Below are 56,282 nucleotides of genomic sequence, written 5' to 3'. Positions count from 1 at the left end.
ATGCTCTAGTTATGTCTCGCGATATGTTAACTCTGGAATATCAGGCGAACAGGCAAGATTGGTTGGTGTGCCCTAAGCAAGAGCAAGAAGGAAACTTATGGTTTTTATCCCAAGATAAATTATTTGATTTACTAGAAAGGCAAATAGGTATAGCCGAAGAACTGAATATTGATTATGCGGAAAATTTTGAACGGCTGACGCAAAATGTATGGTTATCAGATATCGCGGGGATTGGAATGTTTTGGAAAGGGAGCGTATCGTTTGAGGGAAAATTGCTACAAGGAGTAAACCACCCCTTATTAGGGCGGCTACCGGTGGGGTGGTATATAGAAGTAAAAGCGCACCGCCGCAATAAAACGATTATGAAAAGTTTTGCCGACAAATCGTTTGTAGAGTAAGTTATGCCTAAAACGCAATATATACAACAAAAAGAGAATTTCCAGCGCTTGTTTATGAAGCGCGGGGATATTTTATCGGAATTTTTTGAAATATCCGATAAAGCCCGCGATGGTGGTATGGGGGATGTATTTTTCTGCCGTGACAAACGAGATAACAAGTTTTATGTGTTGAAGACATTTAGGAAAATTCAAGAAAGCAAAGATAATTGCAATTTGAAAAATTTTGATAAAGAGGCCCTGGCCTCCTTGCAAATGCCTCGTTTGCCTTATGTGGTATATACAAAAACGCTTATTGCGGATGGGCTGAGACAATATTTAGTAATGGATTTTATCGGGGAACCACCCCGTAATTTGAATGAAATAGTTCAAGGAAAAACGCTTTCGCGGGTTTTAGAAAGTACTAAAATAGAGTATAAACAATCATTGATTTGGGCTATTGAGTTTTGCCGTGGTATGCACAATTTGCATAAGTATGGCATTGCTGTACATAAGGATATTAAGTTGGATAACATTTTGTTAGCATCTGATAATAGTATTCGTATTACAGATTTTGGCCTTGCCGTGTTGGATAAAAAAGGGGGGACAAAAGGATATCTGCCACCTGAATATCGTGAATCTTCTGAATTAACAGAGCAAAGTGATATTTATTCTTTCGGAATAGTGTTATATCAATTGTTTTTTAATACTTGTTCGGTTAAAATAGACAAAGAACGAGTAGAAAAAAATCGTCTGTTACAAAAATGCCTGAAGACTAATCCGAGAGAACGTTATCAACATTTTTCTGATTTAGAAAAAGACCTACAAAAAGAATTAAAACAAAAATTTCCCCAGTACAAATTTGCTGCTATGCCTGATTTAACCACAACAGCAGATGATTACTTTTTTAAAGGCCTAGGTTTATATATTTTAGGCTTCCGGCAAGATAAGGAACCTCAAATCCTACAAACCGCAGAAAAATTATTAAGTAAATCTATAAGATTAAATGTTCATAATGCAGCGGCGCATTATTATCGTTCTTGCGTTATATCAGCGTTGTATCCTGTGGCGGCGTATACTATTACCCATCTGAATAGCGGTTTTATCCTTGGCAAAGAGGAGTCTAAAGCACTTGGCAGAATAAAACGCGATGAAAAATATGCCCAACAATATAGTGCCTTTTATGCTAATCTTATAGAATTAGAGCGTTACCGTACGCAAAATCCAACAATACCTTTTGTTTCTTTTTTACGGAGATTCAAACGACATTTCGCTCAATTTCCTAGTGACCCGTATTTAACTAATAATTTAGGTTTTTTTGAAACAAAACAAGGAAATTATAAAAAAGCCATTGAACTGTTTACAAAGGCCATTCAATTGCAACCCAATTATATGGTGGCATACGCAAACCGGGCAACTATATATTTATTATTAAATCAAGAAGAAAAAGCCTTAAAAGATTGTGCAAAATATACACAATTACAGCAAAGTACAAAATTTTTTATTCCAGAAACGTTATTTTATGGAATTTATGTGGAAATTTTTAGGTGGTATTGTTGGAAAAAAGAATATAAAAAGGCATATGCTTGGTATGAAAAACACTTGGATTTGTTTCCAAATATCACGACAGAACAAAGTTGCAGAATGCTCAGCCAAGTTCGTTTGTATATCCTTCATCATCGTTTAACTCATTTATCATCTAACTATGATAAAAAGGAAGTCCTTAAAGAATATCGGACTTTTTGGCAATTGTATAAGCAAACCCAACAAGAGAAAATTGATGTTAATTTAGAGGATTGGTTTAGTTCGGAAGAAACACAAAGTTTACAACTTAGCAATAAGGGTTTTCGTTCTAAAATATTGGCAAGACCTGTCATTTTTAATCGTATCTGTATAACGCATTCGACTGCTTCCGTTTTTAATGAAATGGGATATGATATCGCAGGGTGGAAGCATAATGTGCAATGTGTTAGACCGCATCCTTTACAGCAGGCTCTTTCGTATTTTGAGAAGGCTATTGCTGCGGACAAAACCTATGCCCCCGCCTATTATAACCTAGCCCGTGGGTATCAAGAAAGTAAAAAATATGCAAAAGCCATATCGGCCTACACCCAAGCTCTTGAATTAGCACCTGAGCAGGCCTATTCCTATCAACCCCGATGTGCCAGATATATGCAATCAATATATGAAATAGTATTTGCAGGGGTTAACTGGAAAGTTTTGGCTAGTCGGAGGGGAATAGGTGATTTAATACCATTACCTAAAAATGAAAAAATTCAATATTCTAGCCACTATATTGGGGGGCATTTAATAGTTGATACAAAATATAAATGGGATTCTAAGTATAAAAATCCGATATATTTTACTGTGCTTGGAAAGGCCAGCGTGTATTTTCGACTTGGTAAGTATAATAAAGCGTTATATTATTTCAAAAAAACAGAGCAATTAGAAGCACCGGCTCTTTATTCACTAAAAGGTGCCTGTTTTTATAAATTGAACCAGTATCAAGAAGCCTTAAATTGTTTTCTTAATGGGTTGAAAAATACGCGAGAACATGCCTGTTCTAATGCGAATATTGCTTTATGTTATGATAAGTTAGGAAATTCAAAAAAAGCGAAAACATATAAAGCCAAAGCTAAAGCCGAAACCGAAGCCAAAGAATCTTATATTTTGAAAATTCTTCCCGGTTATTTTGAATCTCGCTATAAGTACTGTTTAGAAAATGGCGCATTGTTTAGTTTGGCGGACCTTCCTGTAGAGGCTGCGGATGGGACTCTTTTTGTTGATAATGCCTATTATCAGCGCGCTGAATGCTACTTTGCGCTCCGAAATTATAAAGCAGCTCTACAAGATTACGCAAAAGTTTTGCATTCAAGTAATAGTTTTCCTGCTGCCGTTATTCCAAAATTTATTTTGCAAGTTGAAAAAAAGATAACTGCTTGTGAAGAAGAATTAAAACTTACATCTAAAAAGTAATCTTAATTTATTTGTAAATTTCCTATACAACTGTCAAAAAATGCCAGAAAGCCCCTATTAATGAGGGGCTTTCGTATTTTATTGATACCTCACAGAATTCCACGAGGTCTACAATTAGGGCGTTTTATATGAAAAAAATAGGTTTTGTATAAACAAATTGTCAAAAAATGCCAGATTTATTTATTAAATAGTAAACCAATGAAAGGAGAAAACGTATGTTTATAGAGGCGTTAAATCATTTTTTTGATTGGGAGGGTCGTATTTGCAGAAGGCAATTTTTGTTTTTATTTATCTTATCCATTGTTGCAGGGTGCGTACTTATGAGTATGTGGGGGAATGGCAGTTATGGGGTAATACTGGTGGGAATTTCTCTACTTTTAATTCCCAATTATGTGAAACGTTTGCATGATATCGGGTGGTCTGGTTGGCTTATTGTCTTGTCATTTATTCCGCTTGCTGGGATGATTCTGTTTTTATTGATGTTGATATTAGGCGGCACAGATGGGCCCAATGAATATGGCCCAGATCCCCGGGAACCTAAAAAATATACAGTTCCTCCTGTGGCGCGCAAAACAGTCGGGCAGAAACAGACTTCTTCAGCAGAAGAATTTCAAATGTTGGGAGACGGTTTGGCAGAATTTATTTTATTGGTTACCGATAAAGATGTTCTTGTGAAAAGTTGGCAAGAGAAATTAGAGATGCGCTATTTGCTGTTAATGGAAACGGACCGGTTACTCTTTTTGAATTTTGGAAAAGGCCGCGAGCCAATTATGGCAGAGGTATTGAAACGAGTTCTTTTAAAAAGCAGTACAAACGAAAAGACATTTAAAAAAGTAATTGATGAATATCATAAACGTATTCCTGTCTATATGGCATGCAGGGAACTGATTGGTGAAAACGGCTGTCAAACGGGAACCCGTGTATTTGCATTAAGTCATTTTCTGCAGAAGGCTCGTGGCAAAACGACAGGAAAGGATATGACGAGTGTGATAATTGGAAAAAGAAAATTAAAGGCCGAAGATACACCAGAATTTTTGGATTTTTTTGAGGCAATTCCGTTAGCAGTGGGTGTGTCACAAAGTGTAATCAGCATTAAAAATATTATTGATAAATTCAAAGGAAAATGAGGAACCTGCTATGTTTTTATTGTTAGTAATACCCGTTTTAATCGTTATATGGTTTGTTTATATAGTTAGACTCTCATATTGCAATATGAAACTATTGGATTATGCTGCTATGGGGGAGGTATATTGTGTGCGTGACTTCTTGCGCACTCGGGCAGATATAAATGCACATGATCCCAATGGCAAAACCCCTTTAATACTGGCTTCTCAAAATGGGCATATTGATATTGTGAAATTATTGCTGGAGGCGGGAGCGAATCCTCATTTAACGGATAATATGGGTTTAGATGCGAAATATTATGCACTACAGAGTTTCCGCCCAGATATTGCGGCTTTAATTGAGGAGTATATGTGATTTAAAACGCAGTGGACAGCGAAAGAAAGGGCTTTGGCTGAATATGCGTCTTCACATATTACTAGGCAACGGATGCTCCAAGGTTTATTGCACCAGGAACGGTCCGATACAGAAGGGCGACTGGAAAATAGCCTTGCTTGTTATCCCAGTATGGGTATTTATAGCTGTACGGTATTTTCATATTTAGTGTGTCAGAAACTGCCCCAAATGTGCAATTAATTTTCTGCAGGGGAAGGAAACCTTGAGTTTGTTAATTGCCCCTAAATTTCAATTAACAGCGGGTTTTACGGAAACTGTCGGATTTAAGTATGCAATTGGTTCAGTGGAAACCTGAAATTACTGGTTATATGCGTACAATTATAAAAAGCGACTCCTTCCGTAATAAGAGCCGTGAACTAGGCCAATAGAGGGTTCCGGTAGGGCGTCGGCCAAGCATATTTTATTCCACTGCTTGGTGCCTAGTAGCCAATTTTTATGAATACAATGTCATAAAATGCCAGTTTTGTGCTTATAGTGTAGGGGGCCACACCCGATAGGGAGTAATCCCATAGTTGGCATATCTTAGTATTACCCTTAACAAAAGGGGATAAATAAGGAGAACGCCATGACCAGTCTTATCATTGATGGTTCCAATGTGATTCGTTCAGTTTACAGCCCTCAAGGAACCCCTAATTTAGCCTTAGAAGCCGAATTATCAGACCAGTTGGTTAATTACCTTTCTGGTTTTAATGCGGATGATTCTCGTACGATTGAATGCTATTTTGATGGCTTCAAGCGTGCGATTGCAAGGCCGGATGGAATGAGCGTATTTTTTTCAGCACGCCACAAAGCCGATAAACTCATTGTAAATTCCATTTACGAACATACGCAACAATATGCGCACCAAGTTTGTGTAATAACGGCAGATAATGAAATTATTAAAGCCGCTCGCTCTTGTGGCGCACAGGTGCAATATACTTATGCCTTTTTAAAAGGTTTTTGGTCTTATATTAACTTCTAAGGAGAACTTTATGACAAAACAAATTCTTTCTACTAAATTGCAAATGACTGACGAAATTAAACAAGCCATTTATCACATTAACCACGGGGATAATGTATTTATTCATGGCCGCCCAGGAACAGGGAAATCTACCTTTTTAAGGGGGTTACGCAATTTCTTAAGTGTAAAAAGTAAAAATGCTATGTTTGTAGCACCAACAGGCATAGCCGCCTTGAATATTCAGGGGCAGACGATTCATTCTTTTTTTCATCTCAATCCCAGTGAAATCCATGCACCGTTGGATTATGCTAACCGTAATACCTTGCGTACGGCATGGAAAAATTTAGATATTTTAGTTATTGATGAAATTTCTATGGTTCGGGCAGATATTTTTGATAAAATGAACGAACGCTTGCAGGAAGTATTAGAAGATGACCGGCCTTTTGCACATAAACAAGTAATAGTCGTGGGGGATTTGAACCAATTGGCCCCTATACTAAATGAGAAGTCCAATTTGTTGCAAGATAAATTATGCAAAGAGGAATATAATACGGCGTATGTGTTTGAGGCGAAATGTTGGAAGGATATGGCTTTTAAACATATATTCTTCACCAAGATTTTCCGTCAAACTGACCAAGAATTTATAACCCATTTAGCGGCGTTGGAATCGCCGTATGGTGAAAATTTTACCAACGCTCTTGCGTATTTCAATAAACGTGTGACGGATAAGCGCCCGAAAGATGCGGTTTGTTTGTGCGCGCGTAAGATAGATGCAGAAAAAATTAACAAATCTGAACTAGATAAACTTCCGCAACCCATTTATAAAATCCCGGCCTTTCAGAGTAGCCGCTACGATAATGATTGGAAGGAAGCAAATTGTCCGGCCCCAAAGGTGTTGTATTTGAAAATTGGTGCGAAAGTGATGTTTGTGCGCAATGACGAAAATAAACGCTTTGTAAATGGCACAATCGGCTATGTTAAAAGTATTAATCTCCTAAAAGAGCATACCATAAAAAGTATCACTGTGCAAATTAACAAAGACGTAGAAGCCGAAATACATGGTTACATTTGGTACAAAATGATATTGAATAAAAAGACGGGACGGCAGGAAAAGGATTTGGGTAATTTCTTTTGTCAATTCCCCATTCAACTAGCATGGGCCACTACTATCCATAAAGCACAGGGAATGACGTTTGATTCTGTTTATGTGGATTTAGGAGAAAAAGGTGCTTTTAGTACAGGGCAAACCTATGTGGCTTTAAGTCGGGTTCGTTCATTGGATGGCTTATGGCTTAAAAATCCACTTCAGGCAACAGATATTTTATCTAATCCGGCCGTAGAAAAATTTTACAAAGACATAAAAGGAGAAAAATTATGGAATTAGTGGGTGGAATCGGCGTATTTATCTTGCTGATTGTGGGCGGACTACATAGTATGCTGCCTCAACATCACAAATTTCGCATGGGCATTTGCATTGGTTTAGCAGTTGGCCTTTGCTTTACCGGAACAATTCATGGCGTTTTGTTAGCCATTGGATTAATATTTGCGGAACTGATTGTGAATAAAGTTATTTCCTGTTGGAAAAATATATCATTATAAAGAGGGCAATCCCTATGAAAAGAACATTTTTTCTTGTTTGGATGAGTAGTTTATTTATTGTTGCGTGTGGAAAAACATTACCGACAATAGATAGTCGCACGCCGGAAACATATAAGACATCACTAGAGCAAGTGAGTCAGTCCGTGCCACCAGAAAAAAAATATAATTTTAGTTTCTCTATCAGTGTATTGGCCTTAAAATCTCTTAAAGAACAGGTTGTTAATGGCGTTATACCAACGGATAGAGCGCAAGAGGAGCAGAATGAGAGAGCGTTCCAAAAATCCTTACACGGCCTTAATTATCAACAAATTCTGGCACGGGCCAATCAACTTATGAAATCTGCCGTGGAAAGAGCCGAAGAACAATATGCGGAAGCCTTGGAACAAGCTATTTATGATATTGTAGCCGCGAAAAAAACTAAAACGGAATTGGCTAAAATCATCATAAGTGAAAAGTCCATAGATAGTAAAAATTTATCTATGAATTTAGAAAATAAAACAAATTCTTCGCTAAAGAAACTTTTATTGGTTGGGATGGTTTCTCCTGCGGAGAATTCCTTGCCAGATACACGGGTTGTATTTATTGATTTTGAAAAACCGCTTGCTCCAAAAGAAATTAGAACCGTTATAATTCCATTAAAAAATGAGAATGGCTGGGAGCCGACGGATTACTTGGCGATTCCTAGAATTACTTTAGATATTATCTGTGCTGAAGATATAAAGAAAAAAGTTGTAATTAATAAAAAATTGGCCGACGCCTTTGGAGAATATGTGAAACTCAAGAGGAATTACCAAGAGTTACAACCATTATTGCAAAGACAGGACGACTGGGTGTCTGTTTTTACGGTAGACAATATTTCCAAAGGATTTTTTCCACTTCAATAATATTGTTTGACTTCCTTGGCATTATAAGCGGTAATGTGTATAGGAGAGAATATGCCGAACTATACACATTTAACCGCCCGGGAATTAGAGTTTAAATGGCTGGAGTTAATAGGCCGTCCTGTACCGTCAATCGGACGAGGTTTAGTTATTAAATACTTGTTATGGTATGAACAAGCCAAGCGTGAGAAGATTTCTCCGCTTGGCTTGTTTCGTGAAGTGGCCCGAGCCGTTAAGGGAACAGACAAACACCCCAAATCTACCTTAGAAATAGGCTCAAAACTAATCCGTTCCTACCAAGGACTCAAATACGAAGTAGAAATCGTCCCACAAGGGTATCTGTATGAGAACACACTCTATAAAAGCCTATCCGGGGTCGCCAAAGCCATTACAGGTAAGAGTTGGAACGGAAATGTATTCTTTGGAGCGAAGAAATGAGAGACAAGAAAATACATTGTGCCATCTATACGCGCAAATCAACGGAAGAAGGATTAAAACAAGAGTTTAATAGTTTACAAGCCCAGCGGGAAGCGTGTGAATCCTACATTAAGAGCCAAAAGCACGAGAATTGGCAATTATTGCCTAATGAGTATGATGATGGCGGGTATTCAGGCGGCAATATGGAAAGGCCGGCCCTAAAACGACTACTCCAAGATGTTCAAAACGGTCTTGTTGATATTATCGTTGTTTACAAAATAGACCGATTAACCCGCAGTTTAATGGATTTTAGCAAGATAGTAGAGGTATTAGATAAGCACAATGCCTCGTTTGTATCTATTACCCAACATTTTAACACCACTACCAGTATGGGGCGACTTACGCTCAATATGCTTTTATCCTTTGCCCAATTTGAGCGGGAAGTAACAGGGGAACGCATAAGGGATAAGATTAGCGCAAGTAAGAAAAAAGGTATGTGGATGGGCGGCAAACCGCCGCTGGGGTATTACCGTAAGGATAAAAAGATATATCCTGATGAAGGAAAAGCAAAACTTGTTACCGATATATTCCAAAAATATGTAGAACTCAAAAGTACCACACTCCTAAAAAACTGGCTCCAACAGCAAGGACATAATATATCCGTAGGGAACTTAACCTGTATTTTGCGCAATAAAGCCTATATTGGTTTAGTAGGCCATAAAGGGACATGATATCAGGGGGAGCACCAAGACATAATCCCCATAGAACTATTTGAACAGGTCCAAGCAGTAATGGCGGACAACCGTATTAATCGTCAGCATTATGACCCAAAGAAAAGCCTTTTGTCCGGCAAACTATATGATGATAAAGGCAACGCTATGAGCCCCAGTTGGAGTACAGGTAGTAGCGGTAAAAAGTACCGCTATTACATAAGCCAAGCCATTATCCGCAAAGAGCCAAATAAACTAGGCAAAATCGGGAAAGTCTCTTTGCCACTACTGGAAAACTTTATAGATAGTTGGTTTGAGCGTTTCTTGCGTGAAAAGTCTAAAATACATTTGTATATCCAACATTTTGAAGTTGCTAAGCAGAAAAAAATATTAAAACTTTTATCTTCCTATACCATAACCCGGAGCATAGAAAAAGCATTGATTAAGCGCGTTCAATTAAGCCCACACAAAGTAGAGATAACCTTGCATACAGAGCAAGTAGTAGAACTATTTAATGCTATCTATGAAAACCGGGAAATGCGCTTGTTCAAACCAGAAGAATTAAAACAGGAAAGTTCCTATACAGAGATGTATCACATTGGCACGATAGATAACGGGGCTAAAATAATTATAGGGCAATTTACAAAGCCAGATAAACAGCAAACAAAAAATCTTACCAAAATACTAGCGCAATCATTTAAGTGGCATCAAGATATATTAAATGGTGCTAGTGCACAACAAATCGCTAAACAAGAAAAAGTATCGTATCAATATATCATTCGGCTACTTAATTTGAGTTTCCTCTCTCCGCGAATTATCCGTGCTATCCTAAACGGTACCCAATCGGCTGATTGTACCCTTAAAAAATTACTCTCAATAAAAACCTTAAATTGGCAAGAACAAGAGGAAATTCTCTCCAAAAGTGTTGTCAGCATAAAATCCAATAAATTTGTATAAAACCCAAAATAGGTTCTGAAATACTATGCTATCGGTTGTTTATAAAAAAATCCCCGTCGGGAGTTAAGCCTAACGGGGATAAATGCTAATTATTGACAACTACAATACGGAGAGGGAGGGATTCGCCCTGCATAAATTTCCTGACGGAAATTTTGCCCGGGCCCGCCCTCATTGTGTTCGCCTTTCGGCCAATGGCCTCAAACTCACACCACATTGCGGGCTTCAAATCCCTGTGGCATAAAGTCATTTATGCCGCACCTCATATTTTCATAGAAATCAAAAATCCTGCTCCCGCAGGGTTTTCAATTTCTACGGAGTGTGTAGTTTGCTCAGCAATATGCTGTTAGTTTTTTGTGCCAAATTCCCTGATATGCAGGGAAAATACAGGGAAAATGTTAATTTTTAGGGTTTTTTGAGCCATTTTTTGCCCTGTTTCCCCTATACAACTTGTATAAATTCCCTAAAAACAAAACAGGGAATTAATAGAAAATTTAGCCAAAAATTCTTAATTCCAACTCTGTTTTCAGGAATTTATAATTGTTGTAATTTAAATGCCTTGAATAAGAGGTAAAATCTTTCAATTTTGCTTTGGAAGAATTAAAGCCAATGTGGACTAGAAAAATGCCAAGACTCCTTGTGAGGTTTGCTAGTACATTCGCTTGCTGTAGGCAATAGTAAAAGGGATTAGATTAATTTCTAGCCCCTATTTATATAGGCATCTAGTGCTTCCAGTAATCCACATGTGCTACAGATTTCCGTCTTGTTATCCTTCCGGCTTATAGCAGGGTAACCTACCATGTATCGGCCACAGTTTGGGCATTTTCGGCGTGTCTTGGGCATATTTAACCTCGGTTGGTATGTAGATAGGTCATTACCGCGTAAACATTTTTTATGCGCTCTGCGGTGCAATCCAATCCATACAAGCTCCCCATTATCAGGTTTTGGTCCGGATGTGGCAATACCGTCCTTGGCGTCCTTTACTCTTTCGTTTAGGTCCTTTACCAACCCCTGCAATACTTCATAGGAATGTTTGATTACTTCTAATTTCTCTTTTTCGGTCATATTACGCTGTTCTCCGTTTATTTTTTTTATTACCAAACACATTTAATAATTGTTCTTGTGCTGTGGTATTTGGCTCGCAGGTTTCAAAGTTGCTAAAAAACTCCCACGCGCCATCATTTTTCCGAATGTAGGTGCTTGCCTTTGTAGGAGTATCAAAACGGACTATATGTCTGAGGTCTAGGCTATTCCCAATCTTATCTTCTGCGTGTACGGTATATGTCCAACTAACGCATTTTAATCCGTTTATCTTCCGGCATGTATCCTCTCCTAGTACCACTCCCAATTTACTTCCATTATCCCAGTCCACCATAATGGTCCCGATATCGTCCACTCCGGTTACAGTGCCTTGTGTCCCTATGGGCGGGGCCTGTATATCGTCCATTTGAACAAGCACCACGCGCGAGCCTTTGGGATATGCGGCGCGGAGTATTTTTACTAATTCTGCGAGGGGTTTTTCTTGGCGGTCCATTTTGCTATCTCCTTGTAGAAAAATACATAACCCGATATGGGGTACTCCGTAATGGCTATGGCAAGTCCGGAAAGGGATTTATAGCACTTCCCTTCCCAATACAAACCGTCTGATTTTACCTCTATCATTAGGTCCTTGCCCTTAAACTTTTTAATGAATGTGGTTCCAATGGCGGGTAATCTGGGGTTATTTGGCTTTTTAAGTATGGTGGGGTTAGCAATTACGCTTTCTAGAGTGGCCTTAATGGGCGTTACTCTTGCGGCACAGGTGATGGATTGCGTTTTAGTCTTTGAGCTTTTACTACAAGCAGGCTTTTTCTTTGGCATTTTCGTTCTCCTATAAGTTTGCATTTCTATTCGGAGATTTCGTCCCGTACTACATATACGCTCTTATAGGGGAGAGAAGTCAAGTGATATAAGATAAAGGAATTTTTTCTAAATTCAATATGGATTTGATACAATAAAAATATGGCTGAGATAAATTTAACCCAACAAGAAGCTGACAAGTTAATCGGTATGGATAAATTTTTGACCGACACGACTAATATTACGTTGCCCATTGCTGGAGAGAAACTCACATTAGGTTGCTTTTCTCTTAATAAACGAGAGGAATTCGTATTAGACTGTTTCAGAGGAACTATTAAATTAAGCAAAGTTACGCATCAAATGAGAGCACGAAAAGTTGTTCCACTAGTCCGTTTAGATATAGATGCAGCGCCTCATCAAAATCCAGATGGAACGGAAGTAGGAAACACATACCTACACATTTATAGTGCAGATTATGCCGATAAATATGCGGTTGCCGTCCCAAACACATTTACGAATCTAGCAGATATAGCTCAAACTTTAATAGATTTCATGAAATACTGCAATATAAAAAATACTCCTCAGATAAATGGAGGATTGTTTTAATGGATTCAGCAAAAAAATTAATAGAAAAGTACTACTTCTGGTTGCAAGACAAAACCTTTTTAAAAGATTTTGGGGAATGGACCGAAATTACTACTCCATTTTTAGATCGCCACAATGATTATATTCAGATCTATCTTAAAAAAGAAGGGGATGAATATATTTTGTCTGATGATGGATATACAATTAATGATTTAATCAGCTCTGGATGTGTTTTGGACTCTCCCAAGAGACGTAAACTTATAGATCTAACCTTAAACGGATTCGCAATAAAGAAAGATGATAAAAATTGTTTATTTGTCAGATCGAATTTTGACACTTTGCATATTAAAAAGCATTGCTTAATACAGTCGATACTAGCAATCAATGATTTATTCTACTTGGCAAAAGCACATGTTTCCAGTTTGTTTTTTGAGGATGTAAAAAATTGGTTGGACATGTCTGATATTCGAAGTACCGAAAATGTTATTTTCAAAGGGAAATCTGGATTCGATAGAAAATTCGATTTTGTTATTCCTAAATCAAAGAATGCTAACGAAAGAATTTTGAAAGTAGTTAATAACTTTAATAAAAACTCAGCAGACCTATTTATCGTAGAATGGTTAGATACAAAAGATATTAGACCAAATAAAGCAAATGCTTATATACTAGCAAATGATAATGAAGAAGAATTGTCCCCTCAAGTAATTGATGCACTTCGAAATTACGAAATAAATACGATCCCTTGGTCAAAAAGAGATTCGCATGTTGAAATGTTACGTGTGTAGCAAGATATATTCTTTCATAAAGGTTTGCATTTCCTAACAAGCTGATAAATTCCTACTAATCACATATAGATTTGATACAATTTTGGATATCTATATTTGGGGGCTTTTTATGGCTAATCCTTTCAAACCTGGTTCGACGCAATATCAAGATTTTGAGACAATGAAAGATTTAAAGTGGCATTGTACGAAATGCGAACTTAAATCAGGGCAAGCTAAAACTTGGCAAGTATGGCGTCAAGAGCGTGGTATTCAATTAGATACCAATGAGCAGGGCGAGTTTTACAAAAAAATTCACTGTCCCCACTGTAATGCTGTGACTATACATCGTAAATTAAAATCTTTGGAAATTTTGCCCATTACAAAGCAACGCTCTGGTATTCCATCTTCAGTCGCAAAACGCGTAAAACAACTATATAACTTTGAAGAAGCTGTGTTCTTGCGTAAATTAAGCGAACGTGAGCTAGAAGTAGATCACAAATTTCCTCAAATTCGCTGGGCGCAAGATGAGGTCGATAATTCTACATTATCAGATGCAGAGTTGAAAGGTAAATTCATTCTATTGACCCGTTCCAATAATCTGCTTAAATCACGCTTTTGTGAACGGTGTGTGAAGGAAGGAATTAGAGGGCATTTCCCTGGTATTGAATTTTGGTTTGAGGGTAATAAAAAGTGGGCTGGAACATCCAAAACAGACGAAAATGGATGTAAAGGATGTTTTTGGAACGATCCATACGCTTGGAGAGATGCTGTATTGAAAATTTTGAATAAAGGTAAATAACTATGCCTACTTTTAATGATTTGGACCTTAAAAAATGGAAAGAATTGGACGATATAGAAACCGACTCTTTGTGGTTGTTTGACAAAAGGGATAATTCTGGTAAACATAGCGGCTTTTACCACGGAAATTTTATCCCTCAAGTTCCACGTCAACTCATTAAAAGATACACCAAGAAAGGTGATTTTGTTTTAGACCCATTTTTAGGGAGTGGTACAACTGCTTTTGAGTGTGAAACTCTACAAAGAGGGTGTATCGGCATTGAACTTAATCCGGAACTGGTGGATTATGTGAAAGGGAAGGCATCCTCTTCCAAAAACATTCATTGTCTCTGCGGTGACTCTACCGATCCGAAAGTTTTCCAAAAAATTAGTAAACTACTACCTAAAAAGCAAGTAGGGCTTGTTATTTTACATCCACCATACTTTGATATCGTAAAATTCAGCAACAAAAAAACCGATTTATCTAATCAAAAGACTTATCAAGACTTTTTTAGATTGCTCTGCAAGGTTATTGATAATTCATTGACGTTATTACCACCGAAACGCTACTTAGCTATCGTAATTGGAGACAAATATACCAAAGGGGAGTGGATGCCATTAGGTTTTTACTCAATTTTGGCCGCCCAAGGAAGGAAACTAAAACTCAAGAGTATTATCGTCAAGAATATGGAAGGCAATCGCGGAAAGCGGGCCCAGCACACCATTTGGCGTTATCGGGCTCTTGCTAGTGATTACTATATTTTTAAACACGAATATATTTTAATCTTCCAAAAAGAAAAGTAAAATACAAGTACACTTTCATCCGCTAAAATGTTAAAATCTAGGAAGAAGGATACCGCGGATTATGAACTATATTGGAAGCAAATTATCACTCCTAAAATTTATCGACGAGTCCATAGCCAAAGTTGTGGATCCGGACTGTCATACTTTTTGTGATTTGTTTGCTGGTACAGGAGCCGTGGGCCGTTATTTCAAGAAAAAGGGCTATTCTGTTATCGCTAATGATATGCAGTATTATAGTTTTGTTTTAAACAAACAATATATTGCTAACCACCGTCCGCTGACTTTTTCAAAATTATGTGCCAGTTTGCCTACTTTAAAGAAAGTTAAAGTCGGCGACCGTGCCCAAGCAGTATGTGATTTTCTAACTAATCTTCCTGGTAAAAAAGGATTTATTTATAAAAACTATTCCGAAGAAGGGACCGCCAAAAAATCCTTTATAAGGAACTATTTTTCAGCAGAAAATGCCCAAAAATGCGATGCTGTTCGTCAACAAATTGAAACTTGGCGAAATAAAGGCCTAATTACTGAAAATGAGTATTATTTCTTGCTCGCATCCCTTATTGAGTCCGCAGACAAATCAGCGAATACAGCTTCGGTTTATGGGGCTTTCTTGAAAAAGCTTAAACAATCCGCTTTAAAACCTTTGGCTTTACGCCCTGCTAACTTGTTTGTTAATAGCCAAGAACACCAAGTTTTCCAACAGGACGCCAATAAACTAATCAAAACGATTCATCCGGACATTCTGTACTTGGACCCACCGTACAATACGAGGCAGTATGCGAGTAATTATCATCTATTAGAAACTATTGCCAAGTACGATAATCCAAAAATTTATGGTAAAACGGGTTTGCGGGATTATAAAGCCCAAAAATCGTCCTACTGTTCCAAGGCAACGGTTAAAGCGGCCTTTGCAGATCTGATTAAGAATGCCCAAACAAAGTACATTTTCCTTAGCTACAACAACGAGGGGCTCTTATCTCTTGCAGACATTAAGGAAATCTTTGAGAAAAAGGGCACTTACGGATACTTTACCCAAACCTACAATCGTTTCAAAGCCGACAAAAACCGCGATTACAAGGCCTCTAACACTACGGAGTATATGCATTACTGCGTTTGTAAAAACTAGAGTCGCACATCGTTCCCCTGAAATTAAATATCCGTTAAACGAAATCCGCTTTTACGCGGGGTGAAGTGAATTATTTTTATCGGAGATACTTTAATACTGGGACTATTATAGCAACTCCAATCATAAGATTTTATTTTCCCTTCTACCATTGAGAGTTTTTCTTTTGTTTTGGGGAGGGCTTTCGAAATTCCATCGGAAACTATTATAGGCCAAATGTTGGCTTTATACCCCTTTCGCAAATAAATAGGTAACATATACTCTATGATCCAACGAAGATAGCCCTTTAATTGTTCAGTAACTGTTTTGTCTACTTGTTCATCTTTCAATTCGATTAAAGAGATATTTATTTCTTTTTTCTGTTCTTGGAGCGCAATTATGTCAATGCGACGTTTTCCAAAGCTACACATTACTTCATTCCCTATCCAAGAAACAGGACTTGAACTAGGTAATATTTGATTGAATTGTTTGCTTTTTAAGATTCGTATTATCCAAAATTCAAGATAATGCTCAAATGCTTTTTTATTTTGATACTTATAGAGCATATTAGATTCCAATTGAACATCTATATTAAGAGGTTTTTTCTTATACATCACACGGTGAGTACTGGGAATAATTTTTTTCTTCGAATCGTCATAAGTATATTTTTTCGACTGTAATAATTGGTTGTTTTTTTGTAGTTTTTTAAATAAGATAGCATATTCCTGATCGGTAATCATTGTGCACCCTCGATTTCCATCAAGTTTTCGATAAATTAGTGACCAACAGATTTCGTCAGGATATTTTACCCCTTGTAATGAATCCAATGCATCAAATTCAGACAATCCTTTTTCATAAACCTTATAGGGTTTAATTAACAATCGATAGGTTAAAATTTTTCCAAGTTTTTGACCTAAATAATTCTTGTGATCATTGGGATCTAAGAAGAAATCACTTGCAGCTTCGAAAACCCCATAAAATTTGGAAATACCAGTAACAAAAAATATAATTTTATCTCCTTTGCGAATTCTCAAAACATCTGCCATCATTAACACCGACCTTTTCTCATTTTGAGTGTTTATCTTAATCGAATTGTCAAAAATAAAATCAGTTGATATATCAGAAGCGCCTGTCCCTGCAAATTGATATTCCAAATGCAGTTTAAATGTTTGTTCATTTACAATAAACACATGTGCCATATTTCTCTCCTTTGGCTTTTGTACAAAAGATTAGATTAACGAAGCTATCTCTAAGTAGTTAGTTGCTTCTCTCTGCAGAGATTCTTCAAATGCTCCATCTCTATCTTGACGTAATAGTTTATCTAAATACGCCGTTAAAGGTTCTGTTAAAAAATCATTTTGTTTTGACTCGAGAATTCGCAATATTGCCCCTATATCGAGACGTTGTTCAGCAATAAATCTTCGAAATTTTTCATCACTAGAAACAACGGATTTCAACAAAAATGACTCGGACATCTTATGTTTTTTAAATGTAAGAAAAGATTTCTGATCAAATAGGTAAAGTGCTACCAACCATATTGCTAATTCCGGAATAAATATATTGGTTTTAATATCAAGAGACGATATGAATACTCGAAGACGTAAAATTAATTGCTCTTGAGTTCTTAAAGAAAACTGAAAATATTGTGAAAAGATTATCAAAAGATAAAGCATATATCTCATAATTTGTTGATATATTGGACTTCCTTCTCGAAGTTTCAAATTGGTATGCAACGGTACACTAAAAGATGTTGGAGACACTTGACAAAAGGGAAGCACAAGATCAGCAATGTGGATGGTCATCAACATGTTAATAAATTTTTCTGGTGTTGGTTGCGGCAAATAAAAGTCGTAATCAATAAATTTTCGTAAATACTCAGCGGAATGATTTTCTATCTTTTCTCCGTAAAGAACACTAATGGCGCTTTCAATCTGTTCTCTATCTATAGCCAAAACGAATACCATATTGGGAATATTAAAAAAATGTTTTATAGCTTCTAACGTACGAACCGCATAATCGGGTCGACAACGATCTAGTTCATCAATGATAATTACCAATGGTTTTTCAAGTTGAGATGTAAACTTTACTAGCGCCCTCCTTAAATTCTCCTTGGCTTGCTTGATTGCTTGATATTGCGTTGCCGCTGCTGGAGTATTGCGTTTGTTCTTCCTCTCCAGCGCTTTTTCCGTTACAGTAACAATGATTGATGCTCCAGGAATACATTGTTTAGCGAGCTCCTTTCCTAAACTTATAAAAGCTGGGTGAATAAATTTCCAGGCTTCTTTGGCGGTCTTTGTTATTAATGAATTTTTAGATTTTAAGAGATGATTTATTTCTTCCGTAATCTCTTCCAATATGGCTACGAAAGGATCATTTGCCCAGTCCGTTTCCCAAGAATTATATAGCACAGATGTGCATTTTTCTTGCTCTAACAACACCTTTAATCGAGTTAAGAAAAAAGTTTTACCCGTACCATACGGAGAATTAATATTAAATACAAATGGCGATTTAATATTTTTAATAATTTGTACTAGGTGATTTGCTAATTCTTTGCGCTCTAACAAATCATCTTCAAATGAGTGGGCTTGATTCTTAATTTCTTCGAAAGTTTTCTCGTGATGCTTCTGAATAGTAATTTCCATACCTTTGTTACTCCTGCTATTATTAAGTATATGATACTAGTTTTATTGTATTGATGAAAACGATATAAATTCTTTCTGTCAAAAGAATCCGACTAACTCTATCAAGTCATTCGAAATTCATACTCAAAATCGGGTTTTTCAGCTAGTGTGTACCATAAGGGTCCACTAAGAATATACACTTTTTTGCTTTTGCAGACACCGACGAGGAAGTATAAGAAAAAAAACCGCTCTCGACGGAGAACGGGTATATTTTGAAAAGTGCGCCCAACAGGAATCGAACTATTAAATTAATTGACTTGACTTCTCTCCCGATAGTAAGCAGTAATGTGTTACGGGCAATAACCCGTACATCACAAATACAGAGAAGTCAAAATGAAAAAACAAACCAAAAAATCTGTTGTAAAGAAACAACCTAAACCCGTCCAAAGAAAACCCGTCAAGACATTACAAGTTTCCAGCCCAGCAGTAACCAAAGAATTCGCTCTAGTTCTTCAGAGTGAACAACCTACTGCCGGCAAAGCTACCCGTCAAGGACATTTACCCTTCCACCCTGGAGAGCTACTTACAAGACACTTTAAAGGGGCCGATATTGAGGTCAAGGTATTAGAGGATGGGTTTTTATATGCCGGCAAGGAGTATAAGAGTTTAACGGCAGTGGCTGTATGTATTACCGGTTATCCGGTAAGTGGCCCGGCATTCTTTAAGGTGAAATAGGTTATGGCTTGTCATCTTGAAACATCTATAACAGGCGCATGGGATAGGTATGTAAAATTGCCTATTCCAACTATACGCAAGGTTTTACTTAACAAGTATATTGCTTGGTATAAGCAAACCCGAGAAAGTGGTATATCTCCCAAATATGTGTTAAAGCGCATAGAACAGGCTCAAAAGGGTTTTAATCAGCCCCACCGAAAACTCTATTTCAAAGTAGGTACAAAACTCATACGTTCCTATAAAGGGACAAAATATGAGGTTTTAGTAGTTGATGCGGGGTTCCTTTACAAAGGGGATATATACAAGAGTCTTTCGGCTATAGCCCAACTAATTACCGGAGCTCATTGGAACGGTAAAGTGTTCTTTGAAGGCAGTAAATATGTCCGAGGCACATAAGATATTGCGTTGTGCGATCTATACCCGCAAATCCACAGAAGAGGGCTTAGAGTTGCAATTTAACAGTTTACAGGCCCAAAGGGAGGCCTGTGAGGCATATATAAAAAGTCAAAAGCATGAAGGTTGGAAATTGGTACCAACTGAATATGATGATGGGGGTTACTCTGGTGGGAATTTAAATCGGCCGGCTTTACAACGTTTACTTAAAGATATAGCAGATGGGCTGATAGATATCATTGTGGTATATAAGATAGACAGATTGACCCGTAGTTTACATGATTTTAGCAAGATAGTAGATGTATTAGAGGAACGGAACGCATCTTTTGTGTCTATTACACAACATTTTAATACGAGTAGCAGTATGGGGCGGTTAACCCTAAATATGTTATTATCCTTTGCCCAATTTGAACGGGAGATAACAGGGGAACGATTAAGGGATAAGATAGCAGCGAGTAAGAAGAAGGGGATGTGGATGGGAGGGACCCCACCTATGGGTTATAAGCGCAAAGATAAGAAACTTTATCCGGATGAACCCCAGTCGGCTAAAATACAGCTTATATTTGATAAATACAACGAATTAAAAAGTGTACAACGGCTAAAAAAATACTTAGATAGCCAACATATCTACAGCCAGCATGATAGACCGCTTTCTGTAGGGAATTTATACCGCATTTTGCAAAATAGGGCTTATATAGGGGAAGTACCACACAAGGGGGTATGGTATAAGGGTGAACACAAAGGAATTATTGAAATAGGGGTATTTCATAAAGCGCAGGATACCCTACAGGAGCATAGAATTGATAGACAACGATATGAACCACAAAAGAGTTTATTATGCGGTAAACTGTATGATGATAAGGGGAATAGGATGAGCCCTTGTTGGAGTACTGGTAGTAAAGGCAAGAAGTACCGATATTACGTTAGCCAGGCAGTTATTAAGTGCAAGAGCGACAAAATAGGGAAAGTGAGTAAAATATCCCTACTGGAGATAGAAACCTTTATAGATAAGTGGTTTAACAAGCAATTTAAAGAGGATAAATCGGTGTTTGCTAATTTATTAAAAAGTTATAGTGTGAATGACACCAAGCAGATATTAAACAGCATACAAAACAAAACTATAGACCAAGAGACACAAAGGATATTACTAGGACGAGTGTATTTATTGCCCGAAGAAATTACACTTACCATCTATCAAGAGCAGTTATGCGAATATATCCGTTCACTCTACGAAAATAGACCTATTAAAGAACTGTTTAAGGAATCACTCAAAACATCTCTTGTGTTCCATGTTAAATACCATATAGCAGTCATAGACAACGGAGCCAAAGCCATTGTAGGCGAAAGGATAGAAAAGAACACCAATAAAACCTTGGTTCAATTACTCATCCAAGCATTCAATATTAGCCATGATATACTGCAGGGGAAACAAGTTAAAGATCTATGTGAGAAATATCAACTGACAGATAGGTATATGAGAAAGATTTTGACTCTTAGATTTTTACCTGCCAAGGTAATCCTTAGTATTTTAGATGGTACACAAGGACGAGAGATAACAGCTAAACAGTTATTTGAACAGGCCAGTCAACATAAATAGATACAGTATCAGCTCTAGGTAAAAGGCTACTGCCAACATGCGGTAGCCTTTAAGTTTCGGAACTGCGAAAATGAAATTTTGAGCATGGGCGGAAGAAATTCTTGAAATAAACGGGGAAACGGAAAACGAGCATTTAAGATTTAAGTAAAATAAAAAATCCACGACGAGAAAAAAGTTCATCGTGGATTATATCTAATTAATTTACACTAGAGCACGGAGAGGGAGGGATTCGAACCCTCGGTGGATTGCTCCACGCCAGTTTTCAAGACTAGTGCCTTAAACCGCTCGGCCACCTCTCCATTTCTTTTATTTTATTAATTTTCCGCGCCCCTTGCCTAGCCTGTTTTATGCCCGGCGGGCTCCCGGCCAAATTGGTATAATACCTATAAGAGGTATTATATGGAACAACAACCTACGCCTAAAATCGTGTACCGCTTTGGGGACGGCGTATATATCAACTTAACAAACCGCTGCCCCAACTTGTGCGCCTTTTGCATCAAAACCAAGTGGCATATGGATTTTCACGGCAACAATTTGAATTTATCATCCGGCGAGCCCACCGCTAACGAAGTGGTCTGCGCCTTGGAAAAGGAACTTAAAGCCGCCCCGTTTAAAGAGGTGGTCTTCTGCGGTTACGGCGAGCCGACAATGCGCTTAGATATACTTTTGTTTGTGGCGCAAACGCTCAAAGGCTGGATTGCCCAGGCCAAATTTCCGCCCTTTAAAATCCGTTTGAATACAAACGGATTGGGTAATTTAATTAACCATAAAAACATCGTGCCCGAATTGCGCCGCGTGGTGGATATCGTAAACGTCAGTTTGAATGCCGAAAACGAAACTGTCTGGCGCAAAATTGTCCGTCCGGCGCCCGGGTTTGAAGACGGCTATGAGGCCGTGCGCGAATTTATCCGCCTGTGCGCGGCGGCGCATTTTGACCGTTTGGTCGCCAGTTGCGTGGATAAAACCGGGGCGGATGCCCAAGCCGTTAAAAAGGTGGCCGAGGCCGACGGGGCCGTTTTTTATTTAAGGAGTTTTTTGGATGCCCAAGATTAAAAAGCCGGGTGCGCTTTTCGTGCTGTTTTTAATTTTGATAGCAATCGTGCTGACTTGGTTTTTTACCGTGTCGGAGGATTACTATGACTACGCCGCCGATACGATTGAAAGTTCCGCTTCGGTGGCGCCGCTTAATAAAGAAAGCCTGCTCGCAAGCGCAAAACCTGTGCGCCAGCCGTACGATACCGAGGTGAAATACCGCAAATTTTATTTGACGGCCCCCGGTGCGCAAAAGGTGGAACTGTTGGCGGATTTTAACCGCTGGGGCAAGGACCCTATCGTGTTAAAACCGTACCGTAAAGGCTATTTTGAAACCTCCGTCGCGTTGACGGGGGGAGAATATAAGTATGTGTTTTCGGTGGACGGGCAGGAAGTCTTGGACCCCGTAAACCTGGACCGCCGCGAAGTGGACGGCCGTGAAATTTGTATTAAGACGGTGAAATAATGAAAACAGCGGAAATTGCAACTCACTCCCGCGCGCAAACCTTGGCGCTTGCCGAGCGGTTTTCCTCTGCGCTTAAAGGCGGGGAAATTGTCTTTTTGCGCGGGCCTATCGGCGCGGGCAAAACGGTGTTTGTAAAGGGGGTGGCGGCGGCCTTGGGGCTTAAAAGTTCGCCGACCAGCGCCAGTTTCAGTTTGATGAAGGAATACAAAAATAAAAAACACCGCTTGTTCCATATTGATTTATTCCGCTTGGAAGAGGGCGAAGTGTTCAATCTCGGCTTTGAAGAAATGTTAGAGGACGAAAAAGCCATTATTTTGGCCGAGTGGCCGGACCCGATTCGCCATATGTTGCCGGCGGACAGATTAGAAATGGATTTTATTTTAAAAGAAGGCGACGAACGCGTGATTAAATTGCAGTCTTTCGGCCGCGTGTCGGACGCGTTGTTGGAGGCATTATGCAAAGCAGCGAAAAATTAACCTTGGGTATGGACACGTCCGGCTCCCCCTTGCTGCTGACGGCGCAAAAGGACGGTAAAATTTTTTCCGTGCGCAGAAAAGGCGTCAAGCAGGAAAAATTACTCTTCCCCGCGCTGGAAGCCTTGCTTCATAAGGCCGGGGCGCAAATGGAAGACATCGGCCGTATTTTTATCATCCGCGGTCCGGGGCGTTTTACCGGGATTCGCATTTCGCTTACGTTTGCTTCTATGATGCAATTTTTAAATAAAACGCAGGTGCGCGGCGCGACTATGTTTGAGGTGCTCCGCCGTCAGGCCGAAACGTCCCGCGCTTTTGCCGCTTGGCAAAAGGAAAACCCGCAGGGTGCGCTGGCGGTTGTATTGCACGCGTTTAGAGAGGAATATTTTTTACAGATTTTTGACGGCGAGCAAAAGGGCCCGGCTTGGTTGTCCCGCGAGGAATTATTAAGCCGTTTGTCCGGTTATGGCAAACCGCTTTTCTTGGCGGGAAGCGATAAAGACGGCCAGCCCCTTGCCGGACTGGTGGGCCCGCACTATACTTTTGCCGCGGAAAAGGACTGTTTTGTCCGCCCGGCCACCTTGCTGGAAATGGCGCAAGAGGACGCTTGGAGCCAAAACGCGCTGGAACCGCTTTATTTAAAGCCCGCCCGTTTTGAACTGGTGCAACCCAAATGAAGTTACGCCCTGCCGTAGCGTTAGACGCTCCCCGGTTGGCGCAGATAGAAGCGGCCCAGCCGATGAGTGCGCATTGGGGCGAAAAAGGCTTGGCGGGCGAAATCATCCACCCGTTTGCACAGGTGTGGTGCGCGGAGGAAAACGGCGAAATTGTAGGCTTTTTGGCTCTGCGGCTGGCGGCGGGATTTTGCGAGATTTTAAATTTGGCCGTATGGCCGCAATCTTGCCGGCGGGGGATAGGCTTTTTGCTTCTTTCCCGGGCACTTGCCGAGGTGCGCGCCAAGGGCGGGCAGACGGTTACGCTGGAAGTAAATGTACACAACCTCCCGGCCATTTCGCTCTACCAGAAGGCGGGGCTGAAAGAAACGGGCCGGCGGGAAAAATTTTATAACGATACCGATGATGCTCTCATTATGGGGACGGAATTATGAAGAAATTTTTAGTATTGCTTTTGTGCTTGTCGTTTTCGCCCGCGTTTGCGCTGCCGCTTACGGACGAAAGCCGCCAAGAGGTGCGCCAAATAAATGCCTTTTTAAAGGCCGTTTATGCCCAGCGGGCCAATGATTCCGCCACATTTGCTTTGTTGGAGCAAGCCCTAAAACTGTCGCCGGATTCCGCTTACATCAAGCGACTTTTAGTGGCGCAGGCGTTGGCCGACGGCAAGCCCGAACTGGCCAAGCCGTATGATGATTTCGTTCCGGCGGACACCACGGACCCCGAGGATTGGACGGTTTACGGGGCGTATCAGTGGAAATTGGGACAAGTGGACGAGGCCGAAAAAGCCTACGAGAGAGCCCTCGCCCTTGCGCCGGAAAATGCGCAGGTGTTGTACCAATACGCTTCGCTTTTATCTTCTTTGGGCAGTATGCAGGCGGCCAGCAAACTGTTGGAACTGGCTGAAAAATACCCGGCATTGGCGGCGGATATTTACACCACGGCCGGAAACATTTACGGGCGCAGTAAGCAGTACCAGCAGGCCTTGGCGTATTACGATAAGGCCCTTGCCGTGTCGCCCAAGGACCCGGCGGCAATGTTGGGCCGGGCGGAAGTGTACGAAAAAACCTCCCAATATTTTTTAATGCTGCACGAACTGGAAGAGTTGGAAAAAATCGGCTACGGTTCGGCGGCTACTTATTCCCGGATGGGCTCCGTCTTTTTGCTGGTAAAGGATTTGCCCAAGGCCGAAGCGTACTTTTTAAAGGCCAAGGCCGACGATAACGGGGACGTGCCCACCTCGTACTTTTTGGCGTTGCTTGCCGAGCAAAAGGGTGATTATGCCCGCGCTGCTTCGTATGTGCGGGATGCGGCGGACTATAACGAAAACGCTTCCAAATGGGTTCAGGTCAGTTTTTACTTGCAACGCTTGAACCAACCGCAGGAAAGTTTAAATACCTTGGCGCAGGCCTATCAAAAATTTCCGGGCAATGTAGAGGTCGGCTATTTTTACGGCGTGGCCTTAAACGATAATGCCCAATATAAAAAAGCCGCGCGTGTCTTGTCGCAGGTGCTGGATACCAATTCTTCGTACGCGGAAGCGCGTTTGCAATACGCCTACGCGTTGGACGGACTTAAAAAGTATAAGGCGTTGGAAGAACAGTTGGAAATGCTGATAGGGGAAAACCCGCAAAATGCGGCGGCGCTTAATTTGTATGCGTATTCGCTGGCCGAGCGCGGTGTGCGCTTGGATGAGGCGTCTGCCTATGCGGCGCGTGCGCTGGCGGTGAGCCCGCAGGATGCTTCGTTTATGGACACGATGGCTTGGATTTATTTTAAGCAAAATAAACTGGACCAAGCGCGTGATTTGCTGGTTTCTATTGATGAGGAAACAATGTCCGCTAATGCGGAAATTGCCTACCACTATGGGGCGGTTTTAGCCGCGCTGGGGCAGACGGACGAAGCAAAGAAATATTTGGAAATGGCCCGAAACGAAATAAAGGCCGCAGATAAGTTATACAAAAAAATAAAGTAAAAAACGCGCTCTTGTGAGCGCGTTTTTTAATCCTCTATGTAGAGTAGTAAAAAGCCTTTGTCAAAGGTGATTTCTATTTCCGGCTGTTTGGCCACATTGCTTAATGTTTGGCCCGTCCGTCCCAAAGATAAATTGGCGTGTTCTAAGGGGTAAGTAAGCCCTTTTAGGGTTACGTTTTGGCAGTCTGCGGCCGGAATAAGGCTCACGCGTGCCCCCGTGCGGACTGCCTTTTTAACGGAGTGCGTCAGTGGCCAAATCTTCCAGCCCTTGCCCGCCACGCAAATATCCATTTTATCCAAATACGGGTAAACCGATAAAAAATTCCCAAATGTAAAATCCCACCGCCCGCCGACAAACCCCGTCAACGTGCATTGTGTGCATCCGTGCTCGGACAGATAATCAAGCGCTTTTTCCAAATCCGTGTTATTCTGGTTATTTACAAAAATTAATTTCTTCGCTGGAACCAAACTTTTGGCTTGGGGGGAAACCGAATCCAAATCCCCGATAATCACGTCCGGGCGGACCCCGGCGGACAAGGCCCTGTCGGCCCCACCGTCAGCGGCCAAAATCAAATCGGCCTGTTTGGCAAGGTGTTGTAAAAAGGCGGCTTCTTGGGTTTCCCCGTTACCGATAAGTAATGCGCGCAATGGGCGTTCCTCCTCTTTGGCGGAAAATCAGCAGGATGATAAGTCCCGTCAAAATTCCAATGTAAAACGGGTCCAAGGCTTCTAAAACTTCGTGCTTGGGGATAAAACGCCAAGCCGTCATCGTGGCCGCGCTGGTAAGTGAGGACGCTACAAACAAACGGTCGCTAATCCGGCCCGGATACAAATATCCCATTAAAATCGGCACCAATAAACAGGCGGAAAAGTACGAGCCCAACACAAGCCAAATTTCCTTAAAACTGCCGTGGAAAATATGCGCCATAAAAATAGCCAAGGCCCCCACCAAAAAAATAGCCACGCGGTTGGAGAGCACAATGTTTTTAACGCGGAAGCGCAGCAGGTCAAAACTTAATGTATTAGAGGCGATGAATAAAAAGGAGTTTAACGTGGAAAGGATGATGGACAAAATCCCGGCCACAAAAAAACCCTTTAAGCCCACGGGCAGTAACTGGATAGCGTAAAAGAAATACGCCTGCCCCGGTTCGGCCTGCGGCAAAACGGCCCGCGCATATAAAGAGCCCGCCGTGGTGCATAAGTCAAAGCAGAACCAAATAAAGGTGGAAATCAAAATGCCCTTTTTAACAACGGCCGGACTTTTGGCTGCAAAGCAGCGTTGGTAAAAGCTGGGGTCAATAAGCGTAGAGAGCGCGATAAAACCCCAAATAAGCGTGTTGAGCCACGAATTGCCCCCGGTAAGGGTAAAGTGCGAGGCGGGCAAATTAGCCTTTAAAAAGGAAAGGCCGCCAAAGGTTCCTACGGAAAACAGCACCACCAGCAGCACCGCGCTACACATTACAAAAAATTGCACCAAGTCGGAAAACACCACCGAGCGGAACCCGCCCCACGCGCTGTAAAGCCCTGTAAAAAGCGTCCCCAGCACCATACCGGGCAGTACGCCAATGCCAAACACCATATGCAAAAACATCCCTAAACTAAGCACATACGCCACCGGGGTAATATAAAAAAAGGTAAATACAGCGGCCACTTTGGCGGATTTGGGGCCGAACATTTGGCCCGTTAAATCGGGCAAGGTAACGGATTTAAAGCGGGCGATTTTATCGGTAATAAAAAAGGCGAAAATTAAGTAAGAAATATACCAAAACGCCCCTTGCGTAACAAAGTTATAAATGCCGTAGTTAAATGTAATTTCGTTCACGCCGAAAATTCCGCCGTACCAAGTGGCAACCAAGGTAGCCACAAACAGCGGGAGCGTAAGTTGCCGTCCCATTAACAAATAGTCCAGCGCGCCGGCGGGTTTAGCCGCTTGCTTTTTATTTAACCTGCGGATGCCGTATACCGCGGCGGCCACGGTGGCGGAGAGCACGGCAAAAAAGACCGCCCAGTCCAGCCAATGGAAATAAGAAATGGTTTTTAGTTCGTTTAACATATTTTAAAAAGCCCCTTGGCGGGCCAAGGGGCTTATTGTCATTTTACCAAATATAGTAGGCGGGTATCAGCAGCAGCATAGAGAGTACAATTAAAATAATCTCTAATTTCATAAACCACTTTACCCACGCCGGATAAGATATCCCGGCCAAGGCCAAGGCCCCCATTGTAACGGGAGCGGTGGGGATAATCGGGTTGCCCCAGCCTTCCCCAAACTGGTAGGCCAAAATGACCGTTTGGCGCGACACGTTTACCAAGTCGCCCAGCGGCACCATAATCGGCATTGTCAGCACCGCTTGGCCGGAGCCGGAAGCGATAAAGAAGTTCAGTACCGTTTGGATGATAAACATCGCCTGCGAGGCCATAATCGGGTGCAGGCTGCCCACGCTTTGGGTCATAAGGTGCAGGAAAGTATCCAAAATATGCCCGTTGGTGGCTACAATTACGATAGAGCGCGCCAGCGCCATTAAAATACATACGCCCATCATAGATTTGGCGCCGTCAATAATCGCATCGGTCGTTTGGTCCAGCGTCAGTTTGCCAAAGTACGCGCTGGCAATAGACACGCCTAAAAACACCGCGGCAATTTCAATCATATACCATTGGTAGCGGATAACGCCATAGAATAAAATGCCCATACCGATAATAAACGAAGCAATTACCAGTTTGTGCGCGCGGGTTAAGCGGAAGGATTCGTCCACTATCACGTCATTGATGATTTTCAGTTCGGCGCGTTTTTCCAAGTCCATTTTATAGGTTAAACTCTTGGTGGGGTTTTTGCGCACGCGTTCGCCGTACCAGGTAAAGAACCCCGCCACCACAGACGTAAAGACGAACCAAATCAGCAGGCGGTATTGCCAGCCGGAATACATCGGCAGTTGGGCAATCGTTTGCGCGATGCCGACGGTGAACGGGTTTACAAACGCCGACGAAAACCCGGTAAACGCGCCGATAAACGGGATAGACATACCGACTACGGTGTCATACCCCAGCGATAGCGCGAGCGGAATAAAGATAGGGATAAAAATAAGCGTTTCTTCTTCCATACCGAACAAGGCTCCGCATAGCGAAAACAGAAACATACATACGGGTATGAACAGTTTTTTGTAACGGGGCTTGTTGGAAAAGAACAGACTGACCTTTTTAATCATCGTATTGATAGCGCCCGTGCGTTCAATAATCGTAAACAGCGCACCCACTACCAAAATAAACGCGATGATTTCCGCGCATTGGGTGAACCCTTCCACCGGGGCGGCTAACACGTCGCCTACGCCTTGGGGGTTGCGGTCCACTTGGTGATAAGAACCGGCCACCGCATAGGTGCGGCCGTCCTGTTCCAAGCGGTCGTATTGGCCGGAGGGGACAATCCAAGTCAGCGCGGCCACGAACAGCATAATGGAGAACACCAAAAAATAGGTGTTACACAGCATTTTTTTCATTTACTTTTGTTTTCCTCTTTTTAGGTACGGCATTTTTTTAATAAAAAACGCCCCGCCGGCTCAAACAAGGATTTTTATATTAAAATCCAAAAATTGCGGCGGGACGTAAAAAATTATTGCCACTTCATAAAATACGGCGGCACTAACAGCAAGAACGACAGCAAATACATCACAATTAACAAAGGCAGCATCCATTTCAGCCATTTCGGATACGCAATGCGCGCAAAACCGATAGCCGCAATGGTTACAGGGTCGGTCGGGATGACCATATTCATCCAACTGCCGCCCAACTGGAAGGCCAGCACCATCGTTTGGCGCGTAATGCCGATAAGGTCGGCCAACGGGGCCAAAATCGGCATCGTCAGCACGGCCTTGCCGCTGCCCGAGGGGATAAAGAAGTCAATCACCGTTTGCAGCATCATCGCCGCCCACGAGGCACACACCGGGTGCAAATGTTTGATAGCGGCGGACATCCAGTTAAGCATTGTGTCCAAAATATGCCCATTGTTGGCGATAATTACGATCGCTTGTGCAAAGCACAAAAGCATTGCAATTTCCGCCATACCGCGCACGCCGTCAAAGAACGCGTCGGTAAATTTTTGCATATTCATTTTGCCCAAAAATCCGCACAAAAAGCCCACGCCCAAGAATAAGGCGGCAATTTCGGTAATGTACCAGCCCTCGGCTTCCAAGTGCAGGATTTCCATTAAATCCACGCCCCACATCCCTTTAATCATTTCGCAGATTTGGGGTTTTAACACGCCGATAACCAGCCCCACCATCCCTAGGCCAAAGGCTAAGAGCACCCATTTTTGGCGGCGGGTCATTTTGGTTTCTTCTTTATTGAGTTTTAATTCTTTGCGTTTTTCAATATCAAACTCATAAGTTAAACTTTTGGTCGGGTCCTTGCGGATTTTGCGCGCATACACGCTTAACCAACTGATAACTACCGTCGTGCAGATAATCCAAATGGTAAAGCGGTATCCAATGCCGGAATACAGCGGCACTTGGGCAATCCCCTGCGCGATACCCACGGTAAACGGGTTGGTAAACGCGGCCGCAAAGCCTACGCCCGCGCCGATAAACGGAATTGCGGTACCGAGGGCGGAGTCGTAGCCCAGGGATAGAGCCAAGGGGATAAAAATCGGGATAAAGATAAGGGCTTCTTCGCACATACCAAAGGTCGCCCCGCACAACGAGAATACAATAATCCCAAGCGGAATAAACAGAAAGCGCAGTTTGGGTTTGCGTTGGAAAAATCCGCTGGCGGCCTGAATACCGGCGGCAATCGCGCCTGTTTTTTCCACCACGGAAAGCACCCCGCCGATAACAAGCAGAAATACAATTACCTCTGCCGTGTTGGAAAAGCCTTTAATGGGGGCTTTTAACACGTCAAACAAACCTTGCGGGTTGGCCGGCACCGCGTGATACGTTCCGGCTACGACGACCTGGCGGCCGTCCACGTCCATTTTGTCATAGGCGCCGCTGGGCACAATCCAGGTCAGCGCGGCCACCACCGCTACGATAGATAAAATAATAGCGAAGGTGTTGAGTTTAATTTTGGACAGAATTTTAGACATTTCCTTCTGTTTTTCCTCTGTTTATGTGAATTAAATAACAAAGATATATTTTACTAAATACGCTTTATGAGTGGTACATTTATTTTTGTAATTTTCCGCTTGTCCCTTCTTTTTTATATACTTTTACTATATGCTCTATATCGTTCCTACGCCTATTGGCAATTTGCAGGATATTACCCTGCGCGCATTGGAAACGCTCAAAACCGCCGACGCCGTTTTGTGCGAGGACACGCGCCGCACCCAAATTTTGCTTTCCCATTTCGGTATTTCTAAGCCGCTCTACCGCTATAACGAAAATGACGACCGCTCCGTCGCGCGCTGTTTGGAAGCGTTAAAAAGCGGAAAAACGTGCGCCTTGGTGTCCGACTGCGGTACGCCGTGCATTTCAGACCCGGGGTGGAAACTCGTCAAAGAGGCTGTGAAAAGCGGTATAAAGGTATCCTCTTTGCCGGGGCCCAGCGCGGTGGCGTGCGCCTTGGCCGGTGCGGGCATTACGGGCGGAGCATTTACCTTTTTGGGCTTTTTGCCGCGCAAACCGGGCAAGGCCGCTAAACTCATTGCGGCGGCGTATAGCCAAAACCACCCGGTGGTGCTGTATGAATCCCCGTACCGCGTGGTAAAAATGCTGGAACTGGTTGCCAAGACCTTGGGGGGAGAAACGCCCGTTATCTTGGCGCGGGAACTTTCCAAGGTGTATGAAGAGTGGATAAGGGGAACGGCGGCCTCGCTGGCGGCGGAATTAGCCAAAAAGAGCAAGGTTCAGGGCGAGTTTGTAATGATTTTGGACCGCCCGGCCGAAGCGGAGGAGGAACCCGATGAGCAAGACCCGTATTTTTAAAATAAGTGAAATGACGGAAACCGATATTTTGTCCGCCGCGCACGCGCTGGACGAAGGAGCCGTGGTCGTAGTACCCACGGATACGGTTTATGGTATTGGTACGGGCGCGTTTTGCGAAGAGTCCATTTTGCGCATTTATCAAATAAAGGAACGCCCCGCCACCAGTCCGCTTCAAATTTTGACGGGCTCCGTGGCGCAGGCCAAGGCCGTGGCGGAATTTTCCGCCGGGGCAGAACGCTTGGCACAAGCCTATTGGCCGGGGGCGATTACCATTATTTTGCCGCCAACCGCCAAGGGCAAAAGCCTTACACGCGGTTTTAAAGGAAATGGTTTGCGCGTGCCGGGCAATCCGTTTTTGGTGAACATATTATCCCGTATGGCGCATCCGATGGCCTGCACCAGCGCCAACCTGCACGGACAGCCCGTACTCACGGACGAAGAAACCATTTTAAAGACGTTTGACGGTAAGGCGGACTATATCTTCTTGGGCGGACAGTTGTCGCCCACGGCTTCCAGCGTGGTGGATTTGACGGACAAGCCCCTGCTGCTGCGCGAGGGGGGCGTATCCCGCGCCGATTTGGAAAAAACCTTGGGCCAACCCTTTACGGTAAAATAGGAGAACAAGATGACTTTTTGGCAGATTATCGCTTCGTATTCGTTGTTGGTGGCGTCGTTGTTGTCGTTGCTTACTTATTGGCTGACGCGCAAGTTTGTGCTCAAAAAAATGAAACGTACCATTATGAAGGCCGAGCACAACTACCAGCAGCAAATTGCTACCTTGCAAATGCAACTATCCGGCAAGGTAAATGTGCTGGAACATATGGTGGAAAAGTTGCGCTTATCCAATCAGGAACTAAACCGTTTGAACGAAATCCGCGCCAAATTTATGTCTATCGTGGCGCACGACCTGCGTCAACCGCTTTCCTCTATTCAGGGCTTTACCTCTGTACTAATGATGGACAGCCCGCAGGGCACGGGCGGGACGAACGAGCAAATCGCCCTAAATAACATTTTAAAAGCCACGGACAATATGAATATGCTTATGGCGGACTTAATGGATATTTCTATGATTGAGTCTGGGCGGTTTAAAATGGATATGCGTCCGTTTAACTTTAACGCGCTTTTAAACGACGTCATCACCTTGCAGTCGGTAAACGCCCAAAAGCGGGGCATTTTCCTGCAAAAGTGCGAATATCCTGCCGAGGTAACCGTAGAGGCGGACCGCTTCCGCATTTCGCAGGTGATTAATAATTTAATCGGCAACGCGCTTAAATTTTCGCCCCAGGGCGGGCGGGTGGAAGCGCGCTATTATGTATCCAACGGGTGGCTGACGTTTAAGGTAATTGATAACGGCCCCGGTATTTTGCACAGTGAAAAGAGCAAAATCTTTCAAAAATTCCACCAGTCCGAAAACGACCGCACGCTTAAAAAACAGGGCTGGGGATTAGGATTATCCATTGCGCAGGAGATTGTAAACGCGCACGGGGGCGAAATTGGCGTGGAAAGCGCGGGCTTGGGGCAAGGTTCCACCTTTTGGTTTACAATTCCGCAAACTTTGGCCAATGCGCCTAAAAAAGAGGTTACTCCGGCCGGGGATAACAAATCCCCAGCGAAATAGAGCGAGTTTTTTTGTCATTCCCGAGGTCGGGAATCTGCTGTGTTCCTCTTTCGGAGTAAGATCTGTCAAGAAAGTAAAAAATTTATCATAAAAAATCCCCCGGTTTTCGGCCGGGGGATTTTCGTCTGTACTGTTAAATTATCTGCCCCAATTATGCAGGCCCTTGTAGTAATAGTAGTTTTTGAGGGCGCGCAGAACTTCAATGTATCCGTAAGCGCCTTCGTTTACGTTGTTGTTGTACCACAAGTAACCGTCCATACCGTGGGTAAACAAATCCTTTTCGCCCGCTTCGCCACGGTCGTATTTGCTCATAGCAATCACGGGGACGCGGTCGTCTTTCAGGCGCAGGTCCTTCATCATCGCCTTGCCGCCGTTGGGAACCAACAGGTCCGTGATGACTAAATCGTATTTGATGTATTTCATTGAATCCAAGAAATCAAGCCCGTTTTTAAAAGTATCTACGGTGGCTCCTTCGCCAAAGTAGCCTTTTTCGGCCCAGCCCTTAAAGTTGACCAGCGGCAAGGTGTCGTCGTTGATAATGGCGATGTGCATACCCGCCGGGATGTGCTTTAAGAGTTCGGTGCGCTCAATGGCGGCGTTTTCTTGCGTAATGGGCGGATTTTGCTGACGCATACGCACATAAGCATAGGAATCCATTTCTTCCATTTCATCCGGGTCCAAAATCAAGGTGTCGGCCTGCGGCAATACATAATCCGTGCCGTCCGGGTTCATTAAGTCAAATTCCTTATGGTCAAACTTGCGGAAATCCCCGCGCGGCATTACGGTTTGCGTGCGGATATGCCCTGCCAGTAGTGGGTTAAAGCCTTCGTAGGCGGTGGCCCAATATTCATCCTGCATAATAAGGAACGGATCGTCCGGCAAATCCGCCTTTAAATTGCGGATAGCCATTAACGTGTTATACATTGCGCTGCTTAAAGCGTTTTTTTCTTGCATATTCGGCACGCGTCCTTCCCCAGGCAGAGAAGCATAGGTAAAGAAAGCGGTAACCTCCTGTTGGTTCTTATTAATTAAATTAAGAACCTTTTGGTAGCGTTCCTGCATATAGCGCATTGTTTCGTCCGGTACCGAGTGGCGCAAATAGGCGGCGATATTAGCCGATTGCTCCTTGGGCATTTTGACGGACATATTTTGCAATTCTTCGCGTACCACGCGGTAACGTTCCCGTTCCTTGCCGTAGATGAGTACGGAGTCCAAATTGGGCGTAACGGGGATTTTGGGGTTTAGCGCAGTGGCTTTGGGCGCTTTGTTGGACGGCACAAAATTAAGCGCTTGGGACGGATAAACTGAGTGAGTGGCCTTTGTGGTAAAAGCGGGAACCTTTGCCGCTTTTACTGTTGATTTTACCGCCTTATCAAGTCCTTTGGCAACGGATGTATTGGCTTTTATTACGGAGCCGGGCCTTACTTGCGCGACGGCGTTTTGCGCGGGCCAAGCGGCCGCGGCAATAAGTACAAAAGAAAAAAGTTGTTTAGTATTTAGCATAAATTCTCCTTTGATACTTTCAGTATAATAGTTTTTAAACCAAAAAAACAGAGCCAAAGGGCCTATGTTTTGTCTAGGACCTATACATAAAAAATCCGCGCTTCCTGGTTGAAAACGCGGATAAGCAACCGATACCCCGGATTCTGTCAGCCTTTTCAGGCTGTGATAACCATTACTCTTGGCGGCCTACTTGGTCGCGAACGCGGGCCGCGTGTGGACCGGTTTGGCCTTGCTCCGTGCGGGGTTTGCCGTGCCGCGTTTATTGCTAAACGCGCGGTGCGCTCTTACCGCACCATTTCACCCTTACCCTTGCGGGCGGTTTGTTTTCTGCTGTACTTTCCGTCCAGCGGGGTGATATAGCCCCGCCGTCCCGCCTTTTCAAGCGGCGCACTTGCCCTATGGAGTCCGGAAGTTCCTCCCCCAAACCGAAATTGGCCGGGAGCGGTTATCTGGGTTGCCCAAAATATTGTAGCAAAATTAATCAAAATCCGCCGAATAAATCCATTTGCTCGGGGAGCGGCTTTTTAACTTTTTTAGCGGCGGGTTTCTTTTCCTCCCGCACCACCGGGGTTACCTCTACGCCGTTTACCACATTATTTTTTGCCTGCGGTTCGGCAAAGATTTCCTCATCAGCGGGTAAGTGTTTAATAGGGTTATAGCCCACCGATTGTTTGGCGTCCATCGCCTTGTTGGCCAGGGCGTCGGGTGCTTTATTTAAATGGCGTAAAACGTGATTGATATGCACGGTAAACCGCGCAGCCAGGCGGCGGATGACCAGCATACGGGCGGCCAAATCGGGGTTTTTAATCTTGTATTCGCCCAGATATTGCTTTACCAAAAGTAACGAGTCTGAAATGATAAAAAGTTCCGTAGCACCCAGTTCCGCGGCTTTTATAAGCGCGAGTTTCAAAGCGGTGTATTCCGCCTGGTTATTGGTACAATGGGGCATAAAATGCCCTTCTTGCGCTAAAATTTTGCCGTCCATTGCGCAAATCACATAGGCCGAGGCTCCCGGCCCGGGGTTTCCGCGGCTGCCGCCGTCAATATTGATTTTTACTTGCATATCCACATTTTACCAAATGGCCGCGCGCGGATAAAATAGTACCGTTATTGGGTTCAAATTCGTATAATAGAAATGTTGTGCCAAAAGAGTATATATGATTAAATTCAGAAAAAGAAAATTACACCTCAAATTAAAATGGGGCTTACTGCCGGGCGTGATTTGCGCCATTGCGGCGGGTATTGCGTGCGGGCTCTTCTTCCCGGAGTGGCTGGTGCGCGTGTCGCTAACCTTTAACGGTTTGTTTGGCAACTTTTTGGGCTTTATTATTCCGCTGTTAATTGTGGGCTTGGTAGCCCCGGGCATTGCGGAACTGGGCCGCAGTGCGGGGAAACTTTTGTTTATTACCGCCGCGCTTGCCTATGGGTTTACGTTGGCTTCGGGTTTTTTCAGTTATGGGATTTCCGAATTAACTTTCCCTTATCTCTTGGATGCGACGGCTAAAACCACGCAGTTTGCCGCCAGCGCGGAGTTAAAGCCGTATTTCACGGTAGCGATGCCGCCTTTAATGGACGTAATGACCGCGCTTGTGCTGGCGTTTACGCTGGGGCTTGGAATGGCGGTTATTCAGGGCAGCCGTTTAAAGGGTGTAATGCTGGATTTGCGTGATATTATTGACCGCGTGATTGCACGCGTGATTATCCCGCTGCTTCCGTATTACATTTTTGGCATTTTTTTAAATATGACGGTTGCCGGGCAGGTTGTCTCAGTGCTGGGCGTATTTGCCAAAATCATCGTGCTTATTTTTGCGATTACGGCCGTGATGTTGGTATTGCAATTCACGCTGGCGGGCCTGATTGCACGCCAAAATCCGTTTAAAATGCTTAAAACGATGTTGGTGGCGTATATGACGGCGCTCGGCACGCAGTCCTCCGCGGCTACGATTCCCGTAACGCTTAAACAGACCATCAAAATCGGCGTGCGCGAAGAGGTGGCCGGCTTTGTGGTGCCGCTGTGCGCCACGATTCACTTATCTGGCAGTACGATGAAAATTGTGGCCTGTGCGTTGGCGATTGTGTTTATGAGCGGGATGAATATGCCCTTTGAACAGTTCGCCGGGTTTATTTGCATGTTGGGGGTAACAATGGTGGCGGCTCCCGGGGTGCCGGGTGGGGCCATTATGGCGGCGCTGGGTATTTTGCAAAGTATGCTGGGCTTTGGCGAAGCGGAACTCGGCCTGATGATTGCGCTTTATATTGCAATGGATTCTTTTGGTACGGCCTGCAACGTAACCGGGGACGGGTCTATTGCGGTGATTGTGAATAAGATTTATTCCCGCCGCGCGCCACAACCGCAGCAGCCGGCGGCAAGTGCGCCCAGTAATTAATGGGTAGTTGTACTATTTAAAAATCCGGGTTTCCGCCAACAAGCAGAAACCCGGATTTTTAACACTAAAAACATCAAGTAACTTATACTAATCCTTGGTCTATCATTGCGTCGGCTACTTTTTTAAAGCCCGCAATGTTCGCACCTGCCATATAGTTGCCCGTTAAACCGTATTCCGCGGCTGAGGCCAGGCAACTGGTGTGTATGTTGGACATAATGCGCTGTAAGTATTTGTCCACTTCTTCGCGCGTCCAATACACGCGCATACTGTTTTGCGTCATTTCCAGGCCCGAAACCGCAACGCCGCCCGCGTTGGACGCTTTGCCGGGGGAGTATAAAATGCCCGCCGCCTGAAAGGCCGCAATCGCTTCCGGCGTGCAGGGCATATTGGAGCCCTCGCATACGCATTTGCACCCGTTTTTAAGGAGCATTTTAGCGTCTGTTTCGTTTAGTTCATTTTCGCACGCGGTAGGACAGGCTACCTCGCACGGGATATCCCACGTTTTTTGGCCCGGGCGGAATTGGGCGGTTTTGAATTTTTGGGCGTATTCTTTTAGACTGCCGCGGCGCACAAATACTAAATCCTTTAAGAAGGCAAGCCTCTCTTCGTCCACGCCGTGCCCGTCGTAAATACTGCCGTCATAATCCATAAAGCCCACGACCTTTCCGCCTAATTGCGTTAATTTTTCTATGGCGTAAATGCCCACATTGCCCGCGCCGGAAACAATACACGTTTTACCCTTTAAACTATCCCCGCGCGTGGCCAGCATTTCCTGCGTAAAATACGCTACGCCGTAGCCCGTGGCTTCCGGGCGCAGCAGGCTGCCGCCCCAGTTGGGTTTTTTGCCCGTAAAGGCTCCTGTAAAATCGTTGGTTAATTTTTTGTATTGGCCGAACATATAACCGATTTCGCGTGCCCCACAGCCCAGGTCGCCCGCGGGAATATCGGTATGATAGCCGATGTGGTGGTAAAGTTCGTTGATAAACGAGTGGCAAAAGCGCATTACCTCGCTGTCGGACTTGCCGCGCGTGTCAAAATCGCTTCCGCCCTTTCCGCCGCCCAAGGGGAGCGTTGTTAAACTGTTTTTAAAGACCTGTTCAAACCCTAAAAATTTCAGCACATCCTGCGTAACTGTGGCGTGAAAGCGCATCCCGCCTTTGTACGGGCCCAAGGCGCTGTTGTATTGCACGCGGAAACCGCGGTTGACGTGGATTTCACCCTTATCGTCCTGCCACGGCACGCGGAAGATAATGGTGCGTTCCGGCTCTACGATGCGTTCCAAAATGCGTTCTTTTATGTATAGGGGTTTTTGTTCCAAAACGGGCTTTAAGGTGCTGACCACTTCAAACACCGCTTGGTGAAACACCTTTTGGGCGGGGTCCTTTTTGGTTTGTGCTTCCATAAATCCGGCAATATAACTGTTCGTATCCATAAATGCTCCTTGGGGTGGGATACTCCCATATAAGCAAATCTACCAAACAAAAGCAAGAGGATAAAAATATGTTAAGATATACACAAATGTACTACGGGGGAAAGTATGAAATTAACGTCTAATATGGAAGATTATTTAGAGGCTGTCTCTCTCTGTGCCAACGAGGAAGGCATTGCGCGCGTGAGTGATATCCGCGATATGTTGGGCGTAAAAACCCCCAGCGTTACGGGTGCGGTGAAGGCCCTAGCGGAAGCGGGCTATATGGTTCACCAGCCGTATAAAGGCATTGAACTGACGGCCAAGGGCCGCCGGGCGGCGGAGGATGTGAAAAAACGCCACGCCATTTTGAGCCGCTTTTTAACGCAGGTGCTGGGCGTAACGCCCAAAACGGCCGATATTGACGCCTGCAAAATGGAGCACACCATCAGCCGCGAAACGCTTGAAAAACTGCACGATTATTTGCACCGGCAAACGGGCGAGGAAAGATAATATGAAGGGTTTTACATTGGTGGAAATGTTGGTGGTCGTTTTGATTTTAGGTATTTTGGTATCGGTTTCAGTGCCCCAATACCAAAAGGCTGTACAACGGGTAAAATATGAGAAAATTCGCTCAGTTGCCGAAGCGGTTCTCCGGGCGGAGAAAGTTTATTATTTGAGTAATGGGCAGTACACGGCCTTTTTGGAGGATTTGGATATTTCTTTGCCGGATTATATTTCGGAACGGATATTATTTAAGGATGAAGAAAAGACTTCTTCCGATGAATCAGATGACAAGTCCTACGCTGCCTACCGTAAACGCCCTGACTATAAACAACTGCTTATAGTGGACAACGATGAAGAGGCTTTCCGTATTGTATCGGCAGATTATACCTTGCCCGCCAATTACTGGATTTGGGTGGCAAAGGCGGAAGGTTATACTATCCGGACTTGTAATTTCCCTCCGTCTTACATAGATGCCCAAGCCGCCGCCGCAGGGGCGCAGTTTTGCAAATTAGTGGGCGCAAAGGTTCCCGAACCCTTGGAAGACGATATGGCCTGGCTATTTTAGGCAGGGCGTTTTCTTTTCCTTAAATTTTCTATAATATAAATATCCTTATATATTGGAGTGAATTTTTCAATGGCAAAAAATAAGTATTCCCATACCGTTTTGTTACCCAAGACGGACTTCCCGATGCGTGCCGGTTTGGCGCAAAAAGAACCCAAAATTTTGGACTTTTGGAAATCTATCCATTTGTACGAAGCAATGCTCAAAAAGAACGAGGCCGGCAGACACTTTGTTTTGCACGACGGCCCGCCCTACGCCAACGGGAAAATTCACATCGGCCACGCGCTTGATAAAACCATTAAGGATATTATTTTAAAAAGCCGCTCTATGTCCGGCTATTATACGCCGTATGTGCCGGGGTGGGACTGCCACGGCCTGCCGATTGAACAGGCGCTTTTAAAGGAATTAAAACAAGATAAAAAGCACATTACCGATGTGCCTGCCTTCCGCAAAAAAGCGCGCGCCTTTGCGGCTAAATTTATTGATATCCAACGCCAAGGCTTCAAACGCTTGGGCGTGCAGGGCGATTGGGATAACCCGTATTTGACGATGTCCCCGCGTTACGAGGGTATTACGATTGGCGTATTCTTGGATTTGATTGAAAAGGGCTACGTCTATAAGGGCCAAAAAACAATTACTTGGTGTGCACATTGCGAAACGGCCCTCGCCGATGCGGAAACCGAATACAAGGACGTTAAATCCTCTTCTATTTATTTGCGCTTTAAATTGGCCAATCCCAATAAAGAAGTGTTGGGCAACCTGAATTACGAAAAGCCGGTTAGCCTGGTGATTTGGACTACTACGCCGTGGACGATTCCGTCCAATATGGCGGCGGCGGTTTCCAATACCGAAGATTATGTAATTTTGCAGGATTCCAACACGCAGGAATATTACATTTTGGCTGAAAAGTTGGCGGAAGAATTTTTGAAGGTGTCCGGCTTGGATTGCACCCAAGCGGGCAAAGTGCCTGGTGCTAATTTGGTAGGGATGAAATATTTCCACCCGCTTACGCATAAGGAAAACCCGATTATTTGGACCGACTTTGTAACGATGGATGCGGGTACGGGTATTGTGCATATCGCGCCCGGCCACGGCGAAGACGACTTCCGCGCCGGCAAACAATGGGGCCTGGAAACTTTCTGCCCCGTGGATGAAAAGGGGTGCTACACCAAGGACGCGGGCATTTTTGAAGGGATGCACGTCTTTGAAGCCAACCCGTTAATGGTTAAAAAATTGGACGAAATCGGCGCGCTCATTAAAGAGCAGGAAATTACGCACAGTTATCCGCATTGCTGGCGCTGCCACAACCCGATTATCTTCCGCGCCACGGAACAATGGTTTATGAGCATTGACAAGGACGGTTTGCGCCAGAAATTAATGGACAATCTCTCCAACGTCAAATTCTACCCCGCCGGCGGCGAGGAACGTATGCGCTCTATGATTGGCCTGCGCCCGGATTGGTGCTTGTCCCGCCAGCGCTTCTGGGGTACGCCCGTAACGATTCTATATTGTAAAAAATGCGGCAAAGCCCAAGTCAACCACGACTTGTTTGCCTTTATCAAAAAGCGCGCAATGGCCGAAGGTTCCGATTTTTGGTTTACTGACCCGGTGGAAAAATTAATGCCGGAAGATTATCATTGTGATTGCGGCTGCCACGAATTTAGAAAGGAAACCGACATCTTGGATGTGTGGTTGGATTCCGGTGTATCTTGGGCGGCGGTGTTAAAGGACCGCGGCTTGGATTTCCCGGCGGATGTGTATTCCGAAGGGTCCGACCAGCACCGCGGTTGGTTCCAAAGTTCCTATATTCCGTCCTTCACGCTGGAAGGCACCGCTCCCTTTAAAACCATTTTAACGCACGGTATGGTGCTGGACCAGCAGGGCCGCCCGATGCACAAATCCTTGGGCAACAGCGTGGACCCCGAAGATGTAATCAACAAATACGGCGCTGATATCTTGCGCTTGTGGGTGTCGTTTGCCGATTACCAAGGCGATGTGCGCATTTCGGACGAAATTTTGGGCGGGCCGATTGATACCTACCGCAAAATCCGCAACACGGTGCGCTATGCGCTGGGCAACTTGTCCGATTACGACCCGGCCTTGCACAAGGTGGCGGGCAAAGATTTAGCCGAAATGGACCGCTATATGCTGGGCCGCTTGGACGCCTTAATCCAAGAAGTCCACGCCGGGTACGAGGAATTTAACTTCCGCCGTGCAATGCGTGCCATTACGGATTTCTGTATTTTGGATTTGTCCTCCTTTATGTTGGATGCGTCCAAGGACCGCTTATATACGCTGGGGGCTTCGTCTCCGGCGCGCCGCAGTGCGCAAACCGTACTGGCGGAAATTGCGGTAACGTTGTTGCAATTAATGGCGCCCGTGCTTTCCTTCACGGCCGAAGAAGCCTGGCAGGAACTGCGCAAAACCGCCTTGGGGCGCGACTTGCCGCAGAGCATTTTCCTTTCTAATATGCCGGCGAACGCTTCGCTGATTCCGGATGTAAAACTGGAAGAAAAGTGGAACAAAATCCGCCGCGTGCGCGAAACCGTGCAAAAGGTGTTGGAAGATGCCCGCCAAAAAGGTGTGATTGGCTCCTCGTTGGAAGCCAAGGTCATTTTTAAAACGTCTAAGCCGGAAATGAAGGCTTTCTTGCAGGAAACTAAGGACTTGTGGCCGGAAATCGCCATTGTGTCCGCGGTGGAAATTGCAGACGGCGAGGACGAACTGACGGTCTCTTGCGAACACGCCGCCGGGCATAAATGCGCCCGCTGCTGGCAATGGAAGGAAGATGTTGGTTCCAACGCCCACTATGCCGACTTGTGCGCCCGCTGTGCTGGCGTGCTGGAAAAAGAGCATATTTGCGTGGACAGCGAGGAAAAAGTTGGTGCGTAAGGGGTTTAAAGCCGCCCTTACTTGGTGCAGGCAGAACAAAGCGGTGCTGTGGAGTGCGGCCGGAATTTTATTCTTGGACCGTCTGACCAAGGTACTGGCCTTGCGCCTGCTGATTGAAAAACCTTTGGAACTGTGCCCGTTTTTCCACTTACGGTATGTGGAAAATACGGGCGCGGCCTTTGGTATGATGCAAAACGGCAACTTTGCGTTAATTTTTGTAATGCTGGCCGTGATTGCGTATATTGTATTTAGTTGGAAGGACCTGACGGAGCACGGAAAACTCGTCAAATGGGGGGCTGTCTTCATTTTGGCAGGTGCGCTGGGCAATCTTTATGATAGAATAACGTTAGGCTTTGTAGTGGACTTTTTGGATTTTCGGGTTTGGCCCGTGTTTAACGTGGCGGACTCTTTCATTACCATTGGGGCGTGCTTATTTGTATTATCCTTATTTTTTCACGCACCCAAACGGGAGGCTAAATGAAGAAAGTATGTATCGTTTTGGCGGCCTTGCTATTGGCCGCGGCTTGCAGCAGCGACACGCGTTTATTTAAGGAAGCCCAACTGGCTACCTCTAAGGGAAATTTCACGCAGGCTATCCAACTCTATACCCGCCTACTAAAACAAAACCCCGAAAACGCCGCCGCCTTGGCCAACAGAGGCTTATTATGGGAGCGTTTACCCGTCAAAAACGCGCAGGAACGCGCGAAGAACCGTTCGTTTGCGGAGCGGGATTATTTAAAATCCATAGAGGTAAACCCCAATTTGCCCGAAACATATAACAACTTGGGCGCGCTTTATGTAGATACGGGGCGCAATATGGACGCCGCTTTTTATTTAACCGAAGCCTTGGCCCGCAATCCGCGCTATTTTACGGCGTATATGAACCGCGCGCTAGCGTATTACCGCTTGGGCCGCACTTCTTCCGCCTTGGCCGATTTTAACAGTGCGTTTAAACTCCGCCAAGATGAACCCCTTTTGTTCTTAAACCGCGGGCTTACTTATTTTGCTATGGGACAATATGAGTCGGCGGTGGACGATTATACGTATATGATGTCCTTGGACCCCGATAACGCCCGCCCGTACTTGGAGCGTGCCCGCGCGTTTATCAAAATGGGCTACCCCGCCAATGCATATGCCGATTTGGAAGAAGCCGTAACCATTAAGCCTACCTATGCGCTGGCCTATTATTATATGGGCGATTTGATGTACCGCAAGGGCGAAAAGGATTATGCCTTGGGCCTTTTGGTAAAAGCCAAGGAACTGTCCAGCCAGTATGTACCGACGTATGATTTAATGGGCGATATGCTGGCGGTAGAGGACCCCATTGCCGCAACGGCCAACTATATGGTTGCCAAAAAGTTGGACCCGGCCAATGCGGCCAAATACGATGCCAAAATTCAAATGATGCGCACTGAACAAGGGCGCGAAAGAGTGTTGGCGGCGCGGTTCTTCCCGCGGTAAGGTATGAGCGTGCTACTGCGTAAGTCTTCCCGCCCGGTTTCGGCGGCGCTTTCGGTGCCGTCTAAGGCTTACACATACCGTTTTTTCTTATCCGCCTGCTTTTTGGTGCTTATTTTGTTTTCGCTCACGTTCCGCCACGCGGACGTGGGCATTTTTATTTTGTGTTTGATGAACTATCTGTTTTGCGCGGATGTATTTTTACGCACCGCGCTAAAAGATATTTGGAAAGGGCGGATTTCCTGGGCGGTTTTGGCGGCGGTTTGCACGACTTCGGGGCTATTATATTCGGCGTTAAACGTATTTTTAACGGTTCCGCTTTTTGGCCCGGTGCCGGATTTGTACTTATATACCTCGCTTTTTATTACGCTATCCTTATGGGCGGAACGCCGCCTGGTAAAGGAAAAGGAACGCTCTCGCGTGTTTGTTAAAAAACTGGACGATTTTTTGCCCAAATCGGGCCGCTTGTGCGTGGGGCGCAGTTTCAAAAAAGTCTTTGCGGGGGAACTAAAAAAAGGCGACCTGATTTTTGTAAAACCCGGCGAACGCTTGCCCGCGGACGGAGTCGTCAAACAAGGCAAAACCTCCATTGACGAGCAATTAATTACGGGCAATATGTTGCCCACGTCCAAAAATGCGGGCAGCCGCGTATTTGCGGGTACGCTTAATAAATCGGCGGAAATTTATGTAGAAGTTACCGAGGTTTTATCCGCTTCCGCGTTAATGAGCGTGGTGTCCGCCATAAAAAAGAGCGAACTCGCGCGTAGCGGTTTTAAAAGCGCGCTGGACGGCTTTGCCTGCTGGGTGCTACCGCTTGCCATACTGTTGGCGGCGGGGGCTTATGCGTCCATACTTTATACAAAAGGCACCAGTGAGTGGTTTTTGTATTTAGGCGTTTTACTTTTTGTGTTGGCGGTTGCCAGCCCGGCCGCGCTGGTGTTTGCGGCGGTTTCCCCGGCTTTTTTTGCCCGCAGCGGCGCGCGCACGAAAAAAATCAAATTGCAAAATATTTACGCCCTGGACGAAATTGTCCGCGCCGATACCGTGTTTTTTGATAAAACGGGTACGCTTACTTATGGGGAATTGCGCGTGTCGGGCATTTATCCGGCTAAAAAAGTTTCCCAGCGCCAGTTGTTGGAAACGGTCGCTACCGCCGAGCAACTGGTGGACGGCCCGTTTGCCGATGCCGTAACCGCGTGCTCCAAGGAGCACAAAGCCGCGCCCAAGCCGCTTTTGTGCTTTGACGTTCTGCCGGGCCTGGGCGTATCGGCCACTAGCGGTGAGGATAAAATTTTGGCGGGCCGGACCCAATGGTTAGAGGAGCAAAACATTAAAACGGCGGCCAAAATCGCCCGTGCGGACGAAGCCGTCATTTGCGTAGCCAAAAACGGCAAATATATGGGCTATTTAACGCTGGCCGATGAACTGCGCCCGGGGGCCAAAGAATTAATTGCTTTCTTAAAATCACTTGGCAAGGAGGTTATTTTGGTGTCCGGCGATAACGAATCGTCTGTTGCCGCGATTGCCAAAGAAGCGGGCATTGAAAAAGTAAATGCCAATGTCTTGCCCAAAACCAAGGCGGAAATTATCTCCAACTTGCGCGCCTTAGGCAAGCGTGTGCTGATGGTGGGGGACGGTTTTAACGATATTATTGCCTTACTGCGGGCCGATGCGGGGGTGGTGTATGCTTCGGGCCGCAACGTATATAATAACTGGGTGGACGTATTAATTAAAAGCCGGGACTTGTACCCGGTGGCCGATTTATTTAAAATAAATAAGAAGTTGCACCGGATTATAACGGTTAATGTATTGCTGGCCGTACTGATTACGTTTGCAGGCTGTGCGGGGCTGGTGTGGTTTATGCCCCAAGCCGGGTGGACGTGGATTGTCGGTGGCGCGTTGGCCGTGGCCGGGCTCGTCTTTTTAAATTCAACAAGGATGCTTAACATAAAATGACACACACTAACGATATTGACTTTGGTTACACTACTGCACACGCCCGCAAAAATGCGGATGCCGTCTTGCCGGAAATCCAATGCTGGCCCAACCAGTATAAGCGCGATTACGACATTAAAATTGAATTGCCGGAATTTACTTCGGTCTGCCCCAAAACGGGCTTGCCGGACTTTGGCGTAATTACGATTGAATACATCCCGGACGAACTGTGCCTGGAACTCAAATCCCTTAAATATTATTTGTTGGAATACCGCGATATGGGTATTTTTATGGAAAACACCGCCAATAAAATTTTGGACGATGTGGTAAAGGCCTGCAAACCGAAAAAAGCCACCGTTACCGGCGTGTTTACGCCCCGCGGCGGCCTGCGCTCCGTAATTACGGCGCACTACGAGAAGAAAAATGAAAAATAAACGCAATATCCATTTGGCTTGCGCGTTTGTGCTGGTATTTTTGGCCGGTGTGGCGTGTATGCGTGTGTGGGATTCCTTCCGTATGCCGGAGCCGGAGTTAGCCGAGGTGCCGGGCAGCAGTTCGCTATTGCTGGTCAACCTGGCGGACCCCACCGGGCCTGCCGACCTGCCTGGCGAGGACGAGCCCCCACAGGACTATAAGGACGCTTCCACCGTGCTCAGCCATTTGCCCAATATCAAAATGCAAGGCGTGGAAAAAATCACCTTTCTGCCCGCAAACAACCAGCAGGAAGAGGAAGAAAACACGCCCAAAACGCCCAAATCGCCCGTTAATTTGGGCTCTGCGGACCACATAGTCCCCAACGCTACCACGCCCCAGCAAGTGTCGGAAGAGGAGAGCAAAATCTCTATGATTAGCGTGCCCGTACAGGTGCGTGTAATCAAAACGCCGGACGAATACAAAGCCTTTAAGCGTGTGGCGCGTGGCAAATACCCGCAGGCCAACTTCGCCAAGGATAACATTATTACGTTGGAATCCACGGGGAATTGGCCCGATAAGGTGTTTGAAATCCAAGATGTGGTGGAACAAGACGGCAAAATGGTGGTGCTGTACCGCGTAAATATTTTTGGTATGGATAAAAAGACCAATACCCACAGCGTGGTGCGCGTAGCCAAGCGGAACTTGCCCGTAGAACTCAAACAAGTGCTCTAATTATTTGTTGTGTTAGAAAAGGAGCCCCCGGCAAAACCGGGGGCTTTTCATATTAGGAAAACTATTTCTTTAAAATGTTTTCGGAGGGTTTAAAGCGCACCTTTTCCTTGGCGGGCACTTGCACCTTATCTCCCGTTTTGGGATTGCGGCGGGTAACGGGGCGGGCGGTTTTTAAGTGGAAGGAACCGAAATTGCTGATAACCACTTTGCCGTCGCGCTTTAAGCCGTGTTTGATAATTTCAAATACTTTATCCACGGACATTTTGGCTTGCTTTTTGTCCAAAACGTGCCGGGTGAGATGTCTGATTACGTCGTCCTTATTCATATTCTGTCCTGTCTTTCGCCGGGTGTTAAACCCAAGCGGTAAAATTATTTGTTGCCCCGGTTGGTAAATCCCATAGCGTGCAAAAGCACCCAAGGTTTTTTGCCTTCGCAGACAATCTTCCAAATAGCGTCCACGATAGGGGTTTTTAAATTGTTTTTGCGCGCAATGTCGTACACGCTTTGCACGGAGTTCACGCCTTCGGCAATGGTGCCCACTTCCTTTTTGGCTTCCTCTAAGGATAAACCGGTGCCCAGTTTTTCGCCCAAGCGGCGGTTGCGGGAAATGGCGGACATACCCGTCAAAATCGCGTCGCCAAAACCGGCTAAACTGTAAACCGTGTTGGACTGCCCGCCTTGGCTGGTAATGATATCGTTCATTTCCTGCAAGGCCTGCGTGATAAGGGCCGCTTTGGCGTTGGCACCGTCGCCGATACCGTCAATTACGCCGCAACCGATGGCGAGCACATTTTTAATGCCGCCGCCGTATTCCACGCCGCGTCTGTCGGAGGACGGCACCACAATAATTGGGTCCCCGCTCATTACGTCGCGGATTTCGTCCACAAGCGCCGGGTCCTTTCCGGCCAGCATAATTTTGGTCGGCACGTCCTGCGCCACTTCCAGCGCAAAACTCGGGCCGGAGAACGCCAAGGCTTTGTCCTTTAATTGAGGTAGTTCTTCTTCAATCAGTTCGCAAATCGTTTTAAAGGATTTGTCTTCAATCCCTTTGGAAGCGCTTACCACAGGCACTACGCACCCGTTTAAAAGCGGCTTTAACTGTTCACGGCAGAAGGAGCGGATGGCCTTGGACGAAATGACGAAAATCATCAAATCGGTATCCTTTACGGCTTCGGCCACGTCGCCCGTTAAACGGATGTTGTCGTGAATTTTGAAGTTAGGGATATTGGGGTGTCTGCCCATTGTTTTAAGAACATTTAGCAACTGCTCATTGTATTCCCACAGGCTGACATTGTACCCTTTGCGCGCGAGGTGCTGGGCAATTACGCTGCCCCAAATGCCCGCGCCGAAAACGGTAATTTTATTTATGTTCATTTTCTTTTCTCTTTTTGGCGCCGTCTTCAAATTTTAATTCCTTTTGTTGGAGCAGGCGTTTAATGTTGGGAACGTGCTTGTAAATGACTAGCGCGCTGACGGCGGTTACCATTAAATTAACGGACAACGGATGATTGCCGATGAGAAAACTGCACACGGGCAAAACCACGCACGCGCAGATAGAGCCGATAGAAATGCGGCCCCACAACGCCACGCACACCACAAACGACGCAAACGCAATCGCCGTAGGGATAGGCAATAAAGCGGCAAATACGCCCGCCGAGGTGGCCACGCCTTTTCCGCCGCGGAATTTCAAATAAATCGTCCACATATGGCCCAAAATGGCAATTACGCCGCACGCAATGGCTACCCAGTAGTTATCTGGGCAGAAATGGCGTGCCAAGCACACCGGGATAAAACCCTTTAAGCCGTCAATTAAAAACGTGCTGATGCCCGCCCATTTGCCTACAATGCGGTACACATTGGCCGCGCCGGGGTTGCCGGAGCCGTGCTGGCGGATATCAATACCCATAACGTGTTTGGCAATCATATAGCCGGTCGGGACGGACCCGAGTAAGTAACTAAACAAAACGAGGATAGTAATTGTAGTAATCATATATCTCATTATATTAAATTTAGGGGCCTTATTTGCGGTTTCGTTGGTATTTTAAAGGTTTTTTATATATACTAACAATATGAAAAAACTCCGTTTTTATCTTTTGATGATACTCCTTTTTGGGGGAACTTGCGCTTTTGCACAGGATGCGTTTGACTATGCCCAAAAGGAATACGAACTCACGTTTACCGTGCGGGGCAAAACGCAAACCGTGTCTTGCCAGGCGGTGCGCTTCCATAAAAATTGGTTTTTGACGGCGGCCCATTGCGTAAGCCCGTGCAAAAATTATTCGTGCCAAATGCGTATGTGGCTGGCGGTCGGCCCGGCGCGTGCGGCGGCGTTGCTTTCCCAGAAAAATGTTTTTATCCCGGAGGAATACCAGGACGAATACACCCTTCCGCCCGGCGTACAGCCCAAGCGCGGGGAACTGCCCGCGTGGGATATGGCGCTTATTTATTTTAACACCCGGCAGGCACAATACGCCTATTACGATGCGTATGGCAAAGTAAAGGAAAAGGATTTTCTGCTTTCTTTGGATAAGGCGTTTTGGGATAAAAAGACGGACGAAGCCTTAAAAGAGTCGGCTAGGCTGTATGAACAGAGCCGCCAATACGCGGCGGACGGACAAGCGCAAATTGCCCGCCAACTGACTGAGCAGGCGCAGGCGTTGGAAGAGGAGGCGGACGAATACCGCGCCGCCGCCGAAGCCGCGCCCTTACTCAAAAAACAATGGGACGGCGCGATGACTCCGCGCTTGGCCCCGCTGCTTGCTTACAGCGATAAAGACGAACATTTTTTGATGAGTAATATTTTGGTGCCGCGCTGGACCCGCGGGGCGTTTGAAATGCTTTCCTCGCCCAGACAGATTTTGTACTTTGGCGATAACGCCGCGCCGTGGCTTTCGGCCGGGTTTGGCGTAGAAAAAGGCAACTCCGGAGGCGGGGTGTTTTTACCCGTATATAACGGCGGCAAAAAACGCGCGTCCGGCCTGGTGGGCATTGTGTCTGCAAAATCTTTGAACCAACTGCCCGAAGCCGCCCGCAAGCGTTACGCGCTGTACGGGAGTGAAATCTTTTTGTTTAACGGATTTAGCGAAAGCACGACCTTGGGATTTATCCGGCGGGTATTAACCGAATACCGCGACACGCCCAATGTGCAACCGTTGGAAAGTTACGGCCAGTTAAAAGAGGTCGTCAAAAAGGCGGCCCCCAAAACCGCTAAAAAGAAGTAAGTTTTTTTAGGATACTGTGATAATTGCCGTCTGTGGCCATAAGGGTTAATTCCAAGGCGCCGGACGGCAATTCTTTTTGCCCGCTAACCAAGGCTTTGCCGTAGATAAAGCCGATGAGCCCGCGCGCCTTGGGTTCCAAAGTTAGTCGTCGAAATTTCCAGCGGCGCGCCACATTTTCCTCTACTTTTTCCAACAGTTCGGTAAGCCCCAGTTTGTTTCCCGCGCTGATAAATACGCCTTGCGGATTTTGCGCTTGGAGCAGGGCCAACCGGGCGGGCGGAAGCAGGTCAATTTTATTAAACACGTCAATAACCGGGATAGTCTGCGCGCCCAAGTCGGTAATGATTTGGCGGACGGTGCTTGCTTGCGTGTTGCGGTGGGGGGATGAAGCGTCGTGGACGTGCAAAATCACGTCCGCAAACGAGGTTTCCTCCAAGGTGGCGCGGAAGGAACTTACCAAACTGTGCGGCAACTTTTGGATAAATCCCACCGTGTCCGTAAACAGCATTTCCCCACCAGCCGGCATATGCACGCGGCGGGTGGTCGGGTCCAAGGTGGCAAAGAGTTTATCGTCCGCATACACGGCATTTTGGCGCGTGAGCACATTTAAAAGGGTGCTTTTCCCGGCGTTTGTGTAGCCCACAATGGCAATCTGCGGCAGGGGAATTTGCGTGCGGCGTTCACGGCGCAGGCCGCGTTCCTTTTTTACCTGTTCAATTTCCTTTTCCAGTTTGCTGATGCGCAGGCGCAGACGGCGTTTGTCATATTCCAGCTTTGTTTCGCCCGGGCCGCGCAGGCCGATACCGCCCTTCTGCTGCATTAGCGCGGTGCCCTGTCCGCCCAGGCGTGGGAGTAAATATTTTAACTGCGCCAGTTCCACCTGCAATTTGCCCTCTTGCGTGCGGGCGCGCTGGGCGAAAATATCCAAAATTAGCCGAGTGCGGTCAATCACCTTGGCGGGGATGACTTCTTCCAAATTTTTTTGCTGGGCGGGAGAAATTTCGTCGTCAAAAATGACCGTTTGCGCGTTTGTCAGACGGACCGTTTCGGCGATTTCTTCCATTTTGCCGCTGCCGATAAGCGTGGCCGGGTTAAAGGCCTGTACGCGGATTTGAAAAGTGCGGACAACTGTTCCGCCCGCCGTGTGGGTGAGACGTTTTAATTCTTCCAGCGAAGAGGTATCGTACGGGGCGGTTTTTAGGGTTACGCCTGCCAAAATGACGTTTTCCATAAACTAGCGTTTTTTACTGATTTGGGCTTCTTTGGCGGCTTTTAATTTGGCTAAAAAGGCGGCCTTTACGTTAATCATATTGTTAAGCGGGGCCGTTTTTAAATGGCAAATGCCGATAGCCACCGCGTCGGCGGTGTCGTCCGGCGACGGGGCTTTGTCCAAATGGAGCGTAAGTTGCACCATACGCTGAACTTGCTTTTTGTCAGCGGTGCCTGTGCCGCAAATCATCAGTTTGACGCGCTTGGGCGGATAAAAGGTAATTTGTTTTTTTGCCTGCTCGCACGCCAAAATAATCACGCCGCGCGTCATTACCGTGTTGGCCATAGTGGTTGCGCGCTTTAAAAAGAAGTTTTGCTCCATAGCCACTTGGTTGGGGGCGTAGGTTTGCAAAATTTTGGTCAGTTCGTCAAAAATATAGGAAAGGCGTTTGGGCAGTTCTTGGTCGGCCCCGGTATGGATGAGCCCACAAGCCCGTAAAGACAAAACGGAACGGGCGTTCCGTGTGAGGATTGCCCATCCCGTTCTGTCTAAACCAGGGTCTATACCTAAAACTGTGGTCGTATGCTCTTGCAAGAGGCCTCTTATTTGGCTTCTAACTTAGCCATAATGGCTTCGTCAATGTTGGAGTTATCATAGACGTTTTTGGTATCGTCGTGATCGTCCAACGCTTCAAGCATATTCATCAGCGTTTCGGCGGTATGTTCGTCGGTAATGCTGACTTCGGTATCTGGAATCATCGTCAGATCGGCCGATTCGGGCGTAATGCCTTTGGCTTCAATGGCTTTTTTGACGGCTTCCAATTCGTTCATATCCGGGTTGGTGATAACTTCGTACACGTCGCCCACGGTGCGGACGTCTTCGGCACCGGCTTCCAAGGCCAAGTTCATCAAATCGTCTTCGGAAATGTCTTCCTTCTTAACGACAATCATCCCTTTGTTTTTGAACATATAGGACACGCAGCCCGCGGTGCCGGTGTTGCCGCCGTGGCTGGTGAAGATTTTGCGGATTTCCGAGAAAGTGCGGTTTTTATTGTCCGTGGTGCATTCCACGATGACCGCCACGGAACCGGGGCCGTAGCCTTCGTAAGTGATTTCTTCGTACGAAACGCCGGGCAACTGGCCGGTACCTTTCATAATGGCGCGTTTGACGTTATCAAACGGCATATTGGCGGCGCGGGCGTCGTCCACGGCTTTACGCAAGCGGGGGTTCTGGTCCGGGTTACCGCCGCTCATTTTTGCGGCGATGGTGATTTCTCTTAAAATTTTAGTAAATACTTTGCCTTTTTTGGCATCAACGAGGGCCTTTTTGTGTTTAATGCCGGCCCAATGCGAATGTCCACCCATAGGTGCGCTCCTTACTGCAAATTTAGATACTTTTATTTTACCAAATTTTTATGTATAGGAATATATATAGGTAAAAAGAAGGCTTTGCTTAGCGAAAGGCAAGGAAGTCAAAGCAAACCATTTTAAGCGGAAAACTGCCCCGCACAAGCAAAGGAAAAATACCGCCACAACCTGGAAGTGTTTTCAAAATAAAATGGCTTTGATTCTAGGCGCGAGGAGGGAGGTACACTGTGCAGGGCCGCGCGGTAGCGCGGAGGTGTCCGACCGGACGAGCAACAACGGAGCAAACCATTTTAGAAAGAAAACTGCCCCGCACGAGATTTGAACTCGTATCCTCGGTTCCGAAGACCGGTACTCTATCCAGTTGAGCTAACGGGGCCCTATCTTTATTTTATCAAATTGCTAAACTAATTAAATTTTTTCCCCTGCAAAAATGACCGTCCGCGCCAATTTATGCTAAATTATACATATGAAATCTATTAAAAACGAAGGGACGGCGCATTGTCCCCACAAGTGTGAACCTTTTGATGTAGAATACTGGTCGCTCATCCGGGCGGACCAAGACCCCGATTTGAAAACCGCCGTTATGGGCGGAGAATTAAATTTGGTACGTTGCCCCGAGTGCGGCGAGTTCTTTCACCACGACGGTGATTTAATTTATTTTGACGCCCCGGCCGAAATTTTGGTATTTGTTTTTTCCGAAAAAGACCGCCAGCGCGAGCCCGAACTGGCCAAGCGTATGCGGGACGATTACGAAACCATTAAACACGTTTTGTTAAAGCAATTAAATATGGATTATCCGCCCGTGTCCGTTTTCGGGCTGGAAGAATTAAAACTGCTTTTGCAGGCGGACGAAGAAGCGTCCTACGAATCCGAAGCCGTGGCGGCCGCCTCCGCCGCGCAGGGGTTTGCGGTAACGCGTTTGAAGCCGTCTTATGCGCGGGAACATCATTTTCCGTTTTATGTGCCCACGCCAACCAAAAACCAGTCGGCCAACGAATACGCCGTGGCCGCCGCCAAGGTGTTAAAGAGCGGCCTGAACAGCACCCTGCTTCGCAACTTCGCTGACCGGATGAGCGAGGACGGCGCGAAGCCGCCAATGGTGCTATGAATATAAACCTCTCCCCCAATATACCTAAAAAATACCGGGAACAGTTATACTCCGTGGGAGCCTACGCCAAAAAACTGGGCCTTTCGGCCTGGGTGGCTGGCGGTGCAGTGCGCGATTTTTACTTAAAGCGTCCCACGCTGGATATTGACCTTACTTTTAGCGGCAACCAGGAATCCGTAGCCGGGTTCTGCGTAAAACAATGGGGGGGAGGAAAACGGAAATTTTCGCAATTCGGCACGTTCCGCGTGAATATGGCAGACGGGCTTAAATTTGATATGGTCCGTATGCGCAAGGAAAAATACCCGTATCCCGGAGCGTTGCCGGAGGTGGAGTTCTCGCCCAAGGTAAAGGACGACCTCTTCCGCCGCGATTTTACCGTAAACGCTTGGTGCTTTTCCATTTTGCCCGATACCTTTGGGCAGACATACGATGCGTTTGGCTCCCAAAAGGATATTGATAACGGCATTATCCGCATTTTACACGATAAAAGTTTTTTGGACGACCCTACGCGTATGCTGCGTGCTGCGCGTTTTGCGGTGCGGTTCGGGTGGAAATTGGCCCCCAAAACCGAGCGTTTATTGCGCGAAGCCGTGAAGGGGGAATATTTACTGCTTCTGACGCGGGAGCGTTTCAGCCGCGAATTTTTAAAGGTGCTGAAAGAAGAGAAAATCAAAAATATTTTCCTCTTAATGGAAAAGTACGATATGCTCAAATTTGCTTGGCCGGGCCTCCAATGGCACGACGCGTTGCTCCGCACGCAGGATGTGCAGGAGCGTATGGGCATTTTGGTATGCACCTTGGGCGCAAGTGGCGAGGACTTTTTGCGCTCGCTACACTTGCCGAAGGAATTTTCGCAAGAAATTTTAGGCGCGTGGAAAGTAACACGCGAAAAAATGAGCCCCTTGGGTTCGTTGTCTCCCTTGCAAAAGGAAATTTTAAACGCGGTACTTCCCGGCCTGCCGCCAATGGCGTTGGAGCCGTGCTTTGTGCGCGGGCGTGAACTGAAAGATTTGGGCCTTGCAGGGCGGCGCATTTCGGGCGCGTTGGACCGTGTTCGTCAGGCGCAATGGGCGGGCGAAGTAAAAACGCGCGAGGAAGCGCAAGCCTTTTTGCGCGCGCATTAAAAAATAGGTTTATTTGAGAGGATTACCCCCGGATAAAAAATTATCCGGGGGCTTTTGCGTTAGTGGGGAAAAGTCAAGCCCCTTGCTTGGGTGTGGAAATTGAATAAGAGGTCCTCCTGAACTTGTTGTTGCCGTCATCTTGGAAAGTTGTAGTCCAGGATCTGGTGTTATAAAAAAAGGAAAACAACGGATACTGGAACGCTCCGCGCCAGCAACCCTTCCAGTATGACTTTTTAATAACAACACACCAAACAACCCAAGATGTAGATTCTGAAAACCTTGCAGCCCGCTAGTCCAGGATGACGGCAACGACAATACAGAAGCCAAACAACACAATCGGTAGATTCTGAAACAAGTTCAGAATGCCCCCCATTTTTATAACGGCCTTGTTTTATGTATTGTTGCTGTTGTGTTTGTTTGCGACATTACAAAAAGAGTGTGGCTCCATTAGTCAAAAGAGGGGGAAAAGGTCGGCCACCCGCAGGGTGCCGTCATCCCGGAAGGTTTTTATCCGGGATCTGTCGTTGCCGTGGTTGTCATCCCCGAGGAATTTAGTCGGGGATCTGTCGTTTCGTAAGAGAACAACTACGACAAACAACGGATTCCCGACTACGACCTTCGGGAATGACGACTTTACGAAAAAGGAAGTCATCCTGAACTTGTTTCAGGATCTACTTTTTGGGGTTTTTGTCGTTGTTGTTTGGCAGTTGTTTATAAAGGGGTTG

The 56,282-nt window shown here is 45.3% G+C and carries 58 protein-coding genes, 2 tRNA genes and 1 other RNA gene (1 of these 61 running past the window's edge); 40 read left to right on the top strand and 21 right to left on the bottom strand.

Features of this window, described 5'->3' with window-relative positions:
* The 11 genes from B2118_RS01250 to B2118_RS01200 all read left to right on the top strand — a co-directional run.
* Nucleotides 1-398, top strand: partial view of a hypothetical protein gene (locus B2118_RS01250; protein WP_428052634.1) — the end only. The gene continues 1,438 nt to the left of window position 1, outside the view; 398 of the gene's 1,836 nt are visible here — the last part of the coding sequence; the start codon falls outside the window, past its left edge; it ends in the stop codon at nt 396-398.
* Between the two features lie 3 nt (nt 399-401).
* A complete protein-coding gene (locus B2118_RS01245; RefSeq protein WP_428052632.1) occupies nt 402-3,350 on the top strand; it encodes a protein kinase domain-containing protein in 2,949 nt (982 codons plus the stop codon).
* A 215-nt stretch (nt 3,351-3,565) separates the two neighbouring features.
* Nucleotides 3,566-4,477: a DUF805 domain-containing protein gene (locus B2118_RS01240; protein ID WP_428052630.1), complete on the top strand. Its 912-nt coding sequence runs from the start codon at nt 3,566-3,568 to the stop codon at nt 4,475-4,477.
* Between the two features lie 10 nt (nt 4,478-4,487).
* A complete protein-coding gene (locus tag B2118_RS01235; RefSeq protein WP_428052628.1) occupies nt 4,488-4,829 on the top strand; it encodes an ankyrin repeat domain-containing protein in 342 nt (113 codons plus the stop codon).
* Nucleotides 4,830-5,433: 604 nt separating this feature from the next.
* Entirely contained in the window at nt 5,434-5,829 is a 396-nt protein-coding gene (locus B2118_RS01230) for an NYN domain-containing protein (RefSeq protein ID WP_428052626.1), read from the top strand.
* A 10-nt stretch (nt 5,830-5,839) separates the two neighbouring features.
* Nucleotides 5,840-7,192, top strand: coding sequence for an ATP-dependent DNA helicase (locus tag B2118_RS01225; protein ID WP_428052624.1), 1,353 nt, complete (start codon nt 5,840-5,842; stop codon nt 7,190-7,192).
* Nucleotides 7,183-7,407 carry a hypothetical protein gene (locus B2118_RS01220; protein ID WP_428052622.1) on the top strand — a complete coding sequence of 75 codons (225 nt, stop codon included), beginning with the start codon at nt 7,183-7,185 and terminating at the stop codon, nt 7,405-7,407. The genes B2118_RS01225 and B2118_RS01220 overlap by 10 nt, the downstream gene beginning before the upstream one ends.
* 14 nt (nt 7,408-7,421) lie before the next feature.
* Nucleotides 7,422-8,291, top strand: coding sequence for a hypothetical protein (locus tag B2118_RS01215; protein ID WP_428052620.1), 870 nt, complete (start codon nt 7,422-7,424; stop codon nt 8,289-8,291).
* A 51-nt stretch (nt 8,292-8,342) separates the two neighbouring features.
* Nucleotides 8,343-8,726, top strand: coding sequence for a DUF2924 domain-containing protein (locus B2118_RS01210; protein WP_428052618.1), 384 nt, complete (start codon nt 8,343-8,345; stop codon nt 8,724-8,726).
* On the top strand, nt 8,723-9,436 hold the full coding sequence (locus B2118_RS01205; RefSeq protein ID WP_428052616.1) for a recombinase family protein: 714 nt from the start codon (nt 8,723-8,725) through the stop codon (nt 9,434-9,436). The genes B2118_RS01210 and B2118_RS01205 overlap by 4 nt, the downstream gene beginning before the upstream one ends.
* Nucleotides 9,437-9,496: 60 nt before the next feature.
* A complete protein-coding gene (locus B2118_RS01200) occupies nt 9,497-10,372 on the top strand; it encodes a hypothetical protein (RefSeq protein WP_428052614.1) in 876 nt (291 codons plus the stop codon).
* A 1,063-nt stretch (nt 10,373-11,435) separates the two neighbouring features.
* Here B2118_RS01200 and B2118_RS01195 read toward each other — a convergent pair.
* Complete coding sequence (locus B2118_RS01195; protein ID WP_428052612.1) at nt 11,436-11,903, bottom strand: DUF4314 domain-containing protein; 468 nt, start codon at nt 11,901-11,903, stop codon at nt 11,436-11,438.
* Nucleotides 11,870-12,229: a DUF2924 domain-containing protein gene (locus B2118_RS01190; RefSeq protein WP_428052610.1), complete on the bottom strand. Its 360-nt coding sequence runs from the start codon at nt 12,227-12,229 to the stop codon at nt 11,870-11,872. The genes B2118_RS01195 and B2118_RS01190 overlap by 34 nt, the downstream gene beginning before the upstream one ends.
* Nucleotides 12,230-12,370: 141 nt before the next feature.
* On the opposite strand from B2118_RS01190, the gene B2118_RS01185 reads away from it, so the two are divergent.
* The 5 genes from B2118_RS01185 to B2118_RS01165 all read left to right on the top strand — a co-directional run bounded on the left by B2118_RS01185 (nt 12,371) and on the right by B2118_RS01165 (nt 16,264).
* Nucleotides 12,371-12,814 (top strand): DUF6978 family protein, encoded by a 444-nt coding sequence (locus B2118_RS01185; RefSeq protein WP_428052609.1) that lies wholly within the window; start codon nt 12,371-12,373, stop codon nt 12,812-12,814.
* The gene (locus B2118_RS01180) at nt 12,814-13,578 is read left to right on the top strand and encodes a DUF1829 domain-containing protein (RefSeq protein ID WP_428052607.1); all 765 of its coding nucleotides are present in this window, start codon (nt 12,814-12,816) and stop codon (nt 13,576-13,578) included. The genes B2118_RS01185 and B2118_RS01180 overlap by 1 nt, the downstream gene beginning before the upstream one ends.
* Nucleotides 13,579-13,687: 109 nt before the next feature.
* On the top strand, nt 13,688-14,356 hold the full coding sequence (locus B2118_RS01175; RefSeq protein ID WP_428052605.1) for a hypothetical protein: 669 nt from the start codon (nt 13,688-13,690) through the stop codon (nt 14,354-14,356).
* A 2-nt stretch (nt 14,357-14,358) separates the two neighbouring features.
* Nucleotides 14,359-15,138 carry a TRM11 family SAM-dependent methyltransferase gene (locus B2118_RS01170; RefSeq protein ID WP_428052604.1) on the top strand — a complete coding sequence of 260 codons (780 nt, stop codon included), beginning with the start codon at nt 14,359-14,361 and terminating at the stop codon, nt 15,136-15,138.
* Between the two features lie 61 nt (nt 15,139-15,199).
* The gene (locus B2118_RS01165) at nt 15,200-16,264 is read left to right on the top strand and encodes a DNA adenine methylase (protein WP_428052602.1); all 1,065 of its coding nucleotides are present in this window, start codon (nt 15,200-15,202) and stop codon (nt 16,262-16,264) included.
* A 23-nt stretch (nt 16,265-16,287) separates the two neighbouring features.
* On the opposite strand, the gene B2118_RS01160 is transcribed toward B2118_RS01165, so the two are convergent.
* Together B2118_RS01160 and B2118_RS01155 are read right to left on the bottom strand one after the other, a co-directional pair.
* Complete coding sequence (locus B2118_RS01160) at nt 16,288-17,439, bottom strand: hypothetical protein (protein WP_428052600.1); 1,152 nt, start codon at nt 17,437-17,439, stop codon at nt 16,288-16,290.
* A 30-nt stretch (nt 17,440-17,469) separates the two neighbouring features.
* On the bottom strand, nt 17,470-18,882 hold the full coding sequence (locus B2118_RS01155; protein ID WP_428052598.1) for a KAP family P-loop NTPase fold protein: 1,413 nt from the start codon (nt 18,880-18,882) through the stop codon (nt 17,470-17,472).
* Between the two features lie 372 nt (nt 18,883-19,254).
* Between B2118_RS01155 and B2118_RS01150 the strand changes: the two genes are divergently transcribed.
* Genes B2118_RS01150 through B2118_RS01140 form a run of 3 tightly spaced genes read left to right on the top strand, consistent with a single transcriptional unit; the run spans nt 19,255 to nt 21,586 of the window.
* Nucleotides 19,255-19,596 (top strand): DUF2924 domain-containing protein, encoded by a 342-nt coding sequence (locus B2118_RS01150; protein ID WP_428052596.1) that lies wholly within the window; start codon nt 19,255-19,257, stop codon nt 19,594-19,596.
* Nucleotides 19,597-19,599: 3 nt separating this feature from the next.
* A complete protein-coding gene (locus B2118_RS01145) occupies nt 19,600-19,992 on the top strand; it encodes a DUF2924 domain-containing protein (RefSeq protein ID WP_428052594.1) in 393 nt (130 codons plus the stop codon).
* Nucleotides 19,976-21,586, top strand: coding sequence for a recombinase family protein (locus B2118_RS01140; protein ID WP_428052592.1), 1,611 nt, complete (start codon nt 19,976-19,978; stop codon nt 21,584-21,586). The genes B2118_RS01145 and B2118_RS01140 overlap by 17 nt, the downstream gene beginning before the upstream one ends.
* A 214-nt stretch (nt 21,587-21,800) precedes the next feature.
* Here B2118_RS01140 and B2118_RS01135 read toward each other — a convergent pair.
* A tRNA-Ser gene (locus B2118_RS01135) sits at nt 21,801-21,885 on the bottom strand.
* Between the two features lie 100 nt (nt 21,886-21,985).
* Here B2118_RS01135 and B2118_RS01130 point away from each other — a divergent pair.
* The 6 genes from B2118_RS01130 to B2118_RS01105 are packed head-to-tail and all read left to right on the top strand — an operon-like array spanning nt 21,986 to nt 26,203.
* Complete coding sequence (locus tag B2118_RS01130) at nt 21,986-22,639, top strand: TatD family nuclease-associated radical SAM protein (RefSeq protein ID WP_428052590.1); 654 nt, start codon at nt 21,986-21,988, stop codon at nt 22,637-22,639.
* Nucleotides 22,626-23,084 (top strand): hypothetical protein, encoded by a 459-nt coding sequence (locus tag B2118_RS01125; protein WP_428052588.1) that lies wholly within the window; start codon nt 22,626-22,628, stop codon nt 23,082-23,084. The genes B2118_RS01130 and B2118_RS01125 overlap by 14 nt, the downstream gene beginning before the upstream one ends.
* On the top strand, nt 23,084-23,560 hold the full coding sequence (gene tsaE / locus B2118_RS01120) for a tRNA (adenosine(37)-N6)-threonylcarbamoyltransferase complex ATPase subunit type 1 TsaE (RefSeq protein WP_428052586.1): 477 nt from the start codon (nt 23,084-23,086) through the stop codon (nt 23,558-23,560). The genes B2118_RS01125 and tsaE overlap by 1 nt, the downstream gene beginning before the upstream one ends.
* Nucleotides 23,539-24,234 carry a tRNA (adenosine(37)-N6)-threonylcarbamoyltransferase complex dimerization subunit type 1 TsaB gene (gene tsaB, locus B2118_RS01115; protein WP_428052584.1) on the top strand — a complete coding sequence of 232 codons (696 nt, stop codon included), beginning with the start codon at nt 23,539-23,541 and terminating at the stop codon, nt 24,232-24,234. The genes tsaE and tsaB overlap by 22 nt, the downstream gene beginning before the upstream one ends.
* On the top strand, nt 24,231-24,665 hold the full coding sequence (locus tag B2118_RS01110; RefSeq protein WP_428052582.1) for a GNAT family N-acetyltransferase: 435 nt from the start codon (nt 24,231-24,233) through the stop codon (nt 24,663-24,665). Before tsaB ends, B2118_RS01110 begins: the two co-directional genes overlap by 4 nt.
* The gene (locus tag B2118_RS01105; protein ID WP_428052580.1) at nt 24,662-26,203 is read left to right on the top strand and encodes a tetratricopeptide repeat protein; all 1,542 of its coding nucleotides are present in this window, start codon (nt 24,662-24,664) and stop codon (nt 26,201-26,203) included. Before B2118_RS01110 ends, B2118_RS01105 begins: the two co-directional genes overlap by 4 nt.
* A 26-nt stretch (nt 26,204-26,229) precedes the next feature.
* On the opposite strand, the gene B2118_RS01100 is transcribed toward B2118_RS01105, so the two are convergent.
* The 4 genes from B2118_RS01100 to B2118_RS01085 all read right to left on the bottom strand — a co-directional run bounded on the left by B2118_RS01100 (nt 26,230) and on the right by B2118_RS01085 (nt 31,273).
* Nucleotides 26,230-26,850, bottom strand: coding sequence for a thiamine diphosphokinase (locus B2118_RS01100; RefSeq protein WP_428052578.1), 621 nt, complete (start codon nt 26,848-26,850; stop codon nt 26,230-26,232).
* Nucleotides 26,828-28,255 (bottom strand): sodium:solute symporter family protein, encoded by a 1,428-nt coding sequence (locus B2118_RS01095; protein ID WP_428052576.1) that lies wholly within the window; start codon nt 28,253-28,255, stop codon nt 26,828-26,830. Before B2118_RS01095 ends, B2118_RS01100 begins: the two co-directional genes overlap by 23 nt.
* Before the next feature lie 43 nt (nt 28,256-28,298).
* The gene (locus B2118_RS01090) at nt 28,299-29,693 is read right to left on the bottom strand and encodes a YfcC family protein (RefSeq protein WP_428052574.1); all 1,395 of its coding nucleotides are present in this window, start codon (nt 29,691-29,693) and stop codon (nt 28,299-28,301) included.
* A 113-nt stretch (nt 29,694-29,806) separates the two neighbouring features.
* Nucleotides 29,807-31,273 (bottom strand): YfcC family protein, encoded by a 1,467-nt coding sequence (locus B2118_RS01085; RefSeq protein ID WP_428052572.1) that lies wholly within the window; start codon nt 31,271-31,273, stop codon nt 29,807-29,809.
* A gap of 130 nt (nt 31,274-31,403) precedes the next feature.
* Between B2118_RS01085 and rsmI the strand changes: the two genes are divergently transcribed.
* From rsmI to B2118_RS01070, 3 genes are read left to right on the top strand one after another with little or no spacing between them, the layout of a single operon-like run.
* Nucleotides 31,404-32,111: a 16S rRNA (cytidine(1402)-2'-O)-methyltransferase gene (rsmI, locus tag B2118_RS01080; RefSeq protein WP_428052570.1), complete on the top strand. Its 708-nt coding sequence runs from the start codon at nt 31,404-31,406 to the stop codon at nt 32,109-32,111.
* Nucleotides 32,089-32,727: an L-threonylcarbamoyladenylate synthase gene (locus tag B2118_RS01075; RefSeq protein WP_428052568.1), complete on the top strand. Its 639-nt coding sequence runs from the start codon at nt 32,089-32,091 to the stop codon at nt 32,725-32,727. The genes rsmI and B2118_RS01075 overlap by 23 nt, the downstream gene beginning before the upstream one ends.
* A 9-nt stretch (nt 32,728-32,736) precedes the next feature.
* Complete coding sequence (locus B2118_RS01070; protein ID WP_428052566.1) at nt 32,737-33,729, top strand: sensor histidine kinase; 993 nt, start codon at nt 32,737-32,739, stop codon at nt 33,727-33,729.
* A 138-nt stretch (nt 33,730-33,867) separates the two neighbouring features.
* Here the strand turns inward: B2118_RS01070 and B2118_RS01065 are convergent, their stop codons facing one another.
* The 3 genes from B2118_RS01065 to B2118_RS01055 all read right to left on the bottom strand — a co-directional run bounded on the left by B2118_RS01065 (nt 33,868) and on the right by B2118_RS01055 (nt 36,295).
* Nucleotides 33,868-35,232: a response regulator gene (locus B2118_RS01065; protein WP_428052564.1), complete on the bottom strand. Its 1,365-nt coding sequence runs from the start codon at nt 35,230-35,232 to the stop codon at nt 33,868-33,870.
* Nucleotides 35,233-35,349: 117 nt separating this feature from the next.
* An RNA gene (gene rnpB / locus B2118_RS01060) (RNase P RNA component class A) lies at nt 35,350-35,693 on the bottom strand.
* Between the two features lie 20 nt (nt 35,694-35,713).
* Nucleotides 35,714-36,295 (bottom strand): ribonuclease HI family protein, encoded by a 582-nt coding sequence (locus tag B2118_RS01055; protein WP_428052563.1) that lies wholly within the window; start codon nt 36,293-36,295, stop codon nt 35,714-35,716.
* A gap of 94 nt (nt 36,296-36,389) precedes the next feature.
* Between B2118_RS01055 and B2118_RS01050 the strand changes: the two genes are divergently transcribed.
* The gene (locus tag B2118_RS01050; protein WP_428052561.1) at nt 36,390-37,619 is read left to right on the top strand and encodes a dicarboxylate/amino acid:cation symporter; all 1,230 of its coding nucleotides are present in this window, start codon (nt 36,390-36,392) and stop codon (nt 37,617-37,619) included.
* Between the two features lie 82 nt (nt 37,620-37,701).
* Here B2118_RS01050 and gdhA read toward each other — a convergent pair whose 3' ends face one another.
* A complete protein-coding gene (gdhA, locus tag B2118_RS01045) occupies nt 37,702-39,051 on the bottom strand; it encodes an NADP-specific glutamate dehydrogenase (protein ID WP_428052559.1) in 1,350 nt (449 codons plus the stop codon).
* A 105-nt stretch (nt 39,052-39,156) separates the two neighbouring features.
* Here gdhA and B2118_RS01040 point away from each other — a divergent pair, with 105 nt between their 5' ends.
* The 8 genes from B2118_RS01040 to B2118_RS01005 all read left to right on the top strand — a co-directional run bounded on the left by B2118_RS01040 (nt 39,157) and on the right by B2118_RS01005 (nt 47,527).
* Nucleotides 39,157-39,540: a metal-dependent transcriptional regulator gene (locus B2118_RS01040; protein ID WP_428052557.1), complete on the top strand. Its 384-nt coding sequence runs from the start codon at nt 39,157-39,159 to the stop codon at nt 39,538-39,540.
* A 1-nt stretch (nt 39,541) separates the two neighbouring features.
* Nucleotides 39,542-40,099, top strand: a complete 558-nt coding sequence (locus B2118_RS01035; protein ID WP_428052555.1) for a type IV pilin protein — start codon at nt 39,542-39,544, stop codon at nt 40,097-40,099.
* 69 nt (nt 40,100-40,168) lie between these two features.
* Nucleotides 40,169-42,988, top strand: coding sequence for an isoleucine--tRNA ligase (ileS, locus tag B2118_RS01030; RefSeq protein WP_428052553.1), 2,820 nt, complete (start codon nt 40,169-40,171; stop codon nt 42,986-42,988).
* Nucleotides 42,981-43,469 (top strand): signal peptidase II, encoded by a 489-nt coding sequence (gene lspA, locus B2118_RS01025; protein WP_428052551.1) that lies wholly within the window; start codon nt 42,981-42,983, stop codon nt 43,467-43,469. Before ileS ends, lspA begins: the two co-directional genes overlap by 8 nt.
* Nucleotides 43,466-44,449, top strand: coding sequence for a tetratricopeptide repeat protein (locus tag B2118_RS01020; RefSeq protein WP_428052549.1), 984 nt, complete (start codon nt 43,466-43,468; stop codon nt 44,447-44,449). Before lspA ends, B2118_RS01020 begins: the two co-directional genes overlap by 4 nt.
* Nucleotides 44,450-44,452: 3 nt before the next feature.
* Nucleotides 44,453-46,402 carry a heavy metal translocating P-type ATPase gene (locus B2118_RS01015; RefSeq protein WP_428052547.1) on the top strand — a complete coding sequence of 650 codons (1,950 nt, stop codon included), beginning with the start codon at nt 44,453-44,455 and terminating at the stop codon, nt 46,400-46,402.
* Entirely contained in the window at nt 46,399-46,815 is a 417-nt protein-coding gene (gene queF, locus B2118_RS01010; RefSeq protein WP_428052545.1) for a preQ(1) synthase, read from the top strand. The genes B2118_RS01015 and queF overlap by 4 nt, the downstream gene beginning before the upstream one ends.
* Nucleotides 46,805-47,527, top strand: coding sequence for a hypothetical protein (locus tag B2118_RS01005; protein WP_428052543.1), 723 nt, complete (start codon nt 46,805-46,807; stop codon nt 47,525-47,527). The genes queF and B2118_RS01005 overlap by 11 nt, the downstream gene beginning before the upstream one ends.
* Nucleotides 47,528-47,588: 61 nt before the next feature.
* Here B2118_RS01005 and B2118_RS01000 read toward each other — a convergent pair whose 3' ends face one another.
* From B2118_RS01000 to plsY, 3 genes are read right to left on the bottom strand one after another with little or no spacing between them, the layout of a single operon-like run.
* Entirely contained in the window at nt 47,589-47,852 is a 264-nt protein-coding gene (locus tag B2118_RS01000) for an HU family DNA-binding protein (protein WP_177748310.1), read from the bottom strand.
* Nucleotides 47,853-47,896: 44 nt separating this feature from the next.
* Nucleotides 47,897-48,901 (bottom strand): NAD(P)H-dependent glycerol-3-phosphate dehydrogenase, encoded by a 1,005-nt coding sequence (locus tag B2118_RS00995; protein ID WP_428052541.1) that lies wholly within the window; start codon nt 48,899-48,901, stop codon nt 47,897-47,899.
* The gene (gene plsY, locus B2118_RS00990; RefSeq protein WP_428052539.1) at nt 48,888-49,517 is read right to left on the bottom strand and encodes a glycerol-3-phosphate 1-O-acyltransferase PlsY; all 630 of its coding nucleotides are present in this window, start codon (nt 49,515-49,517) and stop codon (nt 48,888-48,890) included. Before plsY ends, B2118_RS00995 begins: the two co-directional genes overlap by 14 nt.
* Before the next feature lie 79 nt (nt 49,518-49,596).
* Here plsY and B2118_RS00985 point away from each other — a divergent pair, with 79 nt between their 5' ends.
* On the top strand, nt 49,597-50,748 hold the full coding sequence (locus tag B2118_RS00985; protein ID WP_428052537.1) for a hypothetical protein: 1,152 nt from the start codon (nt 49,597-49,599) through the stop codon (nt 50,746-50,748).
* Here B2118_RS00985 and hflX read toward each other — a convergent pair.
* The 4 genes from hflX to B2118_RS00965 all read right to left on the bottom strand — a co-directional run bounded on the left by hflX (nt 50,735) and on the right by B2118_RS00965 (nt 53,701).
* Complete coding sequence (gene hflX, locus B2118_RS00980) at nt 50,735-51,979, bottom strand: GTPase HflX (protein ID WP_428052535.1); 1,245 nt, start codon at nt 51,977-51,979, stop codon at nt 50,735-50,737. The two genes, B2118_RS00985 and hflX, sit on opposite strands and share 14 nt — an antisense overlap.
* 3 nt (nt 51,980-51,982) lie before the next feature.
* Entirely contained in the window at nt 51,983-52,552 is a 570-nt protein-coding gene (gene ruvC / locus B2118_RS00975; RefSeq protein WP_428052533.1) for a crossover junction endodeoxyribonuclease RuvC, read from the bottom strand.
* A gap of 8 nt (nt 52,553-52,560) precedes the next feature.
* Nucleotides 52,561-53,322, bottom strand: coding sequence for a YebC/PmpR family DNA-binding transcriptional regulator (locus B2118_RS00970; protein WP_428052531.1), 762 nt, complete (start codon nt 53,320-53,322; stop codon nt 52,561-52,563).
* Nucleotides 53,323-53,628: 306 nt separating this feature from the next.
* Nucleotides 53,629-53,701: transfer RNA gene (locus B2118_RS00965), tRNA-Arg, on the bottom strand.
* Between the two features lie 90 nt (nt 53,702-53,791).
* On the opposite strand from B2118_RS00965, the gene B2118_RS00960 reads away from it, so the two are divergent.
* Both B2118_RS00960 and B2118_RS00955 read left to right on the top strand, forming a co-directional pair.
* Entirely contained in the window at nt 53,792-54,433 is a 642-nt protein-coding gene (locus tag B2118_RS00960) for a CpXC domain-containing protein (protein WP_428052530.1), read from the top strand.
* Nucleotides 54,430-55,557, top strand: coding sequence for a hypothetical protein (locus B2118_RS00955; RefSeq protein WP_428052528.1), 1,128 nt, complete (start codon nt 54,430-54,432; stop codon nt 55,555-55,557). The genes B2118_RS00960 and B2118_RS00955 overlap by 4 nt, the downstream gene beginning before the upstream one ends.
* Nucleotides 55,558-56,008: 451 nt before the next feature.
* On the opposite strand, the gene B2118_RS00950 is transcribed toward B2118_RS00955, so the two are convergent.
* Nucleotides 56,009-56,209, bottom strand: coding sequence for a hypothetical protein (locus B2118_RS00950; RefSeq protein ID WP_428052526.1), 201 nt, complete (start codon nt 56,207-56,209; stop codon nt 56,009-56,011).
* Between the last annotated feature and the right edge of the window lie 73 nt (nt 56,210-56,282).

The sequence above is a fragment of the Candidatus Avelusimicrobium stercoris genome (assembly GCF_002437085.1).
Classification (GTDB): Bacteria; Elusimicrobiota; Elusimicrobia; order Elusimicrobiales; family Elusimicrobiaceae; genus Avelusimicrobium; species Avelusimicrobium stercoris.
This window is presented reverse-complemented; position numbering and strand designations above follow the sequence as displayed.

Bases quoted from the DNA above. Each gene is read 5' to 3' on its own strand.
- B2118_RS01205 (WP_428052616.1), top strand. From the start codon at position 8,723: ATGAGAGACAAGAAAATACATTGTGCCATCTATACGCGCAAATCAACG.
- B2118_RS01035 (WP_428052555.1), top strand. From the start codon at position 39,542: ATGAAGGGTTTTACATTGGTGGAAATGTTGGTGGTCGTTTTGATTTTA.
- B2118_RS01195 (WP_428052612.1), bottom strand. From the start codon at position 11,903: ATGGACCGCCAAGAAAAACCCCTCGCAGAATTAGTAAAAATACTCCGC.
- B2118_RS00985 (WP_428052537.1), top strand. From the start codon at position 49,597: ATGAAAAAACTCCGTTTTTATCTTTTGATGATACTCCTTTTTGGGGGA.
- ileS (WP_428052553.1), top strand. From the start codon at position 40,169: ATGGCAAAAAATAAGTATTCCCATACCGTTTTGTTACCCAAGACGGAC.
- B2118_RS01105 (WP_428052580.1), top strand. From the start codon at position 24,662: ATGAAGAAATTTTTAGTATTGCTTTTGTGCTTGTCGTTTTCGCCCGCG.
- B2118_RS01020 (WP_428052549.1), top strand. From the start codon at position 43,466: ATGAAGAAAGTATGTATCGTTTTGGCGGCCTTGCTATTGGCCGCGGCT.
- B2118_RS01215 (WP_428052620.1), top strand. From the start codon at position 7,422: ATGAAAAGAACATTTTTTCTTGTTTGGATGAGTAGTTTATTTATTGTT.
- B2118_RS01200 (WP_428052614.1), top strand. From the start codon at position 9,497: ATGGCGGACAACCGTATTAATCGTCAGCATTATGACCCAAAGAAAAGC.
- B2118_RS01210 (WP_428052618.1), top strand. From the start codon at position 8,343: ATGCCGAACTATACACATTTAACCGCCCGGGAATTAGAGTTTAAATGG.
- B2118_RS01240 (WP_428052630.1), top strand. From the start codon at position 3,566: ATGTTTATAGAGGCGTTAAATCATTTTTTTGATTGGGAGGGTCGTATT.
- B2118_RS01175 (WP_428052605.1), top strand. From the start codon at position 13,688: ATGGCTAATCCTTTCAAACCTGGTTCGACGCAATATCAAGATTTTGAG.
- B2118_RS01090 (WP_428052574.1), bottom strand. From the start codon at position 29,693: ATGAAAAAAATGCTGTGTAACACCTATTTTTTGGTGTTCTCCATTATG.
- B2118_RS01235 (WP_428052628.1), top strand. From the start codon at position 4,488: ATGTTTTTATTGTTAGTAATACCCGTTTTAATCGTTATATGGTTTGTT.
- B2118_RS01160 (WP_428052600.1), bottom strand. From the start codon at position 17,439: ATGGCACATGTGTTTATTGTAAATGAACAAACATTTAAACTGCATTTG.
- hflX (WP_428052535.1), bottom strand. From the start codon at position 51,979: ATGGAAAACGTCATTTTGGCAGGCGTAACCCTAAAAACCGCCCCGTAC.
- B2118_RS01040 (WP_428052557.1), top strand. From the start codon at position 39,157: ATGAAATTAACGTCTAATATGGAAGATTATTTAGAGGCTGTCTCTCTC.
- B2118_RS01230 (WP_428052626.1), top strand. From the start codon at position 5,434: ATGACCAGTCTTATCATTGATGGTTCCAATGTGATTCGTTCAGTTTAC.
- B2118_RS01150 (WP_428052596.1), top strand. From the start codon at position 19,255: ATGAAAAAACAAACCAAAAAATCTGTTGTAAAGAAACAACCTAAACCC.
- B2118_RS01055 (WP_428052563.1), bottom strand. From the start codon at position 36,295: ATGCAAGTAAAAATCAATATTGACGGCGGCAGCCGCGGAAACCCCGGG.
- B2118_RS01015 (WP_428052547.1), top strand. From the start codon at position 44,453: ATGAGCGTGCTACTGCGTAAGTCTTCCCGCCCGGTTTCGGCGGCGCTT.
- B2118_RS01110 (WP_428052582.1), top strand. From the start codon at position 24,231: ATGAAGTTACGCCCTGCCGTAGCGTTAGACGCTCCCCGGTTGGCGCAG.
- tsaB (WP_428052584.1), top strand. From the start codon at position 23,539: ATGCAAAGCAGCGAAAAATTAACCTTGGGTATGGACACGTCCGGCTCC.
- queF (WP_428052545.1), top strand. From the start codon at position 46,399: ATGACACACACTAACGATATTGACTTTGGTTACACTACTGCACACGCC.
- B2118_RS01170 (WP_428052604.1), top strand. From the start codon at position 14,359: ATGCCTACTTTTAATGATTTGGACCTTAAAAAATGGAAAGAATTGGAC.
- plsY (WP_428052539.1), bottom strand. From the start codon at position 49,517: ATGATTACTACAATTACTATCCTCGTTTTGTTTAGTTACTTACTCGGG.
- B2118_RS01075 (WP_428052568.1), top strand. From the start codon at position 32,089: ATGAGCAAGACCCGTATTTTTAAAATAAGTGAAATGACGGAAACCGAT.
- B2118_RS01155 (WP_428052598.1), bottom strand. From the start codon at position 18,882: ATGGAAATTACTATTCAGAAGCATCACGAGAAAACTTTCGAAGAAATT.
- B2118_RS01145 (WP_428052594.1), top strand. From the start codon at position 19,600: ATGGCTTGTCATCTTGAAACATCTATAACAGGCGCATGGGATAGGTAT.
- B2118_RS01125 (WP_428052588.1), top strand. From the start codon at position 22,626: ATGCCCAAGATTAAAAAGCCGGGTGCGCTTTTCGTGCTGTTTTTAATT.
- rsmI (WP_428052570.1), top strand. From the start codon at position 31,404: ATGCTCTATATCGTTCCTACGCCTATTGGCAATTTGCAGGATATTACC.
- B2118_RS01000 (WP_177748310.1), bottom strand. From the start codon at position 47,852: ATGAATAAGGACGACGTAATCAGACATCTCACCCGGCACGTTTTGGAC.
- B2118_RS01140 (WP_428052592.1), top strand. From the start codon at position 19,976: ATGTCCGAGGCACATAAGATATTGCGTTGTGCGATCTATACCCGCAAA.
- gdhA (WP_428052559.1), bottom strand. From the start codon at position 39,051: ATGGATACGAACAGTTATATTGCCGGATTTATGGAAGCACAAACCAAA.
- B2118_RS01245 (WP_428052632.1), top strand. From the start codon at position 402: ATGCCTAAAACGCAATATATACAACAAAAAGAGAATTTCCAGCGCTTG.
- B2118_RS01180 (WP_428052607.1), top strand. From the start codon at position 12,814: ATGGATTCAGCAAAAAAATTAATAGAAAAGTACTACTTCTGGTTGCAA.
- B2118_RS01070 (WP_428052566.1), top strand. From the start codon at position 32,737: ATGACTTTTTGGCAGATTATCGCTTCGTATTCGTTGTTGGTGGCGTCG.
- B2118_RS01095 (WP_428052576.1), bottom strand. From the start codon at position 28,255: ATGTTAAACGAACTAAAAACCATTTCTTATTTCCATTGGCTGGACTGG.
- B2118_RS00970 (WP_428052531.1), bottom strand. From the start codon at position 53,322: ATGGGTGGACATTCGCATTGGGCCGGCATTAAACACAAAAAGGCCCTC.
- B2118_RS01130 (WP_428052590.1), top strand. From the start codon at position 21,986: ATGGAACAACAACCTACGCCTAAAATCGTGTACCGCTTTGGGGACGGC.
- B2118_RS01220 (WP_428052622.1), top strand. From the start codon at position 7,183: ATGGAATTAGTGGGTGGAATCGGCGTATTTATCTTGCTGATTGTGGGC.
- B2118_RS01165 (WP_428052602.1), top strand. From the start codon at position 15,200: ATGAACTATATTGGAAGCAAATTATCACTCCTAAAATTTATCGACGAG.
- B2118_RS00995 (WP_428052541.1), bottom strand. From the start codon at position 48,901: ATGAACATAAATAAAATTACCGTTTTCGGCGCGGGCATTTGGGGCAGC.
- B2118_RS01085 (WP_428052572.1), bottom strand. From the start codon at position 31,273: ATGTCTAAAATTCTGTCCAAAATTAAACTCAACACCTTCGCTATTATT.
- B2118_RS01005 (WP_428052543.1), top strand. From the start codon at position 46,805: ATGAAAAATAAACGCAATATCCATTTGGCTTGCGCGTTTGTGCTGGTA.
- tsaE (WP_428052586.1), top strand. From the start codon at position 23,084: ATGAAAACAGCGGAAATTGCAACTCACTCCCGCGCGCAAACCTTGGCG.
- B2118_RS00955 (WP_428052528.1), top strand. From the start codon at position 54,430: ATGAATATAAACCTCTCCCCCAATATACCTAAAAAATACCGGGAACAG.
- B2118_RS00960 (WP_428052530.1), top strand. From the start codon at position 53,792: ATGAAATCTATTAAAAACGAAGGGACGGCGCATTGTCCCCACAAGTGT.
- B2118_RS01190 (WP_428052610.1), bottom strand. From the start codon at position 12,229: ATGCCAAAGAAAAAGCCTGCTTGTAGTAAAAGCTCAAAGACTAAAACG.
- B2118_RS01065 (WP_428052564.1), bottom strand. From the start codon at position 35,232: ATGCTAAATACTAAACAACTTTTTTCTTTTGTACTTATTGCCGCGGCC.
- B2118_RS01225 (WP_428052624.1), top strand. From the start codon at position 5,840: ATGACAAAACAAATTCTTTCTACTAAATTGCAAATGACTGACGAAATT.
- B2118_RS01185 (WP_428052609.1), top strand. From the start codon at position 12,371: ATGGCTGAGATAAATTTAACCCAACAAGAAGCTGACAAGTTAATCGGT.
- B2118_RS01050 (WP_428052561.1), top strand. From the start codon at position 36,390: ATGATTAAATTCAGAAAAAGAAAATTACACCTCAAATTAAAATGGGGC.
- B2118_RS00950 (WP_428052526.1), bottom strand. From the start codon at position 56,209: ATGACTTCCTTTTTCGTAAAGTCGTCATTCCCGAAGGTCGTAGTCGGG.